This window comes from Devosia naphthalenivorans (assembly GCF_003056355.1).
GTDB classification, from domain to species: domain Bacteria; phylum Pseudomonadota; class Alphaproteobacteria; order Rhizobiales; family Devosiaceae; genus Devosia; species Devosia naphthalenivorans.
Map to the genome: position 1 here is coordinate 439733 of NZ_PYVW01000001.1, position 57241 is coordinate 496973.

Sequence of the window (57241 nt, forward strand, 5' to 3'; positions counted from 1 at the left end):
GCCCATGTGATCTGCCACTGCTCGCAATAGCTCTATGTCAATGCCGGGTTTGTCGGGATCGCCGGTCACCAGTGGTGGATATAGAGGCGGCACGCAGGCCTTCAGGGAAGCGGTGGCTTCGACCTCCTGCAACGAGGTGTCCGGCGGCAACAGGCTGACCCCGACGAGGAGCGCTAAAAGCACTCCGACGCTAACTACATTGCGCATGGTAGCGGAAAGAGCCACGGCCTTACGCCCGGCGGAAGTCATAGAGCGCGATGCTGAACAGCACCACGCAGGCGACCACCATCACCGCGATCCCGGTCCAGGGGGCGAACTGGTTATAATTGATGAGCACGCCGCGCAGGGAATCGACCGCATAGGTGAGTGGATTGTACTCGACGATGGTGACCAGCCAGTCGGGATAGACGATACGCGTCTGGGCGCGGCTCAGTGCCGGATCGAGCGGAAAAATCGAGCTTGAGGTGAAATAGAGCGGCAGAATCACCGCATTTGAAAAGATGCCGAAGCCCTCGAAGCTGCGGATGCGATTGGCGATCACCACGCCCAGGGAGGTGAGCGCAAACGCCAGCAGCGTCATCAGGCCCAGCGCCTTCAGGACGTCGGTGAAGGTGAGCGATACATCGGCGAAGCGGGCAAGAACCAGCACGAGGGAGCCGTGCAGCACCGCCACGGTGGTGCCTCCCAGGATCTTGCCCAACAGCACGGTCGCCCGCGACAGCGGTGACACCAGGACCTCGCGCAGGAACCCGAATTCGCGGTCCCAGATGACCGAGACTGCGGACTGCACGGAGGTGAACATGATGTTGAGGGCAATGACGGCGGGAAAGATGAATTGCAGATAGGTGAAGGGCACAACGAACGTGACCTCACCATAGACTTCGCCGCGGAAATAGGGGTTGAGGCCAATGCCCAGGATCAGCACCCACAGGATTGGCCGGCTGACCCCGCCGACCAGCTGGCCGCGGTCGCGAAAGGCGCGTTTGACTTCTCTCAACCACAGCCCATAAAGCCCGCCGAGCTGCACCATCAGCGGGGAACGCCGTTGCCTTTTCCGAACTCCGCTCATCTCGTGTGTTCGCCTCCCCGGCGCCCAAAGGCGTGCGTTTGTTCGCGCGCACCCGCCGCCCGGTCGCGCAATTCGCGCCCGGTTAGCGACAGGAAAACGGTTTCAAGGCTCGGGGCCTCGACGTTGAGTGCCGTGATCCGCGTGCCGAACTCGGCCAGCAGCGCAGCGACGAACGCCTCGTCGCTGACAAACGTAAGCTCCGCGCCCTGCTTGCCGGTCAGCCGGTCGGCGAAGCGGGTGGCAATGGCCTCGCGATCTGGCTCGGTCGTCGGCATTATACGGAGCAATACCTGGCCGTGCGCCTGCTTGAGCGCGTCCGGCGTGTCGAGTGCCAGCACCTTCCCGCCATCGATGATGCAGACCCGATCGCACCCCTCGACCTCTTCGATATAGTGGGTGGTCACCAGCACAGTGATCTCCCGTTCGGCCCTCAGCCGACGCACATAGGCCCAGATGCGCTCGCGGGTCTGGGCATCAAGCCCGACGGTTGGTTCGTCGAGCAGCAGGATTTCGGAATCGTGGATGAGCGCCCGGGCAATCTCGAGCCGCCGCTTCATGCCGGACGACAGCGTTTTGACCGGCTTTGCCGCCCAGTCGGTAAGCTCCACCAGCGCCAGCATCTCCTCGATGCGTTGCCGCCGCAGCCGTCGGGGTACGCCGAACACCAGCCCGTGCAGTTCGAGGTTTTCTCGCACGGACAGCCGATCGTCGAGGCTGGGTTCCTGAAAGACTATGCCGAGCCGCTCTCGGGCGGCGAGCGGCTGCCGGGCGACATCGACGCCGCCGATAAGGGCCACGCCACTATCGGGCCGCAGGATCGTGGACAGGATGTGGAGCAGGGTGGTCTTGCCGGCGCCGTTGGGGCCCAGCAGGGCAAAAAGTTCCTTTTCGCGGACTGCAAAACTGACCTCGTCGAGCGCCAGCGTGCGCCCGTAGCGCTTGGATACGGCATCGACATGGATTGCGAGAGGCGGGGAAACCGGTGTGGGCTGGTCGGGCATTAGGGAACTACAGTCGCCGGAAATTCGTAGCTTTCCAGTAGGTTCGCAAAGGTTCCGTCGGCGCTGAGCGCCACGATTGCCTCGTCAATGGCGTTGCGCAGAAATTTCTGGTCCGACAGGACAATGGCGCCAACACCCAGCGTGGTTGGCGGCAACGGGGTTGAGTCGATCACGTGGAGATTGGCGTAGGCCGGGTCCTGGCGCTGCTTGGCCCACAGGTTCGGCGCCCACACCAGGGCCACATCGACGACGCCGTCGAGCAGGGATTCAAGAGCGAGATCGTTGGTGCCATACGGATAGGCGGGCCAGCGCCGCTCAGCCGGCAGCGCGGAGAGGTAGGAGACGAGCCGGATATGGGCCGACGTGCCAACGGTCGCCCCGATAGCACGTCCCGGTGGCAGATCGGCGAGCCGCTGCAGGTCCGGATCGGCGGTGACGAAGACGTATTGGGTGTCATAATAGGCGCGGGTGACGGAGATCCAGCTGCCATAACCCTCGGGGATCAGCTTGAAACCCATGTGAACGTCGCAATGCTTCAGCATGCGTGCATAGACCTTGGTGACGTCCTCAACGACGATGTCACTTTCCACCACGTGGCGCTGCGGTTCGAGCAACAGGCCCGAGGCGATGGCGTCGGCGATCGCAGCGGCGACCTCCCAGGCGGGATCGCGCTTATCGACGCAATAGCGTAGCTGGGATTCATCGAGCCGCCGGCCGATTTCCCACTGACCATCGGCAAAGGGCACCGCGTCGAATTCCGCCTCCTGGGCCACGGTTGGCCCTATCAGCAGCGCAATCATCGCCAGTGCCAGAGGGACGGCGGCCAGTCGCTGAAACGCATAAGCAAACGGCAAAACCGGGTCTCCAAAAAAGCCTCCGGGCGAAACCGGAAATTCCAGTTCGCCCGGGGGGGTAGCAGGGCGCTGGCCGACTAGTCCGGGAGCGCGAAGACGTAGAGCGTCACCGGGTTGTTTGGCGGTAGCTTGACGTCCGGCGTCAGCGACTGCAGGCGGCCAAGGCCGTTACCGAAGTTCGCCACCACAGCAATGTACTGCTTGCCATTGGCCTCATAGCTGATCGGGAACGACTCGAGCGAGTTACTCAATTTGCCGCTTTCCCAAAGGACGTCACCGGTCTCGTCATCAAAGGCGATGAGCTTGCGATCGAGCGTGCCCACGAACACCACGCCGCCGGCTGTTGGCAGGGTCGAGGTGGTGACGGGCGCATACTGCCGGTATTCCCACATGTCCGACTGGTCGGACAGCTTGACGGCACGGACCTGGCCGATATTGCCGTCGCCATCAGGGTGCTCGACGCGAGAATAAGTCTGCAAGCCACCGCCGGTGTAAATCTGGCCGGGGTCAAGCGGGTTCACGGTGGTGTTGGAGCAGAACTCTACCGTCGGCAGATAGAGGGCGCCGGTCCTGGGGCTGTAGGAGGTGGCTTGCCAAGCGCGTCCACCCGGGTCAGCCGGGCAGTTGAACGTGGTTTCGCCAATCACGGGGATGACGTCCGGGTTGATCTCTTTTTCCCCGGTTTCCTGATCGATCGAGAGCACCACGTTCTGCGGCACCGTTTCCTTGGCCCACAGCCACTTGCCGTCCTTACGGTCGATCGCTTCGATGATGCCGATCTTACCAGTCGTCACCAGCATGTCGTCGATGATCATGCGCTCGTAGACGTAGTCGAGGTCGAGCGAGTCAGTCGCCAAGTATTGGTGATACCACTTCAATTCGCCGCTGTTCGGGTCGATGGCGAGTGTCGAGTTGGTGTAGAGCGCCTCATTGGTGACGTTCGGGTCCGAGCTTGGGGGCGTTAGCCCGGCGATCTCGACGTTCCACGGATAGGGCTGGCCAACGCCGGCGAAGATCAGGTTCTGCTCGGGATCGTAGGAGCCCGTGATCCAGGCCGATGCACCATGGCGGCTCTCGAGCGGCACGCCGTTCCAGCTGTTGCCCTCGGGTGTATCGCCACGTGCGATGGTGTTGACCCGCCAGATTTCCTCGCCGGTGTCCACGTCGTGACCGGTAAAGAAGCAGCCGCCAGGCTGGGCGTTGCTGCAGTTGGTCATGCCCTGGACAATGACGCCGTTGGCGACGAGCGGTCCGCTCGAAAAGGCGAAGCCCTTGTTGTAGTCGGCGACCTGCTGGTCCCAAACGAGCTGGCCGGTCTTGATGTCCAGCGCAATGATGTGCGCGTCGCGGGTAGCGACGATCAGGTTATCACCGAAGATGGCCTTGGAGCGTTCGCCGCCGGGGTTCACGTCATCGGGCAACTCATGCTGGTACTCCCAGATCAGATCGCCCGTGGCAGCGTCCAGCGCCTGGATGCGGTGGTCGGCATTCTGGATGAACATGACGCCGTCGTGAACGAGGGGGGTCTCCTGCGTCCGTCCGCCGGGGCTCATGCCCCAGGACCATGCAAGCTCCAGCTCGTCGACGTTCTCCTTATTGATCTCCTCGAGCGGGCTGTAGCCCCAGCCGTCATAGGTCCGGCGCCACATCAGCCAATCGGCGTCCGGCGGATTGAGCAGCATCTCCTCGGTGACCGGAGTGATGCTGTCGATGGGGCCATCTTGTGCCATGGCCGCTTGCACCGCCAGCATCGACGTCATCGAAGCAGCGATCGCAACAATCGCGCTCAGTCTCGGATTCGTCTTCATCTTTTGCCTCCTCAGCCTCATTGTAACTGCCGCTCGGCTTTTTTGACTTGCCGGCCGATCTTGTATGTTAGATTGCCCTCAGCTAATCGGAAGCCGCAGACTGCGTCAAGCTGACACACCGCCAAATGTATTAAGCCTAGACTTTAGGCGTATGCCGCGAGTGGGAGGGGGCGTCATTGCCTGCCGGAAGGTAGGTGGGGCCGGGTGATCGGGAGACGTGCTGAAGCTGGGCTCAAGGGGAGCCTGAGACTGCGGAGTAGGGCGCCGGGTGCGAGCGGCATCCCGGTGTTGTCAGTGTGGAACTGAGTTAGTTCAGGGCCTTGAAGGCTTCATCGAGTGTCGTCGCTGGCATATCAAAGCAACTGTCGAGGATCGCCTGGGAGCTCACATCTATGGTTGCCGTAGCCTCGGCGCCGCCGCCTACATCGCCGGTCGTGGCGGCGACATCGGCTTCGTCGGAAGAGCTGGGTTCGGTGGAGTCGGGTGTCGAGGCCGTCGCATCGGAATCGCCGGATCGGCTGTCCGCGGTCCGTGCGTACTGGTAGCCGCGCAAGAACGCGGTGGCTTCTTCGGGCTCCATTTCATTGAGATCGGCGCAGGTCAGCACTTCCATCTCGCCGGCGCTCCCGGCGTCTGAACCCGGGCTCGTCTGGACCGCATCCTGCGATGCGGCTGTTCCGGCTAAACCAAGTACGGCAAATGCGGCCAGCGGTATCAATATCCCGGGCATGGCTTGCTCCTAGTTTCAAGGTTTCGGGGCGACGCTCAGCCTACAACCTTGCCCGGTTCGATTAGTTTCACCGGATGACGGGTTTGTTGTGGTACCCAGGGCGCCGAAGGCTGTCGGCGGCCAGTGTCACATTTTGGCAACAATTGTCTTGAATGGATGGGCAAATTGGGTCAGGCTCTGCCTCCCGTGGTGGAGACGGAGAGCCATCGGCATTTAATGAGTGAAGCAGCCAGCATCGGCAATGAGCCGGGGCCCCGTTCCGGGCTCGAGACTACCACACCAGCGCGCGCGCCTTTCCAGACGCGTCGCAGCAATAAATCCTTGCGCGTGCTTGGCCTGGTGGTTGTCTCTGCATCGGTGCTGATGTCCTCGATCTCGTTCCTGATCCTGTCGGGGACTACCAATATCGAGCCCTCGACCACGGTGTGGACCGTGATCTGGATTGTCACCGGCATTCTGGTGCTGCTGATGATCGCGCTGGTTGTGACCGAGGCGCTGCTACTGATCCAGGGGCGCATGCAGCGCCAGCCCGGCTCCTCCATGCAGGTTCGCATGGTGACGATGTTTGCCCTGGTGGCGGCCATCCCGGCGGCCTTGGTCGCCGTGGTGGCGACGATTGCGCTCAACCAGGGACTCGATCAGTGGTTCTCCGAGCGTACCCGGTCCATGGTAGAAAGCTCGCGACTGGTCGCGCGTTCGTACATGCTGGAGCACGCGCAGGTGCTGCGCGACGACGTGATCTGGGTAGCAACAGAGCTAGAGCAGGCGCACGCGACTTATGACGCTGACAAGACTCGTTTCCAGCGCATCCTGACGGCGCTTGCGGTGACGCGCTCGCTGCCGTTCACATCGCTGGTGAATGCCGAGGGCGAGACGCTGATGCGGGCTCAGATCGCGGTGCAGGGGGCCTATCCTAAGCTACCCGAGGGCATTACGGATGGCTTGGTTGAGGGCATCCCGGCGGCGATTGCGCCGGGGCGGATCAATCTGGTGGGCTCGGTCATCAAGCTTCGCGGCTATGACGACACCTATCTGTTCGTGGCGCGGCCGATGGAAGCCGAAGTGCTCGAATATATGCGGCTCACGGACGAAAATATCACCGAGTACCGGGAATATGCGTCCAACCGGCTGGTGTTTCAGATCACGTTCACCATCATGTATGTGGGCCTGGCGGTGGTGCTGCTGTTGGCCGCGCTGTGGATCGGTATCGCGCTGGCGAACCGCTTCGTGGACCCGATCCGCAATCTGATGATCGCCTCCAATCGCGTCAGTGGCGGCGATCTGGACGTGCAGGTTCCGGTGCAGGAAGGCCGTGGTGATCTGCGCGATTTGTCCAACGGTTTCAATAGGATGACGCAGCAGCTGAAGAACCAGCATCATGCGCTGCTGACCGCCAGCGAGATGAATGAAAAGCGCCGTCAGTTCACCGAGGCGGTGGTGGAAGGGGTGTCGGCCGGCATTATCGGGCTTGATCCGTTTGGTGCGGTGACGCTGGTCAATGCCCGCGCCTGTCAGATGCTGGAGCGCGATGAAATTGCGCTGATGGGCGAGCGGATCGAGGATGCCATGCCGGAAATGGCGCCTATTCTGGAGCGGGCACGTTCTGCCCGGCGCGGGCAGGTGCGGGACCAGATCCAGCTCGGCAATGAAACTGACCGGCGGACCTATCAGGTGCAATTGACGCGTGAGGGTTCGATAACCGAGTCCAAGGGATATGTGCTGACGTTCGACGACATCACCGACCTCGAATCGGCGCAGAGGACCAGTGCATGGGCTGACGTGGCGCGACGCATTGCTCACGAGATCAAGAATCCGCTGACCCCGATCCAACTCTCTGCCGAGCGCCTGCGCCGCCGTTATGGTTCCAAGCTTGAGGATGATCGCGAAGTCTTCGACAAGTGCATCAACACCATTGTGCGTCAGGTGGGCGATATCGGCCGGATGGTCGACGAGTTTTCGGCTTTCGCCCGGATGCCCGAGGCCGCGCCCGAGAAGGCTGATCTGTCGGATACGGTACGCCAGGCAGTGTTCCTCGAAAGCGTTCGCCTGCCCGAAGTGATCATCCATACCGGACTGCCGCAGGAGGCAATCTACGCCTGGTTTGACACAAGGCTGATTGCCCAGTCTCTCACCAATCTTATCAAGAATGCCGTGGAAGCCTTTGAAACGGTGGAAAAGAGTGAGAATTGGACGCCTACGATCTGGGTTCAGGCGCAGATCGAAGGTAATCACGCCCGCGTTGCCGTTTCCGACAATGGCAAGGGCTGGCCCAAGGACAATCGCCAGCGGCTGCTCGAGCCCTATATGACGACGCGCGAGAAGGGCACCGGCCTCGGCCTCGCCATTGTGGCCAAGATCATCGAGCAGCATGGCGGCATTGTTGAACTGGTCGATGCGGAGCCTGATCCCACCGGACGGGTCGGCGCCTGCGTCACCTTCACCCTGCCGCTCGACCCACCCAGCATCAATTCGAAAGCGGCGCACGGACCGAACCAGCCGGATACGGAATCCGCCCAAAAAGAGGAGCCGCTTTACCAAGCGGCGGTACATAAATAATGGCACTCGACATCCTCATCATCGATGACGAAGACGATATTCGCGAACTGATCGCCGGCATCCTGGAGGATGAAGGCTATGAGGCGCGCCAGGCCCATGACGCGGACAGCGGCCTCAACGAAATCGCGCGTCGGCGGCCCAGTCTGGTTTTTCTGGATATCTGGATGCAGGGATCGCGGCTGGACGGGCTGCAATTGCTGGACGTGTTCCAGAGCCAGCACCCCGATATGCCGGTCGTTATGATCTCTGGCCACGGCAATGTGGAAACGGCTGTTTCCGCTATCCGGCGCGGTGCCTACGACTATATCGAGAAGCCGTTCAAGATCGACCGCTTGCTGCACATCACGCAACGGGCGATGGAGGCGACGCGACTGCGCAATGAAGTGGCCGAGCTCAAGGAGCGCTCTTCATCCAAGAGCATCGAAATGGTGGGTAATTCCCCAGCGCTGCAGCAGGTGAAGGCGACGATCGAGAAATCGGCTCCGACCAATTCGCGCATTTTCATCTCGGGGCCATCGGGGGCCGGCAAGGGGTTGGTGGCGCGGCTGATCCACCAGCGCAGCCCGCGAGCCGACGCGCCGTTCATCGAGATCAATGCTTCGCTTTATGCGCCCGAAGAAGTGCCGGTCGTGCTGTTCGGGCGGGAAGTGCGTGAGAAAACGGGCATCTTGAAGGTGGAAGTCGGTGCGCTGGAAAAGGCGCATGGCGGCACGCTTTATCTGTCCGAAGTGACGACGCTGCCGGCCCAGACCCAGGCAGCACTGCTCCGCACGCTCGTGGAAAATCGCTTTCATCGCGTTGGCGGAACACAGGCCGTGCCTATCGATGTGCGTATCATTGCCGCCAGTTCGCAGAACGTGGCTGCGCAGATCGAGGCGGGTGAATTCCGCTCGGATCTGTTCCATCGTCTATCGATCGTGCCACTGCCACTGACACCGATCAAGGAGCGGCGTGAAGACGTGCCGCCGCTGGTTAATGTGTTCATCGACCAGATCTGCCGGATGCATAATCTGCAGCGCATGACCGTTGGTGAGGATGCCATGGCGGTGCTGCAGGCGCAGGAATGGCCGGGCAATGCGCGGCAGTTGCGCAACTCCATCGAGCGGTTGCTGATTCTGATGAAGGACCAGTTGCCCGACGGTAATGTCATTACCGCCGCCATGTTGCCGTCCGATATTGGCGAAGTGCTGCCCACGGTCGGCGATACCGACGCTTCGGCGCATCTGATGAGTCTGCCTCTGCGGGAGGCTCGCGAGGTGTTCGAGCGGCAATATCTGCTGGCGCAGATCGAGCGATTTGGCGGCAATATCTCCAAGACTGCGGAGTTTGTGGGCATGGAGCGCAGCGCGCTTCACCGCAAAATCAAGTCCCTCGGACTGTAGAAGGGCCTCATATATTTGTGCCCGTGCCATGCGCCCGGCGCGGGTAGGCATCAAAATTGAAGTGTGCCATAGTGTTGAATGCGCGATGATTTCGCGCCGGCGGGGGCTCGGCGGCAGCCTTCGGCCGACAAGCCCAGCAATGGCAGCGACAACGGCGCCAAGCAATGCCGCAGAAAAAAGAGGCCTAAATGCCCAGCGAAAAGCAGCAAAATCTGCAAGATTCCTTCCTCAACCACGTTCGCAAGCAGAAAGTGCCCGTTACGATTTTCCTGGTGAACGGCGTCAAACTGCAGGGCGTGATCACCTGGTTCGACAATTTCTGTCTTCTGTTACGTCGGGACGCCCAGTCGCAACTGGTTTACAAGCACGCCATTTCAACCATCATGCCGGGCGCGCCAATCCAGTTGTTCGATCCCGAGCAGAACCAAGACAGCGACTGACACATAGATGACCGAATTTGGCGACGACGAAGAGGCCGTCCGCAAGGGTGGCCCGCAGGGGTTTGTTGATCAGCGCTATCAGCCTTTCCGTGTGGGCCTCGTCGTTCCAGACGTGCGTGGCAGCACTTCGCAGCATTCGCTTGACGCGCGCCTAGCCGAATTCGAAGGCCTGGCTGGTGCTATCGAGCTGGACATCGTTTTCTCCGAAGTGGTCAAGGTTCGCGAGATCAAGCCAGCTACGTTCATCGGCGGCGGCCACACCGAGACGCTGGCGGGCAAGGTCAAGGAACACAAGATCGATCTGCTGTTGGTCGATGCGCAATTGACGGCCATCCAGCAGCGCAATCTCGAAAAGGAAACCCATGCCAAGGTATTGGACCGCACGGGACTGATCCTCGAGATTTTCGGCGATCGGGCGGCGACCCGTGAAGGTGTGCTGCAGGTCGAGCTTGCACATCTCAATTACCAGAAGGGGCGGCTGGTCCGCTCCTGGACCCACCTCGAAAGACAGCGCGGTAGTGGTGGCAGCGGCTTCATGGGCGGTCCGGGCGAAACCCAGATCGAAAGTGACCGCCGCCAGATCATGGACCGTATCGTGCTGCTCGAAGATCGGTTGGATAAGGTCAAGAAGACCCGTGTCCAACAGCGCGCGCAGCGTATCGGCACGCCGATCGTGGCGCTGGTGGGCTACACCAATGCGGGTAAATCGACCCTGTTCAATGCCCTCACGCATTCGGAAGTGTTCGCCAAGGACCTGCTGTTTGCGACGCTCGATACGACGGTGCGCAAGCTCGAACTGCCGCATGGGCGCGAGATCATGCTGAGCGACACCGTGGGATTCGTGGCCGATCTGCCGACCGATCTGGTTGCGGCATTCCGCGCCACGCTGGAAGAGGTGCTCGATGCCGACGTGATTCTGCACGCTCGTGACATTTCCAGTGTCGATCATCTGGCGCAGGCACAAGATGTGCTGAAGGTTCTGGGCGATCTGGGTGTGTCGCCCGAGACGACGCCGATCATCGAAGTGTGGAACAAGATCGATCTGCTGGGGCAGGGCGACTTGCCGATTGACGAGTTGCTGGCGGGCATTACGCCATCGAGCAAGGTCGCCAGCGTGGTTCCGGTCTCTGCGGTAACCGGTCAGGGCATCGACGAGCTTAAGCTAGCCATCGAAACCGCGCTGGGCGAGAACAGCCGCACCTACCATGTGCATGTGCCGCACACGGCGGGAGCGGATATCGGCTGGCTGCATTCGCACGCCGAGATCATCTCGCGTGATGAACCGACGGAGACGGGTTCGGGCTTTGTGGTTCGGGTGGAACCCCGGCATAGGGCTGCGTTCATCGAGCGGTTCAATGGCCGGATCGAAAGCCCTGACGTTTAGGCTTTGTCCGCGGCCCTGATCTCGTTCCAGTAGCCATCCAGACGATCGAGCCCGGCGTTTGCGGGTTCGATACCGTCTTCGCGGCAGCGGGCCTCGACGTGGTGGAAGCGGCGCGTGAACTTGAAGTTGGCGTCGCGCAGGGCTGCCTCGGGATCGACGCCAGCCTTACGGGCGAGGTTGGCTACAGCAAATAGCAGATCGCCAATTTCTTCGTGGACGGCAGATGTGTTGCCGGTAGCCTGAGCTTCCATGACCTCGGCGAGTTCCTCATCCACCTTGGCCTTGACCGACGCAAGGTCCGGCCAATCAAAACCAACCTTGGCGGCGCGCTTGGTCAGCTTTTCGGCGCGCACGAGTGCAGGGAGCGCGTTGGGAACATCGTCCAGCAGGGAAGGGGTTTCGTTGCCCTTGCGAGCGGCTTTTGCCGTCCGTTCTTCGACCTTGATTGCTTCCCACTGGCCTTTTGCGAGTGCGGCACTGGCGGCCGCTTCCTCGCCGAAGACGTGAGGGTGGCGGCGGATCAGTTTTTCGGTGATGGAATAGATCACGTCGCCGATGTCGAAATAGCCGGCCTCACTGGCCATCTGCGCGTGAAAGATCGGCTGGAACAGCAGATCGCCCAGTTCTTCGCGCAGATCGGCCCAGTCCTGGCGCTCTATGGCGTCGGAAACCTCATAGGCCTCTTCGATCGTATAATGCCGGATGCTGGAAAAATCCTGTTCCAAATCCCACGGGCAGCCGCCGTCAGGATTGCGCAGCGCCGCCATGATTTCGATGAGACGGGAAATATCGCGGGAAGGCTGCATGGCACTCGGATCGGTTGAATCGATGCGTGCACATTAGCAGCTATGGGGAGCGGGGCCAGTCAGCCGGCATCAGAAACGCGGGGGGCGGGTTGCTACTGATGCCGGCTGCCCGGACGACATTTGCTGACGCGACGAAACCCGCATGGGAATTTGAACGTCAACGCCTATGGTGTAGCACCTCGCCACTGACGGCCGCGTGAGGTAATTTGTCAGTGAATTGTCAGCTGGATGGCAGTACAAGACGCAATGTCCTGGCGCCTGTTCATCGTTGGTTTCATCGCGGCGAGCCTATGCTTCGCCTCGCCTGTTGCTGCGCAGGGGAATGGCAACTCCGACGGGAATGGTGGCGGCAATGGCAACGGGAACAGCAGTTCCAACGCCAGCGATAGTGGCAATTCCAGCGGTAGTGGAAGCGGAAATTCGGGTGGGAGCGGGAGCGGCAATTCCGGTGCGTCTGGGAATGGCAATTCTGGTGGGAACGGGAATTCTGGTGGGAGCGGGAATTCTGGTGGGAACGGGAGTTCTGGTGGGAGCGGGAATTCTGCTGAGAGCGGAAATTCTGGTGGGAACAGTAGCTCCGGTAATAGCGGCAATGGCAATTCGGGCCAAAATGCTGACGGCAATGCCGGCCAGAGTGGCAATGACAACGGCAATGGCGGCGCAGCTGACAGCGCCGCCCCCAATGCGCAGTCGAACAGTGGCAGGTCCGCTTCCCGTGCTATCGACCCGGCAAGACCGGGGATCGCCACACCTGCCGGCAGATCCGAGGAGACTGCCCTGGGCGCCGTGCAAGCGGGGCGAGCCGTGCCGCTCACGACCATCGTGGATGAGCTTAATACCCGCGCCGCTGGCGAGATGATCGATGCCCAATTGATGACGGCTAACGGCTTCCTGCTCTATGCAGTGAAGGTTCTATCCGACAGCGGGCGTGTCAGCACCGAATACTATTATGCCCGGACCGGCCGACGGGTCGGGGGTGGTTGATGCGGATCCTGGTGGCTGAGGACGATGACCGGATTGCCGAAACGCTGGTCTCCGCGCTGAGCAAGGCTGGCTTCGCCGTCGATCGGGAGCGTGACGGCGAATCCGCCTGGTACCGCGGTGACAGCGAGAATTTCGACGCGGTGGTGTTGGATCTCGGCCTGCCGCAGATGGATGGGCTGACCATACTCAAGCGCTGGCGCAGTGCTGGACGGACGGTGCCGGTCCTGATCCTGACGGCTCGAGGGCAGTGGGAAGAGCGCGTTGATGGTATCGAAGCTGGGGCCGACGATTACGTCGTAAAGCCATTCCACGTGCTTGAGATCATCGCACGCTTGCGGGCGCTGGTACGTAGGGCAAGCGGGCACGCCTCTTCCCGCATCATGTTCGGACCTTATCAGCTGGACATGCGCACGATGCAGGTTAGCGCCGATGGCCTGCCGATCGAGCTGACGCCGCAGGAGTTCAAGCTCATCGCGTATATGGTGCACCACCGGGGGCGCGTTGTTTCCCAGCTTGAAATCACTGAGCACATCTATAGCCAGGATTACGAGCGGGATTCCAACGCCGTCGAAGTTCTGGTGGGACGTGTTCGAAAGCGGCTCGGCAAGGACGTAATCAAGACCCGTCGCGGATTTGGCTACACGCTCGGTGATGGATTTTGATCCTGCAATCGCTGCGCTGGCGGCTGATGGGCCTGGCCACGGTGTGGGTGGTCCTGTCGTTGGTCGGGGCAGCGTTCGTGCTGCAGTACCTGTTCACGATCAATGTCGAGCAGGGCACTCGGGACAATCTTTCGGCGGCGCTGACCCGCTTGGCGGCCAGCATCGAACCCGAGGAGGCCGTGCCGGCGCTGAGCGCGCCACTGCCTGATCCTCGTTATGCTACGCCCCTAGGGGGACGCTACTGGCAGATTCAGGCGCTCGACAATGGGGAAATCACGCGGTCTCGCTCGCTGTGGGATGTCGTGCTTGCCATTGAACCGGCCCAGGAGGGGATGAGCCATGTGGAGTTGCCCGATGGGCGGCATCTCGTGCTGATGACCCGCAAGCTTGACGTGGAGGGCGAGCAGGGCGTGCGCTCGTTTCTGGCGACTGCTGGCGAAGAGCACGACCCCACGCATGCGATCATCACCAGTTTTACCGCAGACGCCAGCAAGCTCCTGCTTTTGTTGGGTGCGGTCATTCTCGTTGCCGCCTGGGTGCTGCTCAGGTTTGGGCTGGCGCCGATCAAACGTGTGCAATTGGCGATTGAAAACGTGCGCCGCGGCACGCATGCGCGCCTGCAAGGCAAGTTTCCGGCGGAACTGGGGCCACTGATCGAGGAGGTAAACCAGCTGCTCAGCGTGCGTGATGCCACCATGGAGAGGGCACGAAGCCGCGCGTCGGACCTTGCGCACGGGCTGAAGACTCCATTGGCCGCTCTCTATGGCATAGCCGAGCGTTTGCGCGAGAAGGGCAATGAGGAAGACGCCGCCTTGATCCAGGACCTTGCCTTCGAGATGTCGGAGCGGGTGGACTATCAGATGCGCCTGTCTTCCCTGCGCATGCGCACTGTTGCCCATACTGCCCGCTCATCGCTGGACAGCGCTGTGCTGCGCACGGTGACTGTCCTCAAGAAGACCGGGCGAGGCGAGGCGCTGCACTGGGTGGCGGAACTGCAGGATGATTGCTGGGTCGATGTGGACCGTCAGGACCTGATGGAACTGGTCGGCGTGACTCTGGAAAACGCTGCCAAATGGGCCGCTACTCGCGTCGTGATCCGCGCAACGCGGGCAGGGGGCGTCGCAAGGCTCGAAATCAGCGATGACGGACCGGGTGTTCCAGAGCACCAATTGGAGCAACTGGGGATCAGGGGGCGGCGGTTGGACGAAGCGCGCCCTGGAAGTGGACTCGGCCTCGCCATAGCCAGCGAGATCGTTGAGATAAACATGGGACAGATGCACTTCAGCCGGGCGCAGATCGGTGGGTTGAGCGTAACCATTCAGCTCCCTTTGGCAGAGGCGGTCAGTTTGCCTCTGTCGGATTAGCCGGGAACATTTCATCCGCCTCGTCATGGGCGGTTTGTGCACTCGCTATAAGGCCGGCACCTGCGAGGCTCGCCACCAGAATGCACACTGGGATCATGATCATCAGCATTTTTGTTCTCCTTGCAGTTGCCGGATAGATAATGCTGCGGGTCATCGATGGTTTCACGCGCGGCCGATAAGTTACATGACAAATTGATAACAGAATCAGTCACATAAGCGCCAGACCTGGACTGCTTGGACGAGGGTGGGGCCTGGAGTTAACGCTGGCCCCTTGCCTATTGGATATACCAAGGTGATCCTTGCCGGCCGGATTCCACCAGGAGCGCGAAGAACCATGCACAATGACAAGCAGATAGCTGTTCCGAAGGATGAACTCTCAAGCCGTGCCTTGGCGGCGTTGACGGCTGCCGGGGCGAGTACAGCGTCGGCAGAGGCCGCGGTGCGGGCCATGATGCATGCTTCGCGCGTGGGTGTTGATAGTCATGGCGTGCGGCTTACCGAGCATTATTGCAATATGCTCGGCGGTGGCCGCCTCAACCGGAACCCCAAGCTTCAGGTTCGCCGCACGGCTGCAGCGAGCGCGATGATCGACGGCAATGATGGTCTTGGGCACTATGCCGCCTATGCGGCTGTCGAGACCGGCATTGAAATCGCCCGCGAGACGGGGATCGCCGGCGTGGGGGTCGAACACTCATCCCATCTGGGCGCGGCTGGAGCCTATGCCGTGGCGGGAGCCGAGCAGGGGTTCATCACCTTCGCGACCACCAACACCGATGCGATGGTGACGCTGTTCGAGGGTGCGCAGCGATTCCATGGCACCAACCCGCTGGCCTTTGCCGCACCGGTACCCGATAGACGTCCCTGGCTGCTGGACATGGCAACATCCTCCATTCCCATGAACCGGGTGCTTCTGCATCGATCCCTGGAGAGCGCGCTGCCGCAGGGCGTTGCGGCCGATGCCAAGGGAGAGCCGACGACGGACCCGCACAAGGTCGAAATGCTGCTGCCGCTGGGCGGTGAAGAATACGGCTACAAGGGCGCGGGGCTTGCCGGAGTGGCGACGCTGTTCTCTGCGCTTCTCACCGGGACCACGCTCGATCCGGATTTCATTCCCATGTATGGGGGCGATAATATCAAGTATCCCAGGAACATGGGGCACTTTGTGATGGTAATCGACCCGGGCAAATTCGTCGGCGCTCCGCTGTTCGGTCTCGCCATTCAGAGCTATCTGACAGCGTTGCGCGGCGCACAGATACGCACAGATGGCCGTGTGATGGCGCCTGGGGATCGCGAATGGGAGGAGATGGATCGGCGGGACCGCGAGGGTGTTCCTATTGATCCAGACACCGCGAAATTCCTGCGCTTTTAGCCGCAGCAATATCCTCGAAACTTATCATATGAGTTTGCGAGTTTGTATGTTGACTTCATGTACTCGTCTTTTTAGGTTCCCTCACTGTCCCGAAAGCGCGTGAGCGCGGCCTTGCTGATGTTGCTTGTCAGCGCGGGGTATTGTTCGTCGTGGAGGATGAACAGTGCGGACGATATTGGGAGGACTCCTTATGTTTCATCTGCCTAAACTGGCTGCGACGGCGCTCGTCGCTACATCCCTGATGCTCTCGACGGCCAGCGCCCAGACAGTGCTGCGCTCGTCCGATACGCATCCGGATGGCTACCCGACTGTTGAAGCCGTAAAGCATTTCGGTGAATTGCTGAGCGAAAAGACCGATGGCCGTTACTCGGTCGAAGTGTTCCACTCTGCCCAGCTGGGCGAGGAAAAGGACACGATCGAACAGACGCAGTTCGGCGTGATCGACCTGAACCGCATTTCCATCGGTGCGTTCGGCACCCAGGTGCCAGAAGCCACCGTTACCCAGTTGCCTTACATCTTCCGTTCGGCCGAGCACTTCCACAATGTGCTGGATGGTCCGATCGGCGAAGAAATCCTAGCCGCGTTCGACAAGGTCGATGTCGTGGCACTGGCGTACTATGATGGCGGCGCACGCTCGTTCTACAACAGCGAAAAGCCGATCACCACGCCCGCCGATATGGCTGGTATGAAGATGCGCGTGATGCAGTCCGACATTTTCGTGGATATGGTGGCGGCATTTGGCGGCAACGCGACGCCCATGCCCTACGGCGAAGTCTATTCGGGCATTCAGACCGGCGTTATCGACGGCGCTGAAAACAACTACCCGAGCTATGACACTGCCGGTCATGCGGAAGTGGCGAAGTACTATTCGCTGGACGAGCACCTGATGGTGCCCGAAGTTCTGGTGATCTCCAAGATTGTGTGGGACGGACTTACTCCTGAAGATCAGGCACTGTTCCGTGAAGCTGCCAAGGAATCCGTTGCCAAGCAGCGCGAGCTCTGGGCTGCCAAGGAAGTTGAATCCAAGGCCGCTGTGGAAGCCCTTGGTGCGGAGATCAATACCGTCGACAAGGCCCCCTTCATCGAGGCGATGAAGCCGGTGTACGAGAAGTACGTCACGGATCCAGCCCTGCAGGATCTTGTTGCCCGCATCCAGGCTACCGAAGGCTAATTGCAAAGCGGCGGGCGTTTTGGGCGCCCGCCATTCGATCCCGAATTGGCCTCATGGCGCTCTTGTCGCCATGAGGTCACGGAACAGCAGTTCGCGCCACGATTTGGCCGATAGCAACGCCGTCAAAAACGGCTCTTTGTTGGAACGCACCATGACAACCTGGCTCCTACCGATCAGCCGCGTGCTGGGGCGGATTTCGAATGTCGCACTTTGGCTAGCCGGGATCGGTCTGGTCTCCATGACTGCCGTTGTCGCCTATCAGGTGTTCATGCGGTTCGTGATCAATGCCTCGCCCGCCTGGACCGAGGCTGGCTCAATAATGATCATGACCTGGTTCATTTTCCTGGGTGCGGCAGTTGGCGTGCGCGAGAACTTCCACATGGGGTTCGACGTGCTGCTCTATGTCCTGCCGCCCGGTGCCAAGCCCTGGCTGCGCGCCATCAGCGACATCTGCGTGTTCGGCTTTGCCAGCGGCATGGTGTATTTTGGTGGTGAACTGGCCATCCGCTATTGGTCCACGCGTATCCCCGTGCTGGGGCTGCCCACAAGCTTCACCTATTTTCCTGTCGTGGTTTCGGGCGTGCTGATGTGCCTGTTCTCGCTTGAGCGCTTGTTGCTGCGCCTTGCCGGTGAACCGGTCGACGACATCGCTGCCGACCCAACAATCACCGAGGCCTGAGTTTATGGAATACTGGATCCTCTTTGGCGTCTTCACCGTCCTTATGGTGATCGGCACCCCCATCGCATACTGCCTGGGCATCGCCAGCCTCGCGACCATCGTTTTTCTGGGCCGGCCCGCTATCGTGGTGTTCCAACAATTGAACTCCGGCGTGTCGGCGTTCAGCCTGCTGGCTATTCCCTTCTTCATCTTTGCGGGCGACCTGATGATGCGCGGCGGTATTGCGGCGCGCATCATCTCGTTCGCGGGCTCGCTGATCGGTCACGTCCGAGGCGGATTGGGGCAGGTCAATATTGCGGCTTCGACGCTGTTTGGCGGCATTTCGGGCTCCGCCGTGGCAGAAGCGGCAGCCGTCGGCGGCATCATGATCCCGCAGATGAAGCAGCGTGGATACGGCGCCGACTATGCCGTCAACGTCACGTCCATGGCGGCCCTGATCGCCCTGTTGCTGCCGCCCAGCCACAACATGATCATTTATTCGCTGTCGGGTGGCGGCAATATCTCCATCGCCGATCTGTTTACGGCAGGAATCATTCCCGGGCTGCTGCTGGCTGCCGCGCTCAGCGTCACGGCCTATATTGTAGCCGTCAAACGCGGCTATCCCACGGAGGCCTTTCCGGGCTTTCGCAAGGCGGGGTATTTTTTCCTTGTTTCCATTCCCGGCCTGATGCTGATCGCCATCATCTTCGGTGGCGTTCGTTCGGGCATCTTTACCGCTACCGAAAGCTCCTGCATTGCGGTGATCTACGCGTTGCTGGTGACGCTGCTGATCTACCGTTCGCTCGACTGGGGCGAGTTCGTGCACGCTGTGCTCGGCGCGGTGCGGACCACGGCCATGGTGCTGTTCATCATTGGAGCCGCCGCATCATTTGCCTGGCTGATGGCCTATCTCAAGGTTGCAACCCTCCTGACTGCCGGCATGGCCACGATCTCCTCGGACCCGCTGCTGGTGCTGCTGATGATCAACATCGCGCTGCTGCTGCTTGGCACGTTCATGGATATGGGGCCGCTAATCATCATCACCACGCCCATCTTCCTGCCGATGGTGAAGGCGTTTGGAGTCGATCCGGTACATTTCGGGGTCATCATGATCCTGAACCTGGGCATCGGACTGAATACGCCGCCGCTCGGGCCGGTGCAGTTCGTGGCCGCCGCCGTCGGCAAGATCAGCGTCATGGAAGCCATGAAATCCGTCTGGCCCTTCTATCTGGCCGGCATCGTGGTGCTGGGTCTGGTCACCTACATTCCGGCTCTGTCGCTTTGGTTGCCGGCATTGTTCAGGGGATAAGGTGATGAGCATCGTCGAAAGCACCCCATCCGTGCGCCGGCCCAAGCTTGCCGACCTGGTCATCGATACGCTGCGTCAGCGCATCAATGCCGGGGAGTACAGGGCAGGGGGCAAGCTGCCGACGGAAAGCCAGATGACCGTGATCTTCGGTGTCAGTCGCACCGTGGTGCGCGAAGCCATCGCCGCATTGGCGGCGGACGGCATGGTGCAGTCACGCCAGGGGGCAGGGGTGTTCGTCACCGCTCGCCCGGCCAATCCGTTCAACGCCATCGGCCTCGAAAACTCGAACAAGATTTCCGTTGCCCTCAACGTGCTCGAAGTCCGCATGGGCATCGAAATCGAATCCGCGGGCCTAGCCGCCATGCGGCGCAGCGCCAGTCAGGAAGCGGCTATCCAGGAAGCATGGAACGAGTTCGACCGGCTGCTGAAGCTCGGTACGCCGACGGGCAAAACCGACTTTGCCTTTCACCGCGCCATCGCAGCAGCAACGAACAACCCGTTCTATATTGATGTGCTCGATGGGCTGGGCAGCCGGACCATTCCGTGCGACGTGGCATCGCCATGGGGTACGGAAAATGTTCTGACCTATGAATATCAAGTGGGCCTGCAGCGCGAGCATCTCAAAATCCTGCAAGCCATCTCGGCGCAGGACCCAGAGGGGGCCCGCGAGGCCATGCGCCATCATCTCTCACTCAGCCAGGAGCGTTATCGCACCCGCCTGCGTCACGAAAACCCGACCAATTAGGACCAGCCATGAGCACCGACTTCGAAATCCGCTTCGCCATCGATCCAGTCAGCGCCGGAACGATGAACACCGATGAACTGCGCGAGCATTTCCTGATCGAGGAGTTGTTCACGCTCGGGGGCGTCAACTGGACCTATACCCATTATGACCGCATGGCCGTCGGCGGCGCGATGCCGGGGGACAAGCCGCTCGACCTCGACGGTATCGAGCCGACCGGGACCGTGAACTTCCTTGACCGGCGCGAACTGATCGCCGTCAATGTTGGCGGAGCCGGCACGATCTCGGTGGACGGCACTGACTTCCCGCTGGCCCCGCGCGATATGCTCTATATCGGCAAGGGCAACGAGCACGTGACTTTCTCGTCCGCGGCTGGCAACGAGCCGGCGAAATTCTATTTGTTGAGCGCGCCTGCCCACACCAGCTATCCGACCAAGCTGATCCGCCAGAGCGACGCCAAGCGGCTCGACCTTGGTAGCGCCGAAACGGCCAATGAGCGTTCCATCTTCCAGTTCGTCAATGCCGATAGCGTTCAGACCTGCCAGCTTGTCGTGGGCCTGACGAGCTTTGCGCCTGGATCGGTGTGGAACACCATGCCGGCCCATGTGCATGACCGGCGCATGGAGGCCTATCTCTACTTCGATTTAAAGCCCGATGCCTTTGTTGTCCATTTGATGGGTGAGCCAGAAGAAACGCGCCATTTGATCGTCCGCAATGAGCAGGCGGTGATCTCTCCGCCATGGTCTATCCATTCGGGAGCAGGGACGGGCGCCTATACATTCATCTGGGCCATGGCCGGTGACAATGTCGACTATACCGACGCCGACAAGGTGGCGATGGAAGATCTGCGGTGATGGATCTCTCTGCCTTCAGCCTTGCCGGTAAAACCATCATGGTCACCGGCGCAAACACCGGGATCGGGCAGGGCATTGCCCTGTCCGTCGCGCGCGCGGGCGCCAAGGTGATCGGCGTGGGCCGATCGAGCATGGAGGAGACAGCGGCGCTTTTGCTGGAGATCGGGGCCGAGTTTATCCCGGTTCAGGCCGATCTTGGCTCCACCGCTGAAGCCCAGGTGATGTTCGATGCCGCCTGGGATGACCATGGGCCGATCGATGGGCTGGTGAACAATGCCGGCATTATCAAGCGCGTCGACGCAGTGGATTTCAGCGAAGACGATTGGGACAGCGTCATGGACGTCAATCTCAAGTCGATGTTCTTCTTGTGCCAGTCGATGGGTCGGAAGGCCCTGCAGGCGCAGCGTCCGGCGCAGATCGTCAACATCGCTTCGATGCTCAGTTTTCAGGGCGGCATTCGCGTGGCGAGCTACACGGCGTCCAAGAGCGGCGTTCTGGGAATTACCCGGCTGTTGGCCAATGAATGGGCGGCCAAGTCCATCAACGTCAACGCCATCGCCCCGGGCTATATCGAGACCAACAATACCGAAGCATTGCGCGCCGACCCGGATCGGTCCACCGCAATTCTTGGGCGCATCCCGGCAGGACGCTGGGGCGCACCATCAGACATTGGCGACGCGGCAGTGTTCCTGCTCTCCAAGGCATCCAACTACATGCACGGTGCTGTCATTCCGGTGGATGGCGGCTGGCTCGCGAGGTAATGAAATGAGCGAACAACAGGTTTTTGCGCAACCAGGCGCGAGTGAGTGGACCGAACTGGCGCCGGGCAATCGCCGCCGGGTGCTGATCCATACGCCGGAGTTGATGCAGGTCGAGTTCGGCTTCGACAAGGGCGCGGTCGGCGCGCTGCACAGCCATCCGCATATCCAGGTCAGCTATGTGGCCGAAGGCTCCTTCGAGGTAACCATCGCCGGCAAGACCGAGATTGTCGGCCAGGGCGGCAGCTTCATCGTGCCGAGCGGGCTCGAACATGGCGTCGTGGCGCTCGAAGCGGGACGGCTGGTCGACGTCTTCACGCCGATGCGGCAGGACTTCATTTGAAGCAAAGACTGGAGCGACTACACCCCGCTTGAAGCGGGGTGTAGTGCTGTTTGACGCCGTGGAGGTGCAACGTCAGACGACTGGCTGCACGGGTGCAGCTGGGTTTCCTGGTGGTCGGGGGAGCGCGGCAGGAAGCGACCGACGAAGCGCGAGAACGCATCGACATAGGTCAGCATGACCGGCACCACGACCAGCGTCAGCAGCGTCGAGCTGATAAGCCCGCCGATCACCGCATGCGCCATCGGTGCGCTCTGGTCGCTCCCCTCGTGAATGGCGAGAGCCAGCGGCATCATGCCGAAGATCATTGCCAGCGTGGTCATGACGATGGGGCGGAAGCGCGTGCCGCCGGCCTCGATCAGAGCGTCGACCAGGCTTGCGCCGTCGCGACGGTGCTGATTGGCGTTGTCGACAAGCAGGATGGCGTTCTTGACCACGAGGCCCATCAGCATGACGAAGCCGATCATGGAATACATGTTCAGCGTCGAACCGCCCACCATCAGGCCCAACATCACCCCGACCAGCGATAGCGGCAGGGCCATCATGATCGCCAGGGGCTGCAGGAAGCTGCCGAACTGGCTGGCCAAAACCAGGTAGATGAAGATCACTGCGAGCAGCAGTGCCGAGACCATGCTGCCGACCGTATCGGCCAGCATCTCGCCATCGCCGCCCTGGGCGATGCTGACGCCGGCGGGCAGATCGAGAGCGGCGACGGCGGCCTCGATCTGGGTGGTAACATCGCCCAACACGGCGCCCTCGATATTGGCACTGATGGTGACCTGGCGAGTGAGGTTCTCGCGGTGGATCTCGCTGGGGCCGAGGGTGGGCCGGACCTCGGCGATCTGGTCGAGCCGGATGGCGACCGGAGTTTCGGTCTGGCTTTGGGCAATGGGCAGGCTGCCGATCACGTCGGCACTCTGCCGCAGTTCTTCTGGCAGACGCACGACGACATCGAGCTGATCGCCCGCTTCATTGGTCCATTCCGACGCTGTTTCGCCGCCCAGCATGGCGCGCAGGGCCGAACCGGTTTCTTGCACGCCGATACCCAAATCGCTCGCGGCCTGCCGGTCCATTATGATGTCGAGCATGGGTTGGGCCTGCTGCAAGCTCAGCTCCACATCGACAATGCCGGGAATGGCCAGCATGGCCTCGTTCAGCTGCGCCGCGGCCGAAGCCAGGCCATCGAGGTTTTCCCCCAGAAGCTTGACCTCGATGGGGCTTTCGCCACCCCCGAGACCGCCACCGGCGGTCACCACGAAGGTGGCGCCGGGAATTGAGCGCAGCGCCTCGCGGATAGGAGCCGTCATCTCCAGCGATGAGCTGCTGCGTTCGCCGGGATCGACCAGGGAGACGGCGATGCCGGCGCGGTTCTCGCTGGAGGCGGTGCCGGCATTGACGCTGGTATAGGTGCTTTCAACTTCGGGCATCGCCGCCAACAGCGCTTCCACCTGATGAGCCTTGACCGCGGTGTAATCGGTGGAGGAGCCAGCGGGGGTTTCGAGATCGATCTGGATCTGGCTGTTGTCAGCAGGGGGTATGAATTCCACACCCACCATGGGGTACAACAGGAAGCTGCTGCCGAAGGACATCAATGCCACCAGCATGGTGATGATCCGGTGCCGAAGCGACCAGCGCAGCACGCCGCGATAGAGATGGGCGAGCTTTTCGAAGCCGGCATCGAAGAGGCCAACCAGCCGGCCTATGGGTCCACGCTTCGCATCGGGCTGGGAGTCAGGGTCGTACCAGACGCTGGAGAGCATCGGATCGAGCGTGAAGCTGACGAACAGCGAAATCAGCACGGCCACCGAGACCGTGACGCCGAACTGCAGGAAAAAGCGCCCAACGATCCCGTCCATAAAGGCGAGCGGTAGGAACACCGCAACGATTGACAGCGTAGTGGCCAGCACCGCCAGCCCGATCTCCTTGGTGCCATCGAGCGCCGCTTGGATATGGGATTTTCCCATGTGCAGGTGGCGGGTAATATTCTCGCGCACCACGATGGCGTCGTCGATCAGAATGCCGACCGACAGGGTCAGCGCCAGCATGGTCATCATGTTGAGCGTGAAGCCGAGCAGGCTCACCACGGTCAGGGTGCCGATGATCGAGATGGGCAGGGTGAGCCCGGTGATGATGGTCGATCGCCAGGAGTTGAGGAACAGGAAGACGATGACGACGGCGAGCACCGCACCCTCGATCAGGGTGGCCTGAACGGTCTCGAAATTCTGCTCGATCGGCTCGGCCGAATTCTGCAGCACGTCGATAACCACGTCTTCGGGCAGGCTGCCATTGTCGTTCAACTCGGCAACCGCCTCTTCAACGGCATGGGCGATGGCGACGGTGTTGCCGCCCTCTATCTTGATCACGTCGATGGCCAGGGCCTGTTCGCCATCGCGGAACGCCAGGCCTTCGGTATCGGAAGGGCCTTGAGTGACGGTTGCGACGTCGGCGATGGTAATGGTCTCGCCGCCATTGCTGGCGACGATGATGTCGTTAAAACCCTGGACAGAAGGCACCTCGGTGTTGATCTGGACGGTCTGCACAAGCATGCCTTCGACGATGGAGCCGCTGGGCATTGTCTGGTTGTCCTGCTGGAGGGCCGAGATGACGTCCCCTATGCCGATGCCGAAAGCATTGAGCCGGTCCGGATCAACGGCAATATTGACCTGGTTGTCGAGACCGCCGACCACGTTGGCGCTGCCCACGCCGGAAATGGCAGTGAGGGCAGGGGTGACGATATCGTTAGCAAGCGTTGTCAGCTCCAGCACCGACTGGGTCGGGCTGCTGAGGGCCAGGGAGAGCATGGGGCTGGCGATAGGATCGAAGCGCAGCACCTGGCTCGTATCGGCGGCGTCCGGCAATTGGTCAAGAATCGCGGCCAGCCGGTCCCGCACATCCTGCGCGGCGGTGGCCGCGTCGGTTTCGAGGGTGAACTCCAACACTATTGTCGAATGGCCGGCGCTGGAGGTGGAGGTGACCGCTTCGATGCCGCTCACGGTATTGACGGCATCCTCGATCGGCTGGGTGATCTCGGTTTCGACCGCTTCCGGGGAAGCGCCGGTATAAGGGGTCAACACCGCGACGATGGGAAAGTCCACATCGGGATATTGTTCGATGGGCAGGCTGCGATAGGCCGATACGCCGAACACCATGATTGCCAGCATGATCATAGTGGCAAAGACCGGGTGGCGGACGCTGATGGAAGTGAGGAACATGGCTCAGTTCCCTTCGATGATGACGGCTGAGCCATCGACAAGGCCCGAGAGGCTCGCGCCGACGATGACATCGCCTGCCGCTACTCCAGACCGTGCCTCGACAAGTGCCGTTGTGGGCCAGTTGGTGCCGGTTTCAATCGGGCGCTCATGAACGACGTCGTCGACGATGGCGAGCACATAGGTCGCGTCGTCGCGGGTGTGTATTGCATTTGCCGGTACGGCGATCACGTCATCGTCTTGTTGCACGACGATCTCGCCAGTGACGAACATGCCGCCGCGCAACACGCCTTCAGCGTTATCCAGGTTGAGATAAACCTTGATCGACCGCGTTCCTGCCTCTGCGACGGGGCTCACGCGATCTACGACGCCGGTGAACTGCTGACCGGGCATGCCCTGCACCGCGAGGCGAACAGATTTTCCGGCGACGATGCGCGCCGAATCCTTGAGCGCAGCGACAACTTCGACGCGAACCGTGGACAGATCGACGATCGATAGCATGGTGGTGCCGGGGCTCACGATCTGCCCGGGCTCGATGTCGCGAGAAGCAACCGTGCCCGCAAATGGCGCCACTACCCGAGCCCGCAGCAGATTGGCCTCGGCCAGGGCCACTTGGCTTTGCTGGGTAGCGATGGTGGCTGTCAGCCTGTCGACTTCCGCTTGTGCTGAATCGAGCGTGGTTTGCGCCGCCAATCCTTTGTCGGCCAATTGCCTTGTGCGATTCAGCGTGGCTTCGGCGGCGCGCAGTTGCACGATGCTCGACGCCATGGTGCTGCGCTGCTGATCGAGTTGCAGCTGCAGATCGGTGGTTCCCACCTCGACAAGCAACTGCCCGGCATCGACATGGTCGCCCGGCCGCACGGCCACGGTTTCCGCCAGCCCACCGACCTGCGCGGCGATGGCCGCTTCCTGGACCGGGTGGATGGTGCCCGTTACCTTGACCAGATCTTCGATGCGTTGTGGCTGCACTGTCACGAGCTCAATGGGGTGAAGGCGCATGGCACGCGGCGTCGCTGGTGCGTCGATCGTGGCGGCAATCGGGGCGGGGGGTATTTGGTTGACCAGCAGCACGGACGCGACACCGGTCGCCAGCGTCAGCATGACGATCGGCCAGAACCATCTGCCATTGCGCCGGTCGGGGGCAAGGATGATTTTTTCGGAGGTATTCTCGGACGGGTTCATTGTAACCTCGCATGGGGGTCAGGGAATGGCCGAGCACCGGCCTGTGAGCCAAGCAATGATCCTGCTCCATTGCGCGAACGTTGCGCGGTGTGCGCAATGCAGCCGCAATGTCTGTCGCTAGACTGTGCAGAAATCGGATAGGAATACCGGATGCGCATTTTGCTGGTCGAAGACGAGTTCGACATGGCGGCGGCACTGACCGCCGCACTCATTCGTCATGATATCGTGGTGGATCATGCTCCCACGCTGGAGATTGCCGAGGAAGCCAGCCGCAGCGGCCTGCATGACGCGGTGCTGCTCGATCGCAAGCTGCCGGATGGCGATGGTTTGTCCCTGATCCCGTTCCTGCGGCGGGAGCAAGTGGGCCTGCCGATAATAGTGCTATCGGCACTCGGCTCCTCAGAGCATCGGGTTGCCGGCCTCGACACTGGCGCAGATGACTATCTGGCGAAGCCATTTTCCACTGACGAGCTGCTGGCGCGGCTGCGCGCCGTCATGCGCCGTCCTGCCCAGATCGGGGAAAGCTCGATCAAAGTCGGCCAATTGCGGTTTAATCTCACCGCACGCCACGCCGAAGTGGCGGACGAGCCACTGGACCTGACGCGGCGCGAGTTGCTGGCACTGGAAATTCTGGTGCGACGCACGGGCAGAACCGTGGCACGAAGCGCACTGGAAGAGGCGGTCTATGGCTATGATGACGAGATCGCCTCCAACTCGCTCGATGCTCATATCTCGCGGTTGCGGCGCAAGCTGAGCGGAGCGGGGGTGGAAATTCACGCTATTCGGGGCCTTGGCTACCTATTGCGAGCTGCAACATGAAGCCGTGGAACTATCCGTCCCTGCGAGTCAGGCTGACCTGGCGCATGGTTGCAATGCAGGCATTGGTGCTGGTGGCTTTTACCAGCGTGGCCGCGATACCGATCGTTGAACTGCTCCGGAGGGAGCAGGGGCTGGACGATGGCATCATCGAGCACATCGCCGAATCGATCCAGCGCAATGCGACGGGTGGGTTGGAACTTGTGCTGGACGAGGAGGTCAGCGAGAAAGTCGCCGAGTATCCCTCGTTTTGGTTTTATGCCACGGACATCAACGGCAATGGGACGCAGATGGGTACTATGCCCGGAAACCTCGATGGCCTCCTGGACGATCTATCTCGCCTGAACTCTGCCAACATCGCCGATATCGGTCCAACGGAAGCACCATCGGCCATAGTGCGGCGTCACGAGAGCGATGCCGGACAACTCTGGATCATTACCGGAGGTGGCCCGGAGGTACGATACAAGACGTTCTTTTCGACCTTTGGCGATTCGCTCTTTCTCGGCTTGCTCTCGCTTTTGACGCTGGTCTCGTTCCTGGTCATTCCCATGGTGGTTACGCGCCAGTTGCGGGGCGTGGCGCATGTGGCGGCCGAGGCCGACAGGATCGACGTCGACCAGCGGGGAATCCGCCTTTCATCGGCGCATGTACCCGAGGAGCTCCATTCCCTGGTTGGGGCGGTCAACGCCGCCTTGCAGCGCCTCGACGACGGCATGGAGCGGCGGCAACGTTTTCTCGCCGATGCGGCCCATGAATTGCGTACACCCATTGCGATACTCCAGACGCGCATCGAACTCCTGCCCGATGACAGCCATCGCAGCCGGCTTACGCTGGACGTGGCGCGGCTGGCCAACCTGGCCAATCAATTGCTCGACCTGCAACGGCTCGACGCGGACCTGGCGATTCTTCAGCCTGTAAACCTGGTTGATCTGGCAGCTCAGGTCACCGCTGAAATGGCACCCCTGGCGATTGCGGCGGGTGACGAAATTTCTTTCGACGCCGAAGTGGAAACCGTCACCGTCACCGGCGACGCTGCCTCGCTCTCGCGGGCCATTGTCAATCTTATCCAGAATGCGGTCATTCACGGAGGCAGCAAGACCTCGATCCGGGTTGGGGTCGGGCGGGATGGCTCGCTGCGCGTTGCCGACAGTGGACCCGGAATTGCGGAGGAACATCGCCAGTCCATCTTCGAGCCATTCAACCGCATCGTACCACTTGATCAGGGGGCAGGGCTCGGGCTCAACCTGGTCCGGGACATCGTCACCCGGCACCGTGGCCAGATCACGGTCGGCGACGCGCCCGGCGGCGGCGCGCTGTTCGAGATATCCCTGCCTGTAGCCGACCCACGAAGTCCCATGCGCGGGGGCTTGGTCCAGGCCGATGTCATCTAATCGTTAAGTGGCGCGGCTAAAGGCCGACTCCATCGTTGTGCATCCGGCGCAGCGGAAAAGTCGGAGACCTCGTGATGCGCGCTCTTATCGCAGCTGGCCTAATGCTTGCCACAACCCTGACCCCAGTATTCGCTCAGGAGGGCAAGCTGGTTCTTTACACCAGCCAGCCCCAGACCGACGCGCAACAAACGGCAGACGCCTTCATGGCCAAGTACCCCGGCGTCGAGGTCGAATGGGTCCGTGATGGCACGCCGCAGATAATGGCCAAGTTCCGCTCAGAGCTGGAAGCCGGCGCGCCATTGGCCGACGTGCTGCTGATCGCCGACGTCGTCACGATGGAAGGTCTCAAGGCCGAGGGCCTGTTGCTCGATTATCCCGAAGCCGACCTGACCGGCTATGCCGAGGGCCTGCATGACGAAGATGGCGCCTATTTCTCGACCAAGCTGATCACTACCGGCATTGTCTACAACACTGCAGCGACCATGATCCCGACGAGCTGGGATGATCTGACCAAGCCGGAAGCCCAAGGCCAGGTGGCGATGCCAAGTCCGTTGACCTCCGGCGCCGCCATGATCCACGCCGTGACGCTCACAGACAATTTGCCGGGGGGGTGGGACTATTACAGCGCCCTTGCGGAAAATGGCGCCCAAGCCTCCGGCGGAAATGGTGGCATTCTCACCGCCGTGTCTGGGGGCGAAAAGCTCTATGGCATGATCGTCGACTACATGCCGATCCGCGAAGCGGCCAAGGGCGCGCCCGTCGAATTTGTGTTTCCGACCGAAGGTGTTTCGGCCGTAACCGAACCAGTGGCCATTCTCGCCTCTGGCCAGAATCATAACAATGCCAAGCTCTTCGTGGACTTCCTGCTCTCCGAAGAAGGCCAGCAGCTTGCCGCCAGCCAGGGGTATATCCCGGCGCGCGATGGCATCGCTCTACCCGAAGGCTATCCGAATCGTTCGGAAATCCAGGTGCTTGGCTATGACGCAGCGGCGGCCCTCGCCAACGACGCCGACAACAAGGAGAAGTTCTCGGAAATCTTCGGCCAGTAATCCCAATTGAGTCTTTCCGAGACAACAAGCGCAGCCCGGCTGGCAACGGCCGGGCGCATCGCACCGGCCGTTCTGGTGACCCTGGCGGTCGGTTTGCTGGCAGCGCTACCGCTGGGGCGGCTGATGGTTACAGCGCTTGTCGGGATGGACGGTCTCGACATTGAGCCGTTCATCACCCGCCTGATGCGCGGCACGACGCAACGCGCCATTTTCAACACGGTTGACACCGCGCTTGTTGGTGCCCTGATGGCGCTGGCGATCGGTGGACCGTTCGCGTTTTGCGTGGCCCTGACCGACATGCCGCTGCGCCGCCTGCAAGGCTTCGTCCTGCTGCTGCCGCTGATGATCGCGCCACAGGTCACGGCTTTAGCCTATATGCAATTGCTCGGCCCTTCGAGCGCGCTACTGGGAGCCGTCGGCCTGGCGCCGGACCCGGGCACGCCCAATCCGCTGCTCGGACGGGGCGGCATCATACTTCTCTACGGCATCCAGCACGCTCCGATCGTCTTCATCACCCTTCGGGCCGGGCTGACGGCTCTGCCGCGCGACTATGTGGAGGCCGCGCGGGCTGCCGGTGTGGCCCCGTGGCGCGTAGTGGCGACTGTCATCCTGCCTTTGCTCTGGCCCTATGTGGTGGCTGCGGCGGCGCTCGCCTTTGTCTCAGGCGTGGGCAATTTCGGCATCCCAGCGCTGCTGGGCGTGCCGGCAAACTATCTCACGCTCGCGACGCTGATCTATCAGCAGTTGGCGAGCAACGGCCCAAGCGTGCTGCCGCAAGTTGCCATGCTGTCGTTGATGATTGCTGCCATCGCCATTGCCGGTATTCTGGTCCAGGCCTTCGGGCAAAGAAAGGTCAACTTTGCCATTTCCCGTGGCCTTCCAGCCCGCTTTGCTCTTGGCGCCTGGCGCTGGCCTGTCTGCTTACTCGGCTTGGTGCTGATCGGGGCGACGTTGGTTTTGCCTCTGCTGGCGCTTGTTACAACGTCGCTGGTGCCCGCCTATGGTGTCCGGCTCAGCCTTGCGACGCTGACGCTCGACAATTATGCCGAGGTGTTGTTTCGCCAGGCGTCGACCATTCGGGCCTTCTTCAATTCCTTCTATTTATCGGGCTTGGCCGCTCTGATCCTGGCGCTTGTGGCAGTGCCCTTGGCCATGGGCTTGCGGCGCATGCCCATGCGACCGCGCCAGGCGCTGCAGGGCCTTGTCGATCTGCCTTATGCGCTGCCGGGCATTGTGCTGGCCATCGCCTGCATCCTGCTGTTCCTGCGACCATTGCCGCTAATCGGCAGCCTCTACAACACGCCATGGATCATCCTCGCAGCCTATCTGATGCGCTTTGCCGCCCTTGCGGTGAAACCGACCGATGCCGCTCTGGGGCAGATTCCAAAAGCGATGGGTGAGGCCGCTGCCGCCGCTGGAGCCGGCCCGTTCAGGCGGCTCCTGACCATTACCCTGCCATTGGCCGCGCCGGCCGCAGGAGCCGGCGCATTGCTTGTCTTCATGAGCGCCTTCAACGAGTTGACCGTTTCGGCCCTGCTCTGGTCCAATCGAAACGAGACGCTTGGGGTCATCCTGTTTTCACTTGAGGAGGCGGGACTTTCGACACAGGCATCGGCCATTGCCGTGGTCACAGTGGCGGTGGTCATCGGGTTGTTATTGCTGCTCGATCGGTTGGCTCCGCGCCTGCCGCCGGGTATATTGCCCTGGCGCTAGGCAGGAACGATCCACGCATCGTCCACTGCTACTTGAGCCTTGGCGCCGATCTCCAAACGGCAAGGAAGATCGGCCGTGATCGTGTCGCCTGATGGTAGGGTCAGCCACGTCTCGTAATGGGCGCCGGCATAGCGCGTGCGGCGGACGGAAACTTCGATACCGGCGTCGACCAGGCGAACCGCCTCCGGCCGGACCAGAAGTGTGACGGACCTCGCGGCGATACCACGCGCGGCAACAACCCTGCCTCCCAGCATGACCGTGCCGTTTTCGACCGTTGCTCTGACAAGACTGCCACGACCGACAAAGTTTGCGACCATGGCATTCACCGGTTGGGCATAAATCTGCTGGGGTGTGCCAACCTGCTGCACCTGGCCGCGGTCAAGCACGACGATGCGATCTGCCAGCGCTAACGCCTCGGACTGGTCATGGGTCACAAAGACTATGGTCGCGCCGGTTTTTCGATGAATATCGGCGAATACGTCGAGCATGGCCGCACGCAGATGCACATCGAGATTCGCCAACGGCTCGTCGAGCAGGATTACATTGGTGCCCGTGACCAGACAGCGCGCCAGGGCGACGCGCTGGCGCTGGCCGCCGGAGAGTCCATCCACGCCCCTTGCCGCATAGTCGCCAAGCGAAACCATGGTCAGCGCCCTGAGTACGGCCTGGTCGATCTCGGGGCGGGGCATTCCACGGCTGCGGAGCGGATAAGCGACATTGGCGGCAACATCCATATGTGGCCACAGAGCGTAGGATTGAAAGACGATTCCCAGATTGCGCCGTTCGGGCGGAACCATGCCCTTGGCATCAGCAAGGATCACACCATCGAACGACACGGTGCCTGCACTGGGCTGCTCGAAGCCTGCGATCAACCGCAGCAAGGTCGTCTTGCCGCACCCCGAAGGGCCCAGTAGCGCGGTGAAGGAGCCTGCAGGAAGATCGAAGGACACATCGCGAACGGCGGCAGCGTCGCCGAAGGTCTTACCAAGACCTTGAAGGGATATCGTTGTCATGGCGCGCCCATACTGGCCCGATGTGACAAGCCTGCGACAGGGCACAAGTGATTGCACGGCTCAGGGTAGCCCTTCGGCATCAAGGCGCTGAAACGTCATCAGAATTTCATAAGTGAGCGACGAGCCGAGCGGCGCAAGGCCTTTGGGCGAATTGTGACGATTGGACGACAGCTGCGTTGACCGTCCGTTTACGAACGTCTCCCTATCCGCATGTGAACGCGCTTTTGGGGACGCCATGATCATTTCGAAAATTTCGATTGCCGGTCGCATCTATGTGTCTTTTGCGGTGATGATTGCCCTGATGGTGATCCTCACGCTTTTGGCAGTCGCTGGGGTGCAAACCATCGCTGGCACATTGGACGGATTTCGTACTGCGACGGAAGACGCCACGCGCGTTCGCGCCCTGACCGCTAACCTGACCAGCACGCGCCTTGCCCTCCGCAACTATGCTGCCGATCCGCAGGAACACACAGCGGACCTGGTGAGACAGAGCCTCGCTGACCTCGGACTGGTTGGTGCTGACAGCGACATGGCCGAAGTCATCACCGCCTATGAGGTGGAAGCCACCTCGTTGATTGCGCTCGAGACAGAGTTGACCGCTCAACTCGGCGAACTGGAAAATACCGGCATTGCCGCCACGCAGGCTTTGAGCAAAATGATCGAGCAGGCATCACAGTCTGCCAATCTCAATGCCAAGGCGGCGGCTCTGGCAGGCTTGGCGATGGAGAACCTTCTCAAACTCCGTCTCGATGTAACCGAGATGATAAAGAGCCCGGGTGATGATGAGCTAGCCGCAGCCATGGCTTCCGCCGAGTTGTCGCAGCAAGCACTGGGCAGCCTTCGTGCCACCTTCTTCAAGACCGAAGATCTGGCCAGCGTCGACTCCGTTCTTGCTGTCCTCGATGTCTTCACGAGCGAGGTGCAGTCGGTGTTTGCACGCGCCAGCGCACGTCAGGCCTCTTTGGGGGAGTTGGCGGGTATAGAGCTTTCGCTCGAACAAGCTTTCGATACGGCATCCGACCTCAACACCGCACGCCAGGCTGACAGCGAGCAATATGCCGCTGCCAACTCGGCGGCTGTGCAAGCATGGGTGATTATCGTCGGCTCCGCGTCGCTCGTGATCGGTGGTGCATTGGCAGTTCTTGTCGCGCGTTGGCTTTCGCGGACGATAAAAAGCCTGGCCTCCGCTACGGAGCAATTGGCCGGCGGCGACTTCTCGATTTCATTGCCGCAGAGCAATGCGAGCAACGAACTCGGACAGATTGCCCGTGCGCTGGAAGTGTTTGGAGCCAATGGCCTGGCGTTGCAGGGCGAACAGCTCGCCAAGGCCGAAGAGTTGGCAAACCAGCACAGGCGCCAGAGTGAGTTCGATCGTTTTCAAAGCGCGTTGAGCAATCTCGCCCATGCCGCTGCGCGCGGCAATTTCGATCACCGCCTGCCGAGTGATTTTGCGCTGGCAGAACTGGTGCATGTCGCGGAAAGCATCAACCAATTGCTTCATACGATCGAGCGCGGCCTCGCGGAAACCTCGTCGGTCCTCGCGGCCGTGGCTGCCTCCGATCTCACGCAGCGCGTAACGGGGGACTATGAGGGCGCGTTTGCTACCCTCAAGCTCAGCACAAACGGCGTGGCGGATCGGCTTTCCGAAATCATGGAGGATCTGCGCCTGACCTCGCATTCGCTCAAATACGCCACCGAGGAAATCCTGTCCGGCGCCACCGATCTGGCCGATCGCACTGCCCGCCAGGCGTTGGCGGTGGAGAAAACCAGTACCGTCATGCACCAGCTGTCCCGGACGGTGCAGGAAAATGCCAATCAGGCGCAGCATGCCAATGCCAATTCCAAATCGGTGGCGCAGATGGTGGAGCGGGGCGGTTCGGTGATGAGTGACGCCAACTCCGCCATGCAGCGCATTAACGGGGCTTCCGCGAAAATCTCCAACGTCATCGGGCTGATCGACGATATAGCCTTCCAGACCAACCTTCTCGCCCTCAATGCTTCCGTGGAAGCGGCGCGCGCAGGAGAGGCAGGAAAGGGCTTTGCCGTCGTTGCCATCGAAGTGCGCCGTCTGGCCCAGTCAGCGGCCGAGGCCTCAGCTGAGATCAAGGGGTTGATCGAAACCAGTGCCCGCGAGGTCACCAACGGAACTCGTCTAGTCTCCGATGCCACAGCCAGCTTGCTCGAAATTCAGGTGGCGCTGAAGAGCAGCAACGCCATGATGCAGCGCATCGCCATCGCCAGCAGCGAACAGGCGGTCGCCATTGAAGAAGCGGGCGAAGCAATCGGCACGCTCGATGACATGACCCAGCGTAATGCTGCCCTGGTCGAACAGCTAAATACTGCCCTAGCTCAGACCGGAGGTCAGGCGTCCGAGCTTGATGGCGTAGTCAGGTCGTTTGTCGTTGGTCGGTCAGGAGCGGGCTCGAGCAATTCACGGCGAGCTGCCTGAAGCTCTTATCGCTGGTGTTCCTTGCCCGAGGGAATCAAGTGACGATTGCCCTGTAAGTCGGATGCAAAAAATGCTCGGCCGGACCGGCCGAGCACAGATGGCAAAAAAAAGCTGATTAATTGCCCTTAGCGCCTAAGCTTCTCATCGACGATTGTTTCGGCCTAGTCATGGCTCGCTGCTTAGTGGTCGACCCCGCTGCCGCCGACGACGGCAATATTGTACGGCTTGCCCTCGACATCGATCGTGCCGACTTCTTCCAAAGTGTCCGTCGCAATGCGGCGAACCAGGCCAGCATTGGGATCGCTCATGACGATCTCATCGCCTGCCATGGCCAGACGCGGACGCGGATCGTTCCAGTGCCCGTCCATGGAATAGGGTTCGGTCACCTTGGCGCTGTTGGTGATCTCGGCTTTGAGCAGATCGAACTGGTGCAGTGAACCGTCTTCGGTCAGCACGTAGGCGAACCGGGCTTTCGCGGGATCGAGTACGAAATCCACCCGACGGAACGGCAGTTCGACATAGCGGAAATGAGGCTCATCGACAGGGTCGATTACGACCAGGCCGTCGCCATAATTGCCGAGGAAAACCTGCATGCTCCTGGAGCCGAGGAGCGTCCCAGTGCTCTGACCGGCAGGTAGATCAGCGGGATATTCCAGCATTTCCATCTCTGGACCCTCTGCGCCATCGGTGACGGTCAAGACGCCTTCGTCACAGCCGGTTGCGAGGTAAGCGCCGGAGAAGGCTTCGCCGTGTATGGCTGTGCAGGTCGCGACCTCTCCGGCCGGCGTGCCATCGGCATTGATTGCCTGCAAGCCGATGCGGCCCGGAGCTGCATCGCCTTCCACCGGTGCGTCGGAGGCGACGCTGGTGACCCACAGATCGCCAATGGGAGCCACATAGCCGTGGTGCGCCAGCGCCTGCTTGAGTTGGGTGCTCGTCAGTTCGCCATGCGACAGTTCGTGACCGTCGATAATTTCGGCATAGCCGCCTTGGTCAAAGTTGATGGCCACCTTGCCATCGTGATCGATCAGGTGAAACGGCCTCGGGCCGGTCAATGTCTGCTCGATTGCAGCCGGTTCGGTTATTTCAATGTCGGAGTGATCGCCATGCGCATGCAAGGAAATGCCGCTGGTGAAGAAGTTAACGGCATCATCGTCTGACTGGATGGCCGCCACTGCCGCACCGTTAGCCACGCCATAAAGCTTGTTCTGGCCGGCTGTCTCGAAAGTCCAGCGGTTGTCTGGCGCGGTGAGGTCGAATGCGGTGACAGTTGGGTCGGCATGGTCGCCAACGAAGACGCGATAGAGCGTGATGTCGCCGTTCTCATCGGCATGTTCCTGGGCGAGGGCGCCGCCTGACATGATCAGCGCGAGGGCTGTCGTATAGGCTAGATGTCTCTGCAACTTGTTCTCCTTGAGGTATGGGTGCGCCGGGTTGGCGACCTGGGGCATCGGGGTGGTTAGTCGGGGGAAACGGCGGTGGTGAAGCTCGCTAGGACGTCGAGCTTTTTCTTCAGTTCGGGTGCGGCGGGCACCGTCGCAAATGATATAACAGAACAAACTGGGTTGATGCTGAGAGCAAGTTTCATAAGGTTCTTGTCATGCAGTGCGGTGGGGTGAGGGGGCCGTGCCCAGGGTGAGGAAACCTTGGGGGAGATTCGCGTGCGGTCGTTCGTCATGTTATTACATTACGAAAATGGCAAGACAAGACCGATTTGCGATGCTCGTTGCATCGGTGTTGTCATCCAAGCTTCAAAGAGCAGCCCTAAGAGTTTGGAACGGTTCCAAGCTGGAGCCGGTCGTTGCTGTTGAAGGGGCAATTCCGATGAATGATCAAACACCGATTTTCAAGACGTCGCAGCTTGAGGCGGCTGATGCCGAACCGCGCAACACCTCGTCCAATCCGACCATGGGCGAGTTGATCAGCACGCGTTTTTCGCGCCGCAACTTCCTGGCCGGTTCGCTTGCCGTCTCCGCTATTGCTGCCACAGTGAGCCCACTGGCACTGCTGAGCGCCCGTCCGGCGCGTGCGCAGGAGACCGGATCGGTCTTCTCCTTCGATGAGATTGAAGCCGGCATCGACGAGACGCACCACGTGGCCGAAGGCTACGACGCCAACATTCTCTTGCGTTGGGGCGATGGCCTCTTCCCAGATGCGCCAGAGTTCGATCCGACTGCACAAACCGCTGCAGCGCAGGAGCGTCAATTCGGCTACAACAATGACTATGTCGGCTATATCCCGCTTGAGGGTTCGTCCGAGCATGGCCTGCTGGTGGTCAACCACGAGTACACCAATCCGCACCTGATGTTCCCGGGCCTGGTGACACTGGCCGAAGGCGAGATGACCATGAACCCGCTCAGCAAGGAGCAGGTGGACGTCGAGATGGCTGCTCATGGCGGCACGATCGTCGAAATCCGCAAGGTCGACGGCAAGTGGCAGGTGGTCAAGGATGGGGCGCTGAACCGTCGCATCACCGTCAACACGGAAATGGAATTGACCGGTCCCGCTGCCGGGCACAAACGCCTTATGACCAATGCCGACCCGACCGGCACCAAGGTGTTTGGTACAATCAACAATTGTGCCGGGGGCGTGACACCCTGGGGCACCTACATCATGGCTGAGGAGAACATCCACGGCTACTTCTCCGGCGAACTGGCCAGCGACCATCCTGAAGCGGCGAACTATGATCGCCTGGGCATTCCGGAAGGCTCCTATGAATGGGCCAATTTCTACGAGCGCTTCGACGTCGCCAAGGAACCAAACGAACCCAACCGCTTCGGCTATATCGTTGAAGTCGACGCCATGGACCCCAACTCGGTTCCCAAGAAGCGCACGGCGCTTGGCCGTTTCAAGCATGAAGGCGCGGAGTCCATCGTCAACAAGGATGGCCGCGTTGTCTTCTATCTCGGCGACGACGAGCGCTTCGACTATGTCTACAAGTTCGTGACGGCCGGTACCTTTGACCCGGAAAACCGCGCGGCCAACATGGACCTTCTGGACGAAGGCACGCTCTTTGTCGCCAAGTTCGCTGAAGATGGCTCCATGGAGTGGATGCCGATGCTGCATGGTGAGGGCCCGCTGACGGCCGAGAACGGCTTTCAATCGCAGGCCGATATCGTGATCGAAACCCGTCGCGCTGCTGACTTGCTGGGCGCAACCAAGATGGATCGCCCCGAAGACATTCAGCCCAATGGCGTCAACGGCAAGGTCTACGTCATGTTGACCAACAATACGCGACGCACTGCCGAGCAGGTGGACGCGGCCAACCCGACAGCCGAGAACGCCTTTGGCCACATCATCGAAATTGCCGAAACTGACGGCGACTTCGCCGCGACGACCGGCACTTGGGAAGTGATGCTCAAGTGCGGCGACCCTTCGATCGCCGAGGTGGGTGCCACCTTCTCGAGCGCCACCACGGAAAACGGCTGGTTCGGCATGCCCGACAACGCGGCCGTCGATTCGATGGGGCGTCTCTGGGTATCCACCGACGGCAACAATCCGTCGGATACCGGCCGGACCGATGGCCTGTGGGCCGTCGATACGGAAGGGGACGCCCGGGCGACCTCCAAGCTGTTCTTCCGCGTACCGGTTGGCGGTGAAATGTGTGGTCCGCTGTTCACGCCAGATGACGAAACTGCCTTTGTGGCCGTGCAGCATCCGGCTGATGGCGGCGACGATTGGGAAGGTTTCGGCCGGGTATCGTATTACGAGGACCTCTCCACCCGCTGGCCAGACTTCAATCCTGACATGCCCGTACGGCCGTCAGTGGTCGTAATCACCAAGCAGGGTGGCGGCAAAATCGCCGTTTAACAAAACCGGGGGCGGATCGAACAGTCCGCCCCGATTTTTTGCAGGTCCTGATCCTAGCTCCAGCCGGTGGCATTTCGCAGTCTGATGCCGCTGGCGTGGAGGCTGGTGGCCCATAGCCCGCGGAGTGGTACGAGGCTGTCGACCACCCGCAAATCGACACCACGCGGGGCGAATGTCGCGGGCAGGGCAGAGAGTGTGACGCAGTTCAGGGGCGTGACGGGTGAGCGACTGACCCACATCCCCGCATCGCTCAAGTTCTCGAAGCCTTCGGGTGACAGTTCGTAGCGATGCAGGACGGCGTCCGCGCAGTTCCGAAGCCATCTGCGCTCGACATAGGCTGCTGCGCGATGCGGTCCCAGCCACTTGGCCGCGTCTGCGGCGCTTGTTCGATCGGTAGACCAGATCAATATGCGAGGGCACTCGCGCGGAAAATGATAGAGGAAGTCTCAATCTTCCTCGATCGCCCAAACCAAGGGTCCGTTCAGCCACTCCATGCCCGCAATGCGCTGCGAAGGCACGCGCACAGGGCGGGGGATGAACGCAGCGATCTCCGGATCATCGCTGAAATGGTATAGGCGCATGATAAACGATCCCGGCCGGGCTGGACGTTGATAGTCCCAAAAACCGGTCTGGCTCAACTCCTGCCGTGAATCCCGTTCGCCGTCACGTGCATGTCATTGACGCCCGGTACAACGCATTCATTCGAATGAGTTGGATCAATGCGAAGTCAAGGTTTGACCTGGGCGGAAACCCGGGACCGTATAGATGTCGAGATTACCTCCGGCCGCCTGGCGCCTGATACCAGGCTGCCCTCCGAGCCGGAGCTGTGCGTGCTTTATGGCACGCGGCGACACTCGTTGCGCAAGGCGCTGGCGGCACTTGTGGCAGAAGGCAAGTTGCGGGTCGAGCATGGGCGCGGCACGTTTGTGGAGCGCGCGCCGCTGCTCAACTATGTCATTGGTTCACGTACGCGCTTTCGCGAGAACCTGATGTCGCAGGGGCTCACCGCCTCGGGCGAGACGCTGGCCGAGATGAAGACACAGGCCAGTGCACGCGTGGCGGCGGCTTTGCAGATCGAGGTGGATGCGCCCGTGTTTGCCCGCTCCTGGCGCGGTTTTGCCAATGACCTGCCAATCAGCATGGGGTGGGGCTATCACGACGCGGAACGCTTTCCAGATCTGCAGGAACGGCGGCGCACGATCGGCTCGATCACCGAAATATACCGCACCTATGGCATCACCGACTATCGCCGGCTGCGCACCACGGTCTTCACGCGCATAGCTTCGGAAAGCGAGGCCGGCATGCTGATGCTGCGAGCCGGCCAATCCGTACTGGTGGTGCAAAAGATCGACGCCGAACTCGGCGGGCGTCCGATTGGTTTTTCCGAGGCCGTATGGGCCGGCGATCGTGTGCAGTTCACCTTCGAAACCGACCAGCCCACCGTCATGACGACCAAAAGAGACAGCGATGTATAACGACACCCCTGCGGGCGGGCCTAACCATGCCGCAGCGCTCGATATCCTGGCCCGGGCGCGGCCCGAGCGGCTGAAGCCGTTGGCAGAAACTCTTCTCGAAAATCTGGGCGATATCTCCGTGGTCACCAATCGCACGGGGCTCGTCATGCTGCCGATGCGCGACACGGTCGAGAATGTCGACTTTCACCTTGGCGAAGTGCTGGTCAGCGAGGCGCAGATCGCCGACGGCGCCGGCTGTGTCGGCTACGGCATGGTGATCGGTCGCGATCTCGAGCGGGCCATGGCCATGGCCGTCGTGGACCTCCACATGGCTGCCCGGGGCGAAGACCTGGCCACCACCCGTTTTCTTTCGGATGAGCGAGCTCATCTTGCCGCCGCGGACGAGTTGCGCATGCGGCAGGTGGAAGCGACGCGCGTCGAGATGGAGACATTCTGATGCTGACAATTGCTCCGCCCGATCTTCCCGAACTGCGTGCCAACGCGACCTTCGAAGCGTTGATGTGGGCACTGGCCCGGCCCGGCGACAGCCGCGAAATGCCCGAGGCTGGCCTTGCTGCAATCATCGACACGCTGGTCGATCTCGAATGCAGCGTTTTTGCCGACGAGCCCGGATTGCGAGCTCATGCGGCGGCGACCGCCGCGCTCGTGACGGATGATGTCGGCAGCGCTGACCATGTGTTTCTTACCTCGTTGGAGGGAGCGGAGACGCAGCTAGAACGCCTTCGTTGTGGCAGCGCGCTTTACCCCGACGATGGCGCGACCTTGGTGGCGATGGTGCAGCACGGGCGAGGACAGCGCGTACGGCTTTCCGGTCCGGGCGTCGATGGCACCGTGGCCCTAACCCTTGCTGTATCGCCGGCCTTCTGGGCAATGCGCGCCATACTTTGCGCCTACCCGGAAGGTTTCGACATGCTTCTTGTCGATGGCCGCTCGGTCATCGGTATTCCGCGCTCGACCCAAGTAGAGGTGCTCTGATGGCCTATGTCGCAACCCGCGGTGGCGAACGGGCCATCGAACAGGCCGAACGGCTGTTCCGGCAAGATCTGGGGGCAATCGACGCCGCGCGCGTGGAATCCATTCAAAAGACCATGCCCTATCTCATCGACCGCGTGATGGGCGAAGCCTCGCTCTATAGCGAGGAACTGGCCGCGCTAGCGCTGGCGCAGACCGGTGGCGAGCTTTCCGAGGCGGTGCTGGTGTTGCGTGCTTGGCGCACGACGCAGCCGCGCATCGCCATTGCCCGGCCGGTGCAGCAGGACGAGTTACTAACGCAGCGCCGCATCTCCGCAGCATTCAAGGATATTCCCGGTGGCCAGATTTTGGGGCCAACCCTGGACTATTCGCATCGTGTGCTGGCGACTGATGTGCTCGAAGGCAAGCCTTTCACACCCCCGGCGGTGGACGCAGCGGCAAGGCCAGCACCATCCCGCCAGCCATCGCTCGCCAACTGGCAGCGCCAGCAGGGTCTCGTCGCGCCGGTCAATGTCAACGCAGTGGCGCCGGAAGACATTCCGGATTTTACGCGTGAACCATTGCTGTTTCCAGCCTCAAGGGCGCACCGCCTTCAAAGCCTGGCGCGCGCGGAGACGGGGGGCGTTCTGGCGCTCGGTTACTCGGCCATGCGCGGCTATGGCAATGCCCATCCCACCGTCAACGAACTGCGTCTCGGCGAAGCCGAAGTCGTAGTGCGCCACCCGCGGGGGACGGAATTCTCCGCCGGCCGCGTGCGGGTCAGCCAGGCCGAGGTGACGTCCAAAGAAAAGGGCGGCTATCTCGAACTCGGTTTTGCCGCGACCTTCGGCTGGAACGAAGTCAAGGTCATCGCCGCCGCAACGCTCGACCTCAACTCGGCCGAAGCGCCGGTCGGCTCGGCGGTGCATGAAGAATTCTACCTCTACCATACCGAAAGCGTGGAAGCCTCGGGCTTCTGCATTCACTTCAAGCTGCCGCACTATGTCACCTTCCAGTCCGTGCTGGATGCCATGCGCGACGCCAAGGCGACGAAAGCTGCGGCAGATATAACACCGGTCGAAACGCGCCAGACGGAGCCCGCAGAATGAGCCTTGCTTCTCTTACCAAGCCCTGGGCTGCGACCAGCTATGGCTTTCTCGATGCTTCGGCGAAGCGTGAACTGAGGCGCAAGATGCTCAAGGCCATCTCCGTGCCCGGCTGCCAGATGCCCTATGCCAGCCGCGAAGTGCCCATGGCACGCGGCTGGGGAACCGGCGGACTGCAGGTGACGCTGACGCTAGTCAACCCGAACTCGAGCGTCAAGGTGATCGATCAGGGCGCCGACGACGGTGTCAACGCCGCTTCGATCCGCCGCTTCATCAGCCGCGTTTCGGGAGCAAGCGAAACCTGGGACACTCTGGCCGCCTCGATCGTCCAATCCCGCCACCGCGTCCCGGAGGAGGTGATGGGCGAGGATCAGGTGCTCGTCCTGCAAGTGCCCAATCCCGAGCCGCTGCGTGGGGTGGAGCCCAATATTTCCGTCGCCCGGCAGATGCATGCGGACGCCGACTACGGCAAGCTCTGGCTAACGCTCTATGAGCAGATCGTGCGCAAGGGCCGGATCATGCAGGGCGCGGCTTATCCTTCTATGGTCAATGGCAGGCATGTGATGACACCGTCACCCATTCCGCGCTGGGACGTGCCCAAGCTCAACATGGCCAGGCACCTGACCTTTCTTTCGGCCGGACGGGAAAAGCGGCTCTTCGCGGTGCCTCCCTTTACCCGGGTGGAGCCGCTGGTGTTTTCCGATCGCCCCTATCGCGTGGAAGACCATGCCGATCTCACCTGCCGGCGGTCCAACGTGTCGGGCTTTTTCATGAACGAGTTGCCCATCGATGGCGGCGGTTCGGCCTTTGAAGTGTCCGACAGCAATCTGGGGATCAAGGCCATCCGGCAGGCGGAAGGCGCGCCGGCCGAAATCGGCAAGACCTGGTACCGCAATGGGGAGTTTTCGGCATGAGCCTCGATCTGGGTCTTCCGGCGCTCGACCGTGCTGCGCCCCGCCTGATGCGGGCCGAACCGCTGCTCGCCATGCGCGATATATCCAAAACCTATGGCGATGTGCGCGCCCTGCGTCACGTCGATGCCGTGGTTTATTCGGGCGAGGTCATGGGCATTGTGGGCGAAAGCGGCTCGGGCAAGTCGACGCTGTTGCGCATGATGAACCTGGAGGACACGCCCGAGAGCGGCGACTACCGCCTGCGTTTGCCACAGCGGGACGATGGCAATCTCTTCGATCTCGGCCGCTATGACCGCCGCATGCTCTGCGCACGTCACATCGGGATCGTCTATCAGAACCCCCATCTTGGCCTGCTGATGCGCCATAGCTCGAGCGGCAATGTCGCCGAGCGCCTGCTCATCGCTGGCGAGCGCAGCTTCGACGTGCTTCGCGCCAAGGCACGCGAAGCGCTTGATGCTTCCGAGTTCCCGCTCTCGCGCATGGATGCTCGGCCGATCGAATTGTCGGGCGGCATGCAGCAGCGCGTGCAATTGGCCAAGGCCATTGCGCTGGAACCGGCTCTCCTGCTGCTGGACGAGCCGACCACCGGACTCGACGTTTCGGTGCAGGCGCTGGTGCTCGATACGCTGAAGCGCCTGCAGCGCGACCGCAAGATCACCATGGTTCTCGTCAGCCATGATTTGGGTGTCATCCGCACAATGGCCGACCGCGTCATGGTGATGCGGCATGGCGAGGTGGTGGAGCAGGGGCTGGCCGACCAGGTGTTCCAGGACCCGCAGCATCCCTATACTCAGCAACTCGTTCACGCCAAACTCTAGGGAGCAGACCATGAGCGCATCCACTCCACTGCTCCGCGTCGAGGGTCTGACCAAGACGTTCCGCATGTATCACCTCGACAGCATGCTTCATGCTTTCGAAGGCGTCAGCTTCGATCTGCATGAGGGCGAATTCCTGCTGCTGCGCGGCCACAATGGCGCGGGCAAATCGACGCTGCTACGCACCATCTGGCGCAGCTATCTGCCGGTAGGGGGCCATCTGTGGTACCGCTCGCAACTTGGCGATATCGATCTCGCGACCGCCGCCGATGTGGACATTGCGCTGCTGCGCCGCGAGGAGATAGGCTTTGTTACCCAGTTCCTCAATGCGCGCCCGCGGGTTGCCGCGCAGGACATCGTCGCCGAGCCTCTGCGCCTCGCCGGTGCCGGGCAGGCCGAAGCGCTGGATCAGGCACGGCACTGGCTCGATCAGTTCGGCGTGCGTCCGGAATTATGGCGTGCGTATCCCAGCACATTTTCGGGTGGCGAGCAGCAAAAGGTCAACCTGGCCCGCGCATTGATCCTGCCGCAACGCCTGCTGTTGCTCGATGAGCCCACGGCTTCTCTCGATGTGGGAGCCCGAGCGGCCCTGGTACGGCGCCTTGCCGATCTAAAGGGGCAGGGGGTCGCGATTGTCGGTGTCTTCCACCATCCCGGCGACGTGGCGCAATTGATCGACCGCGAAATCAACCTCAACACCAGGGTGGTCAGCGACCACAGCGAGCGAGAAGACCATGTGGCTGTCTAATTTCCGTATCGTTCTTGCAGACCGCGTCGTCGAACGCGGTGCCCTGCGCATCGAAGACGGCGTGATCGTCGAAGTCAGCGAAACGGCGGTTGCCAATGCTGACGTCGAGGGCAATGGCCTTCTATTGATGCCGGGCATGATCGACATGCATGGCGATATGATCGAGCGCGAAGTCGAGCCACGTCCTGGCGTGCGCATGCCCATGGAGATGGGACTTCGCGACCTCGACATGAAATTGGCGACGAGCGGCATTACCACCGCTTATGCCTCGCTCTCTTTCGCACCCGGTTCGACCTACGGCCACATGCGATCTTATGACGTCACCAGCGAAATGATCCGCGCCGTTGCCGCCGCGCGGCCGAACCTGTTGATCGACCATCGTGTGCATGCCCGTTTTGAGGTCACCTTTCCCGCAGCCTTGTCGGTGGTCAAGGAACTGGTGGGCGAAGGATCGGTAGATCTGGTGTCGCTTTGCGATCACACGCCGGGGCAGGGGCAATACCGGAACCTGGATTTACAGGCCGCCAACATTTCCAAGAACAAAGGAATTCCGATCGAGGCGGCGGTCGAGCAATTGCAGCAGCGCATTCGCGACCGCAAGGAAACAGCCGGCGATATGACCGTCACGTTGCGCGCCATTACCCAATATTGCGCGCTGCACGGCGTGCCGGTCGCGAGCCATGACGATGACACGGTTGAAAAGGTTGAGTTGATGGACCAGCTCGGCGCCAATATCAGCGAGTTTCCGGTGACATTGGAAGCGGCCCGAGAAGCCCACCAGCGCGGCATGCTTAATGCCATGGGCGCGCCAAATGCGCTGCGTGGTCAGTCCTATTCGGGCAATCTTTCGGCGCGCGAAGCGCACGAGGCCGGCGTGCTTGATCTGCTTGCGGCAGATTACCACCCGAGCGCCATGCTGCCGGCCGTGCTGGTGCTGGCCAAGAGTGATCCCGATGGTCTTGCCGGGGCCACGCGCCTAACCACGCTCAATCCGGCGCGTGCGCTCGGACTTGAAGACCGTGGCCAAATTCGTGCGGGTCTTCGTGCGGATCTGCTGATTGCCAGCGACGCAGGCGTTGGCCGCGTCCATGCCACGCTATCGCGCGGCCACATTGTATATTCCGACGGCACGCTTGCCTTTGCGCCGATCGGAACACGTCACGAGGATGTCATTCGAATGAGTTAATCGTGTCATTGAAGCCAATTAGGGTTCAAGCATCGAAACTCGCAGGTTGCGTCATGCTGGAACTGAGGAAAGTCACGAAGCGCTTCGGCGACACGATTGCAGTCAACAATGTGTCTCTGTCCTTCGCGCCCGGCCAGATGGTCGGTGTGATAGGACGATCCGGCGCTGGAAAATCGACGCTGCTGCGCCTGATCAACCGGCTGGCAAGTGCAGGCGAAGGCCGGATCACCTTTGGCGATCTGGATGTAGGGGCTCTCGAAGGCAAGGCGTTGCGTGCCTGGCGAGCGCGCTGCGCCATGATTTTCCAGCAGTTCAACCTGGTGAACCGCCTCGACGTGCTCACCAATGTCATGATCGGCCGCATCGGCACGGCGTCGACCTTGCCGATCATGTTCAAGCGCTTTCCGGAAGGCGATCGTGCCAGTGCCGCTCTGGCGCTCGACCGGCTGGACCTTCTCTCTCAGGCGCTGCAGCGGGCCGACACCCTTTCGGGAGGGCAGCAGCAGCGCGTCGCCATAGCGCGGGCCCTGATGCAGAAGCCGAGCCTCATTCTTGCAGACGAGCCGATTGCCTCGCTCGACCCGCGCAATGCGCGCCTGGTGATGGATGCGCTGCGCGCCATCAACCGCCAGGACAAGATCACCGTCATCACCAATCTCCACACGCTCGATGCCGCGCGCGCCTATTGCGACCGGATCGTGGGCATGGCGCAAGGGCGCGTCGTCTTTGACGGCACGCCGGAGCAGCTCACAGGCGCCGTGATCCAGGAGATCTATGGTGACGATACCGAAACAGCAGTGGACGAGAACCTGACCTCGACCATGGCTGCAACCAGTCCGGCAGGACGACAGCTGGAGGCGGCCCACTAGGCCGCTCCTTTCCCAAACTCGGAGCTACATCAATGTTCACCTTGACGCGTCGCAGCCTTGCGGCTGCGCTGGTTTCGCTCGCCCTCGTTTCGCCGGTCCTGGCCCAGGAATGGAAATCGGAATATCCCGAACTGACCATCGGCATCTCCTCGGGCGAGAACGAAACCGATGCTATTGCCCGCACCCAGCCCTATGCCGACTATCTCAGCCGTGAACTTGGCGTGCCGGTGAAGATTGTTCGGGGCACCGACTACGCCGCTGTCATCGAGGCCATGCGGTCGGGCCATGTGCAGTTTGCTTCCGTGGGTCCGGCCGCCTATGCCCTTGCCCGCAAGGTCATGGGCGAAGACATTGCTCCCGTTGCCGTGACGCTCGATAACGAAGGCAACCTTGGCTACTACTCGGTGATCGCTGTGCGCGCCGATAGTGCCTATCAGAGTCTCGAGGATATCAAGGGCCGGTCCTTCGCCTTCGCCGATCCGAACTCGACGTCGGGCTACGCGGTTCCTTCCTATTACCTGTCGACTGAGCTCAACACTTCGGCCGACCAATATTTCAGCGAAGTCGCCTTCTCTGGTGGCCATGAGCAAAGCGTCATGGCGCTGGTCAATGGCACTTTCGAGGCTGTCGCAACTCACTGGCGGAACGAAGAAGCCGGCAACATACAGACCATGGAAAAGAAGGGTCTGATCCCCGCCGGTTCGACCCGCATCATCTGGAAGTCGCCCGTTATCCCGAACACACCGGTCATGATGCTGACCACCCTGCCGCAGGAGCTGCAGGAGGCATTCAGGATCGCGCTGATGGCCTTCCCGGAAAAAGACCCAGAAGGTTTTGCGATCTACAGCAATGGCACCTCGAGCGGCTATGTCGAAGCCAAGCACGAAGACTATCTCGATGTGGTCGCCATCACCGAGTTCAACGCAGCGGAACGCCGCAAGAACGGCAATTAGCCAATTCTTTCCCGCCGGCACGTCCCAGACGTGCCGGTTTGCTCCTGAGGGCGCCAATGTCCACTCTCATCTCCAGCAATGGTCGTCTGTCTTCCACGACGCGGGAGGAGCGTCTCCTCTCCTTTGAAGGCCGCTACCGGCAGCAACGATTCACTCGCCGCGCCTGGACCCTGCTTTACGGGGCACTGTTCGTGGCGGCTCTTGTTGCATCCATTGTGGTTAGCGACTTCAGCGTGCCTGGCCTCGTGGAGGGCCTCCCCATGGCCTGGAACTATGTCGCCGGCACGCTGCCTACGCTCACGCTGGAGAATTTTTTCGGCGATCTGGCTGACTGGTACTGGGGGTTGCGCTTTTGGCTTCGGCTGCTAGTCGAGACGATCCTGATGGGATTTGTCGGGACGGTACTCGGTGGCGTTCTGGCCTTGGCCTTGTGTTTTCCGGCGTCACGCAATCTCGTCGAGAACACGGGCATCTACTTCGCCGCCCGTCGCGCACTTGAATTCTTCCGGACCGTGCCGGAACTGGTATTTGCGCTGATCTTCGTTTTTGCGTTCGGCCTTGGGCCATTCGCGGGGGTGCTGGCAATCGCCGTCCACACCGCCGGTTCGCTCGGCAAATTGTTTGCCGAGATCAACGAAAATGCTGATCCACGACCAATCGAAGGCGTACGCGCCTCGGGCGGCAATTGGCCGATGATCATGCGCCTTGGCGTCGTCCCACAGGCGCTTCCCAACTATGTCAGCTATCTGCTGCTGCGGTTCGAAATCAACGTACGCGGTGCTTCGGCGCTCGGCATCGTCGGAGCCGGGGGCATTGGTCAGGACCTCTACGTTGCCATTCGCCAATTCGAATACACCGACATCTCAGCCAAAATGCTGCTGTTGATCCTCACCACCTTCGTGATCGACATCATCTGCGAAACAATTCGCCATCGCCTGATCGGCGCTGATCTAACGCAGAAGGCCTGAGCCATGACCATCGCCCGTCACGCTGACATTGCCGGCCTCAAGCAGACTAACCCAGAGATATTCGCTCGGCCGTTGTCCGAGCGCCTGCGCGATGGCGGACTATGGGCGGCTTTCCTTGTCGTCTTTGTCTTTGGTCTTTGGTGGATCGACGCTTCGCCCATGCGCATCGTCAACGGGCTCAGCAAGCTCGGCATGCTGGTGGGGCTGATGATCCCACCCTGGCCCGGCGACGGTCTTTGGGACTATTGCCTCGCCATGCTCGAAACACTGGCCATGGCGTTCCTCGGCACGGCAATCGCAGCCGTGGTGGCACTGCCGCTAGGTTTCCTGGGCGCCAAGAACATGGTGCCCAACTGGCTTTTCCACTTCGGTCTGCGACGGTTCTTCGACGCCTTCCGCGGCGTCGACGGTCTTGTCTGGGCCCTGATCTTCGTCTCGGCAGTGGGTCTTGGTCCTTTCGCCGGCGTGCTTGCCATTGCCGTGGGAGACATGATGGTCCTGGGCAAACTCTTTGCCGAGGCTATCGAGAATGTGGACAAGAAGCCGGTCGAGGGCGTCCGCGCCTCAGGCGGTGGCGGGCTGCATGTCATGCGCCTAGGCGTCTTGCCACAGGTCTTCCCGGTGATGATCAGCCATGTCCTCTATTTTTTCGAATCCAATGTGCGTTCAGCCACCATATTGGGCATCGTGGGTGCCGGTGGCGTTGGCCTGCAACTCTCGGACCGGATGCGTATCAACAACTGGCAAGAGGCTGCATTCATTATCCTTCTGATCCTCTTCACAGTATCGGTGATCGACAATTTGTCTCGCCGGATCAGGGCAAAGCTGGTGTAGCCGGTAGGTTTGCTTGCCCCCGGCGGGCAGTTCCTCAGCGGTTTTCCAGGCCGTTGGCGAGGCGCTCCTGCGGAATGATATCGCGCCGCTCCTCGATCGATGCCCGTAGCTTCTCAAGGCCGCTGCGCGTCTTGGCCAACTCGGCGGCATGATCGGTCTTGGATGTGGTGCCGTTACAATTGGCAGCATCCCACTCCAGCGCCCAATCCATTGCGGCAAGCCACTCGTCGACATCACCAGCGATATATTCGTTGACCGGACGGCCGACCTGTTCGCTGAGCGCGCTGAACAGGATCCCGTCATCACTGCCATTGGCGCCTTTGACTTCAAGCAGGAAGCGATAGCGGAGCTGGCCGGCATACATCCAGTTGGCAGCCGCCTGTCCTCGCCCTTGAGAGAGCAAGCGTGCTGCCAGCACATAGAGGGCAGATGGATGCAAATCCCGAGCCTGCTCCTGCAGCTCTTCGATGCTCATGCTCTCGAACGGCTTTGCAGCCTGCCCGTAGGCGGCGGTTGCCAGGGTAATGACTATCAGGAAGCAGCTCAGCAGGCGTTTCATCTCAACAGCTTTCCAGGTTTGGCGCCCATGGACCGGCGACTGAAGTGCCCATTTTCATTCCGTTCTATCCTTCAGACAATGCCTGTCTTCTATGCTGAGTTAATGCAGACGGGCGGCAGATAGCTACGGATCACTACCGAAATACTGCGTCCGGAGGTCCTCGATCAGCCCACTTTCATGCGCGCCGATCAATTCGACGGTGAGTGGACGTGTCAGCTCGTTCTGGCGCGTAAGGCCCAGAGCATATTTGTCCGGCGCGAAGATCGGTCCGACCACGGTGACAGCCCGTTGCGGGTTGGTATGGGCATAATATTCGAGTACCGGTGCATCGCCGATGATCGCGTCGATCCTTCCATTGGTGAGGGCTTCCACGGCCTCGTCAATGTGCTCGAATGGGCGGATGTTGAGGCCAGCCTGCCGTGCGTATTCCTCCGACACGCTTCCCGGCTGAACCCCGACGGGGCGGCCGGGCAGGTCAGCGACGGTGTTAATCTGGTTGGTCAGGGACAAGGTCGTCATGACGCTGGTCACCGAGGAGGTAACATAGGCTAGCACGGCAATTCCGCATACAAGCCACAGGCCCTGCCAGAACCGGCCCAGCCAGCCGAACAGGTTCCTGCGCGCCGGAGGTTTGCCCGAGGTGGCAACCGACATGACCGTGTAGAACCCTTCGGCAAGACCGTCGCGCCAGCGGCGAGGGAAATCCTTGTCGAAATGACGATCGAACAGCGTAACGAGGATGGTGGCGATGACAATTACGATGGCGATCCAGGCATAGGCGCGCAAATGGCCCGATTCACTGAGCCCGGCAACGAGATCCGAGAAACCGCCGCCAGCATCTTCATTGACCATTATTCGCTGACCGGCATCGAACCAGGGGTGCGTGAAATCGATTTGCTCGGCGCGCTCCTTGGTGACCGTCATATTGGTGAGGGCCACATCGACTTCTCCCGATGCTGTGGCATTGACCAATTCGCCGACATTGCTGAACTCGACATATTCGCTCTCGAGTTCGAGCTGAGTGGCCAGCCATTGCCACAGATCGATGGCCATGCCCTGAAAACCACCATCGGCCTTCATGACGAAGGGAGGGTGCACGTAGACGCCGACAGAGAGCGGCTGGGCAGCAGTGGCAGGATCGGAAGTCGGGGTATCCTGAGCACTGACCGAGCCCATCGGGGTCAAAAGGACACCAAGAAACACGAACAATGAAATGCGTAGGGTAGCGAAGGTCATAAGTGCGGCGCGGATCCTTGTCATTGCGGTATCGCTTGGAAGACTGTCCTTTCCGGAGGCATGCATTCAGTATCGCCTACGCCCGATCAGCGCTTACCCTGTAGAAACGCTCCAAGAGCGACGCCAGCGCCGAGACCGGCGGCAACGCCGACTGCCAAATTGTCAGCACCGTCAGTCCGAAGGCTGTTCCAAGCGCGAGCCCGATTGCTATGCCGGAACCCAAGTGTTTAGGCTCGCGCCTAGTCTATCGACTTGTCGTTGTGCGTGAGCTCAAGCTCTTTGGCGGCGCGGACATTTTCAGCCATCTCTGCGTCCTGGTAGGGGCCGAGCGAGCCTTTCTCGTCGTTCTTGGTCCAGTCAATCCAATGACCCTCGGCGTCGGATCTGATTTCGACGGTGACCGATGGTGCATCATTCATTTCGCCGCCGGGCGTGAGATTAGTATCATCTGTCATGGGTCACTCCTGCGATGACGTCTATCAAACATGGGGCGGCAAGCAGTGTCCATAGGCGCCAGGCTTCCGCCGTCCCCGCAGCCGCTGCCTGCGACCCCGCTCGTTGTTCCATCGAGTGGGCTGTTTCATCCTGGAAACGGAGAGGCAGGGGACGGAGTAAGAATTCTCGGATGCGCCAGCCTCGACCTTAGCTGAGTAGCGAGAGGGGATCAGGAACGGCTTGGTTGTTTGGCCGTTGGGCCTGCCTGCGCAACGAACTGGAGAACGGCTTCTTGTCTGACTACGAACTCATATATTGGTCGGTGCCGTTTCGCGGACAGTTCGTCCGTGCCGTTCTTGCATTCGCGGGACGGAGCTGGACTGAAACCAATGATAGCTCGATCTCGAAACTGATGAGCGGGCCGGTGAGTGCCATGCCGGTTCCGTTCATGGGGCCGCCAGTCCTGATCGACAAAAAAGCTGATTTCGCAATCGCCGAGATGCCTGCCATCGTGCTGTATCTGGGCGAGACGCTCAACCTGTTACCAGCCAGTCCGCCTTTGCGGGCGCTGACCTTCAAGATTGTCAACGACGCCAATGACGTCATCGACGAGATGAGCTTGAATGGCGGCCGTGACATGTGGACGGAGACCCGCTGGCAGGAATACATATCACGCCTCGAAAAGTGGATGACGCTGTGGGAGGAGACCGGCAAACGGCACGGCTTATCGAGTGACACTGGATTTTTGCTGGGTGGAGAGCAGCCGGGCATTGCCGACGTCATTACTGCAACGCTGTGGACGACCCTGGCCGACCGCTTTAGCAAAGTTGACGCCGTTCTTCAGGGTACTGCGCCCATGACCGCGGCTCTTTCGCGTCGAATCTCGGCTCTGCCGCCGTTGGCCGAACTTGCCGCCAGGGCCCACCGGGATTATGGCGACGCCTATTGTGGAGGCGAGATCGGCGCCTCGATGGCAGCCGTTCTGAACGCTTAGCCGTCGGATAGTTTGGATCAAGACACAAGACCTGCTTATCGAAGCGACGGCCAAGCACGCAAGTCATCCGATAATCACGGCGTTAAACTAAGGCCGCCAGGTCCATACTGCTGCTCGCCAGTTCCCAGTTCGAGCTGTCGGAGCATCCTCATCATGAGCGCTTCAGTAAAATCCGCACTGCGAACAGCGTTCCCAAGAACAGCTGCCGTGTCAGTCGGCGTTTTGGGTTCGCCGCCAGGCTCTGAAAATCTGGACATGGCCAGCTCGACTCTCTTTAGCCGGTCAGCCAGTTCTGGATCGAGATCGGGATTATTCAGATCGACAGGATCGGCGACATCGATCAGTCGGCGACCGACCATGATCTCGTCTTTGGAAAGGAACCCGTCTTCGACTGCTTCGCGCAATGCACCGAACATGTGCTGCGGCGAAGTCTCACCGCGATCCAATGCCTGCGCAAACTGCACCGTTCGCTCGGCATCGAATTCCTCGAGGCTGAGCTTGCCATCTCCGTCGAGGTCCGCGCGAGCAAACAGCTCATCAACGGCCGTGCGATTGTCTGCGTCACGCTCGGCGCGAGGCGCTGCCTTGAATTCCTGAACCGATAGCAGACTGGACATGGTTTCGGGCCCAAGTTTGGCGGCGCCCAATTCCGCCAAGGTGAGTCGCCCGTCGCGATCCTGATCGTGTGAGACCACAATCTGACGTGCTCTTTGTGCGGCATCGCCACCTGTCAATACGCCGGCCAGTTCCTCCGCGCCTACGAACTGACTTTGGTCTTGATCCAGTCGCTGGAACAGCCGCTCCAACAAACCCGTCTGAAACGTAATGCTCGAAACCACCGCATTGGTCATCGCGTGCCCTCACTTGACGGGAATGATGCAAGCAACATGCCAGTGGGCCGGGGAGATGAAACGGCGGAAATCGAGCGGCCCTCAGAGGCGTGGGCTAGTAGAGGCGATTCCTCGACGGCAATTATTGCCTACGCAGGTGGCCTTTTGCGCCGCATCAGGAGGAGGAAGAACACGCCGCCGACCAGTCCGGTGATGATGCCCAGCGGAATGTCCTGCGGTGGAATAATCACGCGCGCCGCAATGTCGGCCAGCACCAGGAAATTGGCCCCGACCAGAGCCGATAGCGGCAATACGCGACGGTAGTCGCCACCCACCACCATCCTTACCAGATGCGGGACCATCAACCCGACAAAGGAAACGATGCCGGAGAAGGCGACTGCAGCGCCGGTCAGCAATGCGCAGGCGACAAAAACCGTCATGCGGAAACGCTGGGCCGGAATGCCCAGTGTGGTGGCAGATTCATCGCCCAGCGTCATGGCGTTGAAGTTGCGCGCATTGGCCATGAGGAAGGCACCGCAGCCGGCCAGCGCCAGCAGAGGGTAGGGGAGTTGCACCCATTGCGACAGGCCCAGGCCCCCGAGCATCCAGAATATGACGGTATGGGCGGCGCGCGGATCGCCAAGAAAAATCCCCATGCTGCCCAGCGATGTCACGACAAACGACACGGCAACGCCCGTCAGCACAAGCCGGCTAGCATCGGTGGCGCTGGAGAGATTGGCGACGCCCACGACGATAGCCGTGGTGATGAGCGCTCCACCGAAGGCAAACAGCGGCACGGTGACAAGGCCCAGGAACATGCCGGTGTGGAGCAGCACAACGATGGCGCCGAGCGCCGCGCCCGAGGAAATGCCAAGCAGGTGTGGATCGGCCAACTGGTTGCGCGTTATCGATTGCAGCGCCGCACCGACCAGCGCGAGGCTCGCGCCAATGATCGCCCCCAGGACAACCCGGGGCAGGCGCACCTCCCACACGATATTGTCCCGGCCCGATGACCAGGTCACCTCGACGCTTCCTGGGGCCAGATGGTTGAGGATGATACTCCAGACCACATCCACCGGAATGCCGATCGAGCCGACGCTGACGCCCGCGAGCATGACGCAAAAGAGCAGCGCCACGAGAGCCGCCGCAAGCAGCGGCAAATTGTGCAGGATGAGATGGCGGGGGCCAGCGACGAGGTGCTTGTGGGACATGGAGGACAAGGCCAGCCTGGATGACCGGCCTCCTTATCATTGTTGATGGAACGCTGCGGCCAGCCGCTTGATCGCGGCGATGTTGCGCGGTCCAGGCGTGGCCTCGACATATTCCAGCACGACAAACCGGTCATTCCGGACCGCCGGAATGTCCTTGAACGCGGGATTGCCCTTCATGAACTCGATCTTCTGCTCGGCGGTGACATTGCCGTAATTGACGATGAGGATGACATCGGGATTGCGCTCGATGACCGGCTCCCAGCCGATTTCGGCCCAGCTTGAGGCCAAATCGTCCATGATGTTGGTGCCGCCCGCGGCCTCGATCAGAGCCGTGGGAATGGCAAAACGACCGGCTGTGAACGGATTGCCTTCGCCCGAGTCATAAACGAACACCTTGGGCGGCGTTTCACTGGCTGGAAGGGACGCGGCGAATTCAGCCAGTTCCTGCTTGTAGCCGGCGATCAGCGCTTCGGCCTCGCCCTCCACGTCAAAGATCTTGCCGAGATTGAGCAGGTCGACATACATGTCGTCCATCGAGGATCTGGGCCGCTCCATGATGTGGATGCAGCTTTCGGTCAGCTCATAGACGGCAATGTCGAACTGGCTCAGCGTCTCCGGCGTAACCTCGCCGCCCACCTTCATGCCGTAGTTCCAGCCGGCAAAATAGAAGTCCGCATCGGCGCCGAGCAGCACTTCCTTTGTGGGATAGTCGGGCGATAGTTCGGGCAGTTGCTCGACATTGGCGCGCAGCGTTTCGTCCAGCGTCTTCCACTCGGAAACGCCGGTATATCCCACCATGCGGTCGCTCAGGCCAAGGGCCAGCATCATCTCGGTGAGATTGACGTCGTTGGAGACGGCCCGGGCAGGGGGCTCCTTGAAAGTTACGTCGCGATTACAGCTTGCGACGGTCACCGGATAAGCCTGCGCTGCAGCGCTGGTGGCGGCCAATAGGGCAGGCACGAGAAAGGCGAATGCGGGACGCACGGAGGACTCCTCAGGATTGATCGTCAAGATGGAAGGAAAAGCGGGGGCGGCCAGTCGTCGGGTGGGCGTCGATGGCGGCGCCCACCGCAAAGGTCTGGCGTATGGCCGGTGGCGTCAGCACTTCCAGCGGTGCGCCCAGTTGCACCTGATGGCCATGGTCGAGCACCAGCACGCGGTCGGCATGAGCGCAGGCCAGCGCCAGATCATGCAGCGAAACGATGATCGTGGCCTCGAGCCCGGACAAAAGCTCGAGCACTTCAAGCTGGTGACGGATATCGAGGTGGTTAGTAGGTTCGTCGAGAATGAGCAGGTCGGGCTTTTGCAGCAAAGCGCGGGCGATCATCACCCGCTGCTTTTCTCCGCCAGATAGCGTTGCGAAATCGCGGGCGGCGAACCTGGTGAGGTCCATCAGGGCCAATGCCGCCGCGACCTCGCCGAGGTCGGCCTTGCCGAAGCGGCCGAGATGAGGCGTCAGGCCCAGCTCGATGATTTCGGAAACTGTCAGCCCGAAATCGGTCGCTGGCTCCTGCAGCACGGTGGCGATCCGCCGGGCGCAGTCGCGCGGCTTCATTGACCAGATATCCGCGCCATCGAGTGTGACCGTTCCGCCGGTCGGCCGGTGAAAGCGATAGAGGCAGCGCAGCAGCGACGACTTGCCAGCGCCGTTCGGGCCAACCACAGCAAGCATTTCGCCCGGAGCAACGCTGAACGAAATGTCGTGCAACAGCCGTGTCGCGCCCGATGGACCCCAGTTCAGCCTCTCGACCTGGAGGGCGGCCGGACGCGCGGAGCCTTTGACGTGATGGGAGCGATGATCAGCGAGTTGGACGTGGTTCACCAGGGCGCTCCGCATATGGCGGGCGCATTGCGGGCGGCGTGAGGCACAGCTTTTTGGTATTGTCGTCAAGCGCCATCATCGGTCCCCGCGGCACACCCCGGCCGGGTTGAAAAGAGGGTCGATGGCAGGTCTCCTGACTTGCGGGTCATCGCGCCTTCGAACCTTCCCAGCCTTTCGGCCAGTGGCATCTCGAAGGAGCTATCCGCTCACAGTTGCGGGGGCAGTCACGGTTTTGCGCCCTGATGGGTACGTCGCACCGTGTTCCCTTTTAATCCCCGTTGGCTGACAGCCGCCGAGGAACCTACGACGGCGCCATAGGGCTTGATGAATGGGATGATGTCAATGCCCGGATGTGACGCAGTACGAACCACCAGCTCGGAACGGAGATCGTCTTGCGGGGAGCTACAAGCATGCGGCGGCGGCTGATTGCCGAGTGGTGGCGGGAGTCGCCGATCGCCTGGC

53 protein-coding genes, 1 pseudogene and 1 riboswitch (1 of these 55 only partly in view) are annotated in these 57241 nt (G+C 61.1%); of the genes and pseudogenes, 34 read left to right on the plus strand and 20 right to left on the minus strand.

Annotation, left to right across the window (positions count from 1 at the left end; translation table 11 throughout):
• From C8264_RS02455 to C8264_RS02480, 6 genes are all read right to left on the minus strand, one after another.
• On the minus strand, positions 1 to 225 hold the 5' portion of the coding sequence (locus C8264_RS02455; protein ID WP_162783421.1) for a substrate-binding periplasmic protein. Its footprint begins 567 nt before the window's first position; 225 of the gene's 792 nt are visible here — the first part of the coding sequence; its start codon is at positions 223 to 225; the stop codon falls past the left edge of the window.
• 4 nt (positions 226 to 229) lie between these two features.
• Positions 230 to 1030, minus strand: coding sequence for an ABC transporter permease (locus C8264_RS02460; protein WP_108459340.1), 801 nt, complete (start codon positions 1028 to 1030; stop codon positions 230 to 232).
• Positions 1031 to 1065: 35 nt separating this feature from the next.
• Positions 1066 to 2070: an ABC transporter ATP-binding protein gene (locus C8264_RS02465; RefSeq protein WP_108459341.1), complete on the minus strand. Its 1005-nt coding sequence runs from the start codon at positions 2068 to 2070 to the stop codon at positions 1066 to 1068.
• Positions 2070 to 2924, minus strand: a complete 855-nt coding sequence (locus tag C8264_RS02470) for a substrate-binding periplasmic protein (protein WP_108459342.1) — start codon at positions 2922 to 2924, stop codon at positions 2070 to 2072. The genes C8264_RS02465 and C8264_RS02470 overlap by 1 nt, the downstream gene beginning before the upstream one ends.
• 77 nt (positions 2925 to 3001) lie before the next feature.
• Entirely contained in the window at positions 3002 to 4732 is a 1731-nt protein-coding gene (locus C8264_RS02475; RefSeq protein WP_162783422.1) for a pyrroloquinoline quinone-dependent dehydrogenase, read from the minus strand.
• Positions 4733 to 5039: 307 nt separating this feature from the next.
• On the minus strand, positions 5040 to 5462 hold the full coding sequence (locus C8264_RS02480; protein ID WP_108459344.1) for a hypothetical protein: 423 nt from the start codon (positions 5460 to 5462) through the stop codon (positions 5040 to 5042).
• Positions 5463 to 5678: 216 nt separating this feature from the next.
• Here C8264_RS02480 and C8264_RS02485 point away from each other — a divergent pair, with 216 nt between their 5' ends.
• The 4 genes from C8264_RS02485 (at position 5679) to hflX (ending at position 11224) form a co-directional block, all read left to right on the plus strand.
• Positions 5679 to 8018, plus strand: coding sequence for a sensor histidine kinase NtrY-like (locus tag C8264_RS02485; protein ID WP_162783423.1), 2340 nt, complete (start codon positions 5679 to 5681; stop codon positions 8016 to 8018).
• A complete protein-coding gene (gene ntrX, locus C8264_RS02490; RefSeq protein ID WP_108459346.1) occupies positions 8018 to 9400 on the plus strand; it encodes a nitrogen assimilation response regulator NtrX in 1383 nt (460 codons plus the stop codon). The genes C8264_RS02485 and ntrX overlap by 1 nt, the downstream gene beginning before the upstream one ends.
• 188 nt (positions 9401 to 9588) lie before the next feature.
• Positions 9589 to 9840, plus strand: coding sequence for an RNA chaperone Hfq (gene hfq / locus C8264_RS02495; RefSeq protein WP_046138466.1), 252 nt, complete (start codon positions 9589 to 9591; stop codon positions 9838 to 9840).
• Positions 9841 to 9847: 7 nt separating this feature from the next.
• Positions 9848 to 11224, plus strand: a complete 1377-nt coding sequence (gene hflX / locus C8264_RS02500) for a GTPase HflX (RefSeq protein ID WP_108459347.1) — start codon at positions 9848 to 9850, stop codon at positions 11222 to 11224.
• Here hflX and mazG read toward each other — a convergent pair.
• On the minus strand, positions 11221 to 12030 hold the full coding sequence (gene mazG / locus C8264_RS02505; protein ID WP_108459348.1) for a nucleoside triphosphate pyrophosphohydrolase: 810 nt from the start codon (positions 12028 to 12030) through the stop codon (positions 11221 to 11223). The genes hflX and mazG overlap by 4 nt on opposite strands.
• An 804-nt stretch (positions 12031 to 12834) precedes the next feature.
• Here mazG and C8264_RS02510 point away from each other — a divergent pair.
• Genes C8264_RS02510 through C8264_RS02520 form a run of 3 tightly spaced genes read left to right on the plus strand, consistent with a single transcriptional unit; the run spans position 12835 to position 15040 of the window.
• The gene (locus C8264_RS02510) at positions 12835 to 13014 is read left to right on the plus strand and encodes a PepSY domain-containing protein (RefSeq protein WP_108459349.1); all 180 of its coding nucleotides are present in this window, start codon (positions 12835 to 12837) and stop codon (positions 13012 to 13014) included.
• Complete coding sequence (locus C8264_RS02515; RefSeq protein WP_108459350.1) at positions 13014 to 13676, plus strand: response regulator transcription factor; 663 nt, start codon at positions 13014 to 13016, stop codon at positions 13674 to 13676. Before C8264_RS02510 ends, C8264_RS02515 begins: the two co-directional genes overlap by 1 nt.
• Positions 13673 to 15040, plus strand: a complete 1368-nt coding sequence (locus C8264_RS02520; RefSeq protein ID WP_108459351.1) for a sensor histidine kinase — start codon at positions 13673 to 13675, stop codon at positions 15038 to 15040. The genes C8264_RS02515 and C8264_RS02520 overlap by 4 nt, the downstream gene beginning before the upstream one ends.
• Here the strand turns inward: C8264_RS02520 and C8264_RS22045 are convergent.
• On the minus strand, positions 15018 to 15194 hold the full coding sequence (locus tag C8264_RS22045; protein WP_162783424.1) for a hypothetical protein: 177 nt from the start codon (positions 15192 to 15194) through the stop codon (positions 15018 to 15020). The genes C8264_RS02520 and C8264_RS22045 overlap by 23 nt on opposite strands.
• Before the next feature lie 180 nt (positions 15195 to 15374).
• Here C8264_RS22045 and C8264_RS02525 point away from each other — a divergent pair, with 180 nt between their 5' ends.
• From C8264_RS02525 to C8264_RS02560, 8 genes are all read left to right on the plus strand, one after another.
• On the plus strand, positions 15375 to 16409 hold the full coding sequence (locus C8264_RS02525) for an Ldh family oxidoreductase (RefSeq protein WP_108459352.1): 1035 nt from the start codon (positions 15375 to 15377) through the stop codon (positions 16407 to 16409).
• 190 nt (positions 16410 to 16599) lie between these two features.
• Positions 16600 to 17580 carry a TRAP transporter substrate-binding protein gene (locus C8264_RS02530; RefSeq protein ID WP_108459353.1) on the plus strand — a complete coding sequence of 327 codons (981 nt, stop codon included), beginning with the start codon at positions 16600 to 16602 and terminating at the stop codon, positions 17578 to 17580.
• Positions 17581 to 17731: 151 nt separating this feature from the next.
• Complete coding sequence (locus C8264_RS02535; RefSeq protein WP_108459503.1) at positions 17732 to 18259, plus strand: TRAP transporter small permease; 528 nt, start codon at positions 17732 to 17734, stop codon at positions 18257 to 18259.
• Positions 18260 to 18263: 4 nt separating this feature from the next.
• A complete protein-coding gene (locus C8264_RS02540; RefSeq protein ID WP_108459354.1) occupies positions 18264 to 19547 on the plus strand; it encodes a TRAP transporter large permease in 1284 nt (427 codons plus the stop codon).
• Positions 19548 to 19551: 4 nt separating this feature from the next.
• Entirely contained in the window at positions 19552 to 20292 is a 741-nt protein-coding gene (locus C8264_RS02545) for a FadR/GntR family transcriptional regulator (protein WP_108459355.1), read from the plus strand.
• Positions 20293 to 20300: 8 nt separating this feature from the next.
• Positions 20301 to 21143, plus strand: a complete 843-nt coding sequence (gene kduI / locus C8264_RS02550; protein ID WP_108459356.1) for a 5-dehydro-4-deoxy-D-glucuronate isomerase — start codon at positions 20301 to 20303, stop codon at positions 21141 to 21143.
• Complete coding sequence (gene kduD / locus C8264_RS02555; protein WP_108459357.1) at positions 21143 to 21904, plus strand: 2-dehydro-3-deoxy-D-gluconate 5-dehydrogenase KduD; 762 nt, start codon at positions 21143 to 21145, stop codon at positions 21902 to 21904. The genes kduI and kduD overlap by 1 nt, the downstream gene beginning before the upstream one ends.
• Positions 21905 to 21908: 4 nt before the next feature.
• A complete protein-coding gene (locus tag C8264_RS02560) occupies positions 21909 to 22244 on the plus strand; it encodes a cupin domain-containing protein (RefSeq protein ID WP_108459358.1) in 336 nt (111 codons plus the stop codon).
• A gap of 17 nt (positions 22245 to 22261) precedes the next feature.
• On the opposite strand, the gene C8264_RS02565 is transcribed toward C8264_RS02560, so the two are convergent.
• Positions 22262 to 25453, minus strand: coding sequence for an efflux RND transporter permease subunit (locus C8264_RS02565; protein WP_108459359.1), 3192 nt, complete (start codon positions 25451 to 25453; stop codon positions 22262 to 22264).
• Positions 25454 to 25456: 3 nt separating this feature from the next.
• Positions 25457 to 26632 (minus strand): efflux RND transporter periplasmic adaptor subunit, encoded by a 1176-nt coding sequence (locus C8264_RS02570; RefSeq protein ID WP_108459360.1) that lies wholly within the window; start codon positions 26630 to 26632, stop codon positions 25457 to 25459.
• 150 nt (positions 26633 to 26782) lie between these two features.
• Between C8264_RS02570 and C8264_RS02575 the strand changes: the two genes are divergently transcribed.
• The 4 genes from C8264_RS02575 to C8264_RS02590 all read left to right on the plus strand — a co-directional run bounded on the left by C8264_RS02575 (position 26783) and on the right by C8264_RS02590 (position 31601).
• The gene (locus tag C8264_RS02575) at positions 26783 to 27451 is read left to right on the plus strand and encodes a response regulator transcription factor (protein ID WP_108459361.1); all 669 of its coding nucleotides are present in this window, start codon (positions 26783 to 26785) and stop codon (positions 27449 to 27451) included.
• A complete protein-coding gene (locus C8264_RS02580) occupies positions 27448 to 28839 on the plus strand; it encodes a sensor histidine kinase (protein ID WP_108459362.1) in 1392 nt (463 codons plus the stop codon). The genes C8264_RS02575 and C8264_RS02580 overlap by 4 nt, the downstream gene beginning before the upstream one ends.
• Before the next feature lie 74 nt (positions 28840 to 28913).
• Positions 28914 to 29888, plus strand: a complete 975-nt coding sequence (locus C8264_RS02585; RefSeq protein ID WP_108459363.1) for an ABC transporter substrate-binding protein — start codon at positions 28914 to 28916, stop codon at positions 29886 to 29888.
• 6 nt (positions 29889 to 29894) lie between these two features.
• Positions 29895 to 31601, plus strand: a complete 1707-nt coding sequence (locus C8264_RS02590) for an ABC transporter permease (protein ID WP_245892903.1) — start codon at positions 29895 to 29897, stop codon at positions 31599 to 31601.
• Here C8264_RS02590 and C8264_RS02595 read toward each other — a convergent pair.
• Entirely contained in the window at positions 31598 to 32614 is a 1017-nt protein-coding gene (locus tag C8264_RS02595; protein WP_108459364.1) for an ABC transporter ATP-binding protein, read from the minus strand. The genes C8264_RS02590 and C8264_RS02595 overlap by 4 nt on opposite strands.
• A gap of 235 nt (positions 32615 to 32849) precedes the next feature.
• Here C8264_RS02595 and C8264_RS02600 point away from each other — a divergent pair, with 235 nt between their 5' ends.
• Positions 32850 to 35063, plus strand: coding sequence for a methyl-accepting chemotaxis protein (locus C8264_RS02600; protein WP_108459365.1), 2214 nt, complete (start codon positions 32850 to 32852; stop codon positions 35061 to 35063).
• Between the two features lie 179 nt (positions 35064 to 35242).
• Here the strand turns inward: C8264_RS02600 and C8264_RS02605 are convergent, their stop codons facing one another.
• On the minus strand, positions 35243 to 36466 hold the full coding sequence (locus tag C8264_RS02605; RefSeq protein WP_108459366.1) for a metallochaperone AztD: 1224 nt from the start codon (positions 36464 to 36466) through the stop codon (positions 35243 to 35245).
• A gap of 421 nt (positions 36467 to 36887) precedes the next feature.
• On the opposite strand from C8264_RS02605, the gene C8264_RS02610 reads away from it, so the two are divergent.
• Positions 36888 to 38873: a PhoX family protein gene (locus C8264_RS02610; protein ID WP_108459367.1), complete on the plus strand. Its 1986-nt coding sequence runs from the start codon at positions 36888 to 36890 to the stop codon at positions 38871 to 38873.
• A gap of 53 nt (positions 38874 to 38926) precedes the next feature.
• On the opposite strand, the pseudogene C8264_RS02615 reads toward C8264_RS02610, so the two are convergent.
• Positions 38927 to 39454: pseudogene (locus C8264_RS02615) on the minus strand (DUF6886 family protein).
• 138 nt (positions 39455 to 39592) lie between these two features.
• Between C8264_RS02615 and phnF the strand changes: the two are divergent.
• From phnF to phnE (C8264_RS02675), 12 genes are read left to right on the plus strand one after another with little or no spacing between them, the layout of a single operon-like run.
• Positions 39593 to 40348, plus strand: coding sequence for a phosphonate metabolism transcriptional regulator PhnF (gene phnF, locus C8264_RS02620; protein ID WP_108459368.1), 756 nt, complete (start codon positions 39593 to 39595; stop codon positions 40346 to 40348).
• Complete coding sequence (locus C8264_RS02625) at positions 40341 to 40784, plus strand: phosphonate C-P lyase system protein PhnG (RefSeq protein ID WP_108459369.1); 444 nt, start codon at positions 40341 to 40343, stop codon at positions 40782 to 40784. Before phnF ends, C8264_RS02625 begins: the two co-directional genes overlap by 8 nt.
• Positions 40784 to 41323, plus strand: coding sequence for a phosphonate C-P lyase system protein PhnH (phnH, locus tag C8264_RS02630; protein ID WP_108459370.1), 540 nt, complete (start codon positions 40784 to 40786; stop codon positions 41321 to 41323). Before C8264_RS02625 ends, phnH begins: the two co-directional genes overlap by 1 nt.
• Positions 41323 to 42408 (plus strand): carbon-phosphorus lyase complex subunit PhnI, encoded by a 1086-nt coding sequence (locus C8264_RS02635; protein WP_108459371.1) that lies wholly within the window; start codon positions 41323 to 41325, stop codon positions 42406 to 42408. The genes phnH and C8264_RS02635 overlap by 1 nt, the downstream gene beginning before the upstream one ends.
• Complete coding sequence (locus tag C8264_RS02640) at positions 42405 to 43319, plus strand: alpha-D-ribose 1-methylphosphonate 5-phosphate C-P-lyase PhnJ (RefSeq protein WP_108459372.1); 915 nt, start codon at positions 42405 to 42407, stop codon at positions 43317 to 43319. The genes C8264_RS02635 and C8264_RS02640 overlap by 4 nt, the downstream gene beginning before the upstream one ends.
• A complete protein-coding gene (locus C8264_RS02645) occupies positions 43316 to 44137 on the plus strand; it encodes an ATP-binding cassette domain-containing protein (RefSeq protein WP_108459373.1) in 822 nt (273 codons plus the stop codon). The genes C8264_RS02640 and C8264_RS02645 overlap by 4 nt, the downstream gene beginning before the upstream one ends.
• 10 nt (positions 44138 to 44147) lie before the next feature.
• Positions 44148 to 44882 (plus strand): phosphonate C-P lyase system protein PhnL, encoded by a 735-nt coding sequence (locus tag C8264_RS02650; protein ID WP_205245597.1) that lies wholly within the window; start codon positions 44148 to 44150, stop codon positions 44880 to 44882.
• Positions 44869 to 46068 carry an alpha-D-ribose 1-methylphosphonate 5-triphosphate diphosphatase gene (locus C8264_RS02655; protein ID WP_108459374.1) on the plus strand — a complete coding sequence of 400 codons (1200 nt, stop codon included), beginning with the start codon at positions 44869 to 44871 and terminating at the stop codon, positions 46066 to 46068. The genes C8264_RS02650 and C8264_RS02655 overlap by 14 nt, the downstream gene beginning before the upstream one ends.
• 53 nt (positions 46069 to 46121) lie before the next feature.
• Positions 46122 to 46937, plus strand: coding sequence for a phosphonate ABC transporter ATP-binding protein (gene phnC, locus C8264_RS02660; protein ID WP_108459375.1), 816 nt, complete (start codon positions 46122 to 46124; stop codon positions 46935 to 46937).
• A 32-nt stretch (positions 46938 to 46969) separates the two neighbouring features.
• On the plus strand, positions 46970 to 47890 hold the full coding sequence (phnD, locus tag C8264_RS02665; protein ID WP_108459376.1) for a phosphonate ABC transporter substrate-binding protein: 921 nt from the start codon (positions 46970 to 46972) through the stop codon (positions 47888 to 47890).
• Positions 47891 to 47946: 56 nt separating this feature from the next.
• The gene (gene phnE, locus C8264_RS02670) at positions 47947 to 48858 is read left to right on the plus strand and encodes a phosphonate ABC transporter, permease protein PhnE (protein WP_108459377.1); all 912 of its coding nucleotides are present in this window, start codon (positions 47947 to 47949) and stop codon (positions 48856 to 48858) included.
• Positions 48859 to 48861: 3 nt separating this feature from the next.
• The gene (gene phnE, locus C8264_RS02675) at positions 48862 to 49692 is read left to right on the plus strand and encodes a phosphonate ABC transporter, permease protein PhnE (RefSeq protein WP_108459378.1); all 831 of its coding nucleotides are present in this window, start codon (positions 48862 to 48864) and stop codon (positions 49690 to 49692) included.
• Positions 49693 to 49726: 34 nt separating this feature from the next.
• On the opposite strand, the gene C8264_RS02680 is transcribed toward phnE (C8264_RS02675), so the two are convergent.
• From C8264_RS02680 to C8264_RS02690, 3 genes are all read right to left on the minus strand, one after another.
• Positions 49727 to 50251 carry a hypothetical protein gene (locus C8264_RS02680; protein WP_108459379.1) on the minus strand — a complete coding sequence of 175 codons (525 nt, stop codon included), beginning with the start codon at positions 50249 to 50251 and terminating at the stop codon, positions 49727 to 49729.
• 123 nt (positions 50252 to 50374) lie between these two features.
• Complete coding sequence (locus C8264_RS02685; protein ID WP_245892904.1) at positions 50375 to 51487, minus strand: transporter substrate-binding domain-containing protein; 1113 nt, start codon at positions 51485 to 51487, stop codon at positions 50375 to 50377.
• A gap of 239 nt (positions 51488 to 51726) precedes the next feature.
• Positions 51727 to 51942: a hypothetical protein gene (locus C8264_RS02690; RefSeq protein WP_108459380.1), complete on the minus strand. Its 216-nt coding sequence runs from the start codon at positions 51940 to 51942 to the stop codon at positions 51727 to 51729.
• Positions 51943 to 52214: 272 nt separating this feature from the next.
• Here C8264_RS02690 and C8264_RS02695 point away from each other — a divergent pair, with 272 nt between their 5' ends.
• Complete coding sequence (locus C8264_RS02695; protein ID WP_108459507.1) at positions 52215 to 52916, plus strand: glutathione S-transferase; 702 nt, start codon at positions 52215 to 52217, stop codon at positions 52914 to 52916.
• A 74-nt stretch (positions 52917 to 52990) separates the two neighbouring features.
• Here the strand turns inward: C8264_RS02695 and C8264_RS02700 are convergent, their stop codons facing one another.
• From C8264_RS02700 to C8264_RS02715, 4 genes are all read right to left on the minus strand, one after another.
• Positions 52991 to 53767: an EF-hand domain-containing protein gene (locus C8264_RS02700; protein WP_108459381.1), complete on the minus strand. Its 777-nt coding sequence runs from the start codon at positions 53765 to 53767 to the stop codon at positions 52991 to 52993.
• Between the two features lie 128 nt (positions 53768 to 53895).
• Positions 53896 to 54957, minus strand: coding sequence for a FecCD family ABC transporter permease (locus tag C8264_RS02705; RefSeq protein ID WP_108459382.1), 1062 nt, complete (start codon positions 54955 to 54957; stop codon positions 53896 to 53898).
• Positions 54958 to 54993: 36 nt separating this feature from the next.
• On the minus strand, positions 54994 to 55941 hold the full coding sequence (locus C8264_RS02710; protein WP_108459383.1) for an ABC transporter substrate-binding protein: 948 nt from the start codon (positions 55939 to 55941) through the stop codon (positions 54994 to 54996).
• A gap of 10 nt (positions 55942 to 55951) precedes the next feature.
• Positions 55952 to 56779, minus strand: a complete 828-nt coding sequence (locus C8264_RS02715; protein WP_245892905.1) for an ABC transporter ATP-binding protein — start codon at positions 56777 to 56779, stop codon at positions 55952 to 55954.
• A gap of 106 nt (positions 56780 to 56885) precedes the next feature.
• Positions 56886 to 57099, minus strand: a riboswitch (cobalamin riboswitch).
• Between the last annotated feature and the right edge of the window lie 142 nt (positions 57100 to 57241).

Coding starts and splice junctions, on each gene's coding strand:
- C8264_RS02460 (WP_108459340.1), bottom strand. CDS start 1,030: ATGGTGCAGCTCGGCGGGCTTTATGGGCTGTGGTTGAGAGAAGTCAAA.
- C8264_RS02465 (WP_108459341.1), bottom strand. CDS start 2,070: ATGCCCGACCAGCCCACACCGGTTTCCCCGCCTCTCGCAATCCATGTC.
- C8264_RS02475 (WP_162783422.1), bottom strand. CDS start 4,732: ATGAAGACGAATCCGAGACTGAGCGCGATTGTTGCGATCGCTGCTTCG.
- C8264_RS02480 (WP_108459344.1), bottom strand. CDS start 5,462: ATGCCCGGGATATTGATACCGCTGGCCGCATTTGCCGTACTTGGTTTA.
- C8264_RS02485 (WP_162783423.1), top strand. CDS start 5,679: ATGAGTGAAGCAGCCAGCATCGGCAATGAGCCGGGGCCCCGTTCCGGG.
- ntrX (WP_108459346.1), top strand. CDS start 8,018: ATGGCACTCGACATCCTCATCATCGATGACGAAGACGATATTCGCGAA.
- hfq (WP_046138466.1), top strand. CDS start 9,589: ATGCCCAGCGAAAAGCAGCAAAATCTGCAAGATTCCTTCCTCAACCAC.
- hflX (WP_108459347.1), top strand. CDS start 9,848: ATGACCGAATTTGGCGACGACGAAGAGGCCGTCCGCAAGGGTGGCCCG.
- mazG (WP_108459348.1), bottom strand. CDS start 12,030: ATGCAGCCTTCCCGCGATATTTCCCGTCTCATCGAAATCATGGCGGCG.
- C8264_RS02515 (WP_108459350.1), top strand. CDS start 13,014: ATGCGGATCCTGGTGGCTGAGGACGATGACCGGATTGCCGAAACGCTG.
- C8264_RS22045 (WP_162783424.1), bottom strand. CDS start 15,194: ATGACCCGCAGCATTATCTATCCGGCAACTGCAAGGAGAACAAAAATG.
- C8264_RS02525 (WP_108459352.1), top strand. CDS start 15,375: ATGCACAATGACAAGCAGATAGCTGTTCCGAAGGATGAACTCTCAAGC.
- C8264_RS02530 (WP_108459353.1), top strand. CDS start 16,600: ATGTTTCATCTGCCTAAACTGGCTGCGACGGCGCTCGTCGCTACATCC.
- C8264_RS02535 (WP_108459503.1), top strand. CDS start 17,732: ATGACAACCTGGCTCCTACCGATCAGCCGCGTGCTGGGGCGGATTTCG.
- C8264_RS02540 (WP_108459354.1), top strand. CDS start 18,264: ATGGAATACTGGATCCTCTTTGGCGTCTTCACCGTCCTTATGGTGATC.
- C8264_RS02545 (WP_108459355.1), top strand. CDS start 19,552: ATGAGCATCGTCGAAAGCACCCCATCCGTGCGCCGGCCCAAGCTTGCC.
- kduI (WP_108459356.1), top strand. CDS start 20,301: ATGAGCACCGACTTCGAAATCCGCTTCGCCATCGATCCAGTCAGCGCC.
- kduD (WP_108459357.1), top strand. CDS start 21,143: ATGGATCTCTCTGCCTTCAGCCTTGCCGGTAAAACCATCATGGTCACC.
- C8264_RS02560 (WP_108459358.1), top strand. CDS start 21,909: ATGAGCGAACAACAGGTTTTTGCGCAACCAGGCGCGAGTGAGTGGACC.
- C8264_RS02565 (WP_108459359.1), bottom strand. CDS start 25,453: ATGTTCCTCACTTCCATCAGCGTCCGCCACCCGGTCTTTGCCACTATG.
- C8264_RS02570 (WP_108459360.1), bottom strand. CDS start 26,632: ATGAACCCGTCCGAGAATACCTCCGAAAAAATCATCCTTGCCCCCGAC.
- C8264_RS02575 (WP_108459361.1), top strand. CDS start 26,783: ATGCGCATTTTGCTGGTCGAAGACGAGTTCGACATGGCGGCGGCACTG.
- C8264_RS02580 (WP_108459362.1), top strand. CDS start 27,448: ATGAAGCCGTGGAACTATCCGTCCCTGCGAGTCAGGCTGACCTGGCGC.
- C8264_RS02585 (WP_108459363.1), top strand. CDS start 28,914: ATGCGCGCTCTTATCGCAGCTGGCCTAATGCTTGCCACAACCCTGACC.
- C8264_RS02595 (WP_108459364.1), bottom strand. CDS start 32,614: ATGACAACGATATCCCTTCAAGGTCTTGGTAAGACCTTCGGCGACGCT.
- C8264_RS02600 (WP_108459365.1), top strand. CDS start 32,850: ATGATCATTTCGAAAATTTCGATTGCCGGTCGCATCTATGTGTCTTTT.
- C8264_RS02610 (WP_108459367.1), top strand. CDS start 36,888: ATGAATGATCAAACACCGATTTTCAAGACGTCGCAGCTTGAGGCGGCT.
- phnF (WP_108459368.1), top strand. CDS start 39,593: ATGCGAAGTCAAGGTTTGACCTGGGCGGAAACCCGGGACCGTATAGAT.
- C8264_RS02625 (WP_108459369.1), top strand. CDS start 40,341: ATGTATAACGACACCCCTGCGGGCGGGCCTAACCATGCCGCAGCGCTC.
- phnH (WP_108459370.1), top strand. CDS start 40,784: ATGCTGACAATTGCTCCGCCCGATCTTCCCGAACTGCGTGCCAACGCG.
- C8264_RS02635 (WP_108459371.1), top strand. CDS start 41,323: ATGGCCTATGTCGCAACCCGCGGTGGCGAACGGGCCATCGAACAGGCC.
- C8264_RS02640 (WP_108459372.1), top strand. CDS start 42,405: ATGAGCCTTGCTTCTCTTACCAAGCCCTGGGCTGCGACCAGCTATGGC.
- C8264_RS02645 (WP_108459373.1), top strand. CDS start 43,316: ATGAGCCTCGATCTGGGTCTTCCGGCGCTCGACCGTGCTGCGCCCCGC.
- C8264_RS02650 (WP_205245597.1), top strand. CDS start 44,148: ATGAGCGCATCCACTCCACTGCTCCGCGTCGAGGGTCTGACCAAGACG.
- C8264_RS02655 (WP_108459374.1), top strand. CDS start 44,869: ATGTGGCTGTCTAATTTCCGTATCGTTCTTGCAGACCGCGTCGTCGAA.
- phnC (WP_108459375.1), top strand. CDS start 46,122: ATGCTGGAACTGAGGAAAGTCACGAAGCGCTTCGGCGACACGATTGCA.
- phnD (WP_108459376.1), top strand. CDS start 46,970: ATGTTCACCTTGACGCGTCGCAGCCTTGCGGCTGCGCTGGTTTCGCTC.
- phnE (WP_108459377.1), top strand. CDS start 47,947: ATGTCCACTCTCATCTCCAGCAATGGTCGTCTGTCTTCCACGACGCGG.
- phnE (WP_108459378.1), top strand. CDS start 48,862: ATGACCATCGCCCGTCACGCTGACATTGCCGGCCTCAAGCAGACTAAC.
- C8264_RS02680 (WP_108459379.1), bottom strand. CDS start 50,251: ATGAAACGCCTGCTGAGCTGCTTCCTGATAGTCATTACCCTGGCAACC.
- C8264_RS02685 (WP_245892904.1), bottom strand. CDS start 51,487: ATGACCTTCGCTACCCTACGCATTTCATTGTTCGTGTTTCTTGGTGTC.
- C8264_RS02690 (WP_108459380.1), bottom strand. CDS start 51,942: ATGACAGATGATACTAATCTCACGCCCGGCGGCGAAATGAATGATGCA.
- C8264_RS02700 (WP_108459381.1), bottom strand. CDS start 53,767: ATGACCAATGCGGTGGTTTCGAGCATTACGTTTCAGACGGGTTTGTTG.
- C8264_RS02705 (WP_108459382.1), bottom strand. CDS start 54,957: ATGTCCCACAAGCACCTCGTCGCTGGCCCCCGCCATCTCATCCTGCAC.